This window comes from Streptomyces sp. G-G2 (assembly GCF_030063135.1).
Lineage (GTDB): Bacteria > Actinomycetota > Actinomycetes > Streptomycetales > Streptomycetaceae > Streptomyces.
The window spans coordinates 57672-98251 of sequence record NZ_JASISO010000031.1 but is presented as its reverse complement, the minus strand read 5'-3'; the positions used below and the strand labels follow the sequence as shown (position 1 = coordinate 98251).

Sequence of the window (40580 nt, the reverse complement as noted above, 5' to 3'; positions counted from 1 at the left end):
CGGTGAGCGGCAGATCCTGAGCGCTCACCGCTCCACGTCAAGAGACGTCAGAAGACACCGAGAGACACCATGGGACGCCTGGAGACGCCGCCTCGCTACGCCCAGGTACGCCTGGGAACTCCGACCGGAGTTCCCGAGAACCGCGACGTCAGACGAAGACCGCCAGGGACTTCGCCTTGCCGCCCTTGCTCTCCACGAGCCCCAGCAGCGTGCCCTGCGGCCCGAAGACCGCCACGGTCCGCCCCGCCGGGTACTCCTCCGGCATCTCCAGCCGGACGCCGTTGCCGAGCAGCGATGCCCGGCGCGCGTCGAGGTCCCAGCGCGGGAACGCCGCGGCCGCCGCTTCCGCGATCGGCATGACGGTCAGTTCCGCCTGGTGCTGGTCCAGGGTGCGCGCCTGGTCCAGCTTGTACGGGCCCACCCGGGTGCGCCGCAGCGCGGTCAGGTGGCCGCCGACGCCGAGGTCGGCGCCCAGGTCGCGCGCGAGGGCGCGGATGTACGTACCGCTGGAGCAGACCACGGAGACGACGAGGTCGACGACCTTCGTGCCGTCCTCGGCCTCCGCCTCGCGCATGTCGTAGACGTGGAACGAGGAGATCGTGACCGGGCGGGCCGGGATCTCGAAGTCCTCGCCGTCACGGGCGCGCTTGTAGGACCGCACGCCGTTGATCTTGATGGCGCTGACCTTGGACGGGACCTGCATGATCTCGCCGGACAGCTTCGCGATGCCCTCGTCCACCGCTTCCCGGGTGACCCCGGCCGCGTCGGTGGAGGAGATGAGGTCGCCCTCGGCGTCGTCGGTCAGGGTGTTCTGGCCGAGGCGGATCGTACCGAGGTACTCCTTCTCGGTCAGCGCGAGGTGACCGAGCAGTTTGGTGGCCTTCTCGACGCCCAGGACGAGGACGCCGGTGGCCATCGGGTCGAGCGTGCCCGCGTGGCCGACGCGGCGGGTCTTGGCGATCCCGCGCATCTTGGCGACCACGTCGTGCGAAGTGAAGCCGGACGGCTTGTCGACGATGACAAGGCCGTCCGGCGGGGGGGTGCGGTCGTTGCTCATTCCGCGGCTGCGTCCTCGTCCTCGCCCGGCTTCTTGTACGGGTCGGCCTCGCCCGCGAACGTGGCGCCCGAGGACGCCTCGCGCACCTGGGCGTCGGAGGCGCGGACCTTGTCGAGGAGTTCCTCGATGGTCTTGGCGTTCTCCGGGAGGGCGTCCGCCACGAAGGTCAGCGTGGGGGTGAACTTGGTACCGGCCGCCTGACCGACCGCCGAGCGCAGAACGCCCTTGGCGCTCTCCAGTCCGGCGGCCGCACTGGCCCGGTCCTCGTCGTCGCCGTACACCGTGTAGAAGACCGTGGCCTCCCGCAGGTCACCGGTGACCCGGGTGTCGGTGATCGTCACGTGCGTTCCGAGACGCGGGTCCTTGACTCCACGCTGGAGCTTCTGGGCGACCACCTCCCGAATGAGGTCCGCCAGCTTCTTAGCGCGCGCGTTGTCGGCCACTGGTCCGTCTCCTTCTTTTCCTTGCAGTCAGTCGTCATCACCGTGGATCCGCCGTCGTACCGACAGCAGCTCCACTTCCGGACGTGCCGCCACCAGCCGCTCACAGCGGTCCAGCACGTCCGACAGGAACCCCGTGTCCCCGGCCACCAGAGCGACCCCGATTTCGGCCCTGCGGTGCAGGTCCTGATCGCCCACTTCGGCCGCGCTCACAGAGAACTTGCGCTGGAGCTCGGCGACGATGGGCCGGACGACGGAGCGTTTCTCCTTCAGCGAATGAACATCGCCGAGGAGCACATCGAAGGACAGAGTCCCCACGTACATGTAGTTCCGGATGTCCCGCCGGTTCGGGTTAGGTGACCTGCCGGGCCGTCGCTCGGCAGGGACACCAGAACCGTACACGCAACGGCCGGGGCCGATCGACGGATATTCCGCCGACCGGCCCCGGTACTACGAGTTACGACACGGTACGAACCGCCACGTGCTTACGCGCGGGGCTTCTCGCGCATCTCGTACGTCGCGATGACGTCGTCGACCTTGATGTCGTTGAAGCTGCCGAGGTTGATACCACCCTCGAACCCTTCGCGGATCTCGGTGACGTCGTCCTTGAAGCGGCGCAGACCGGAGATGGTGAGGCTCTCGGCGATGACCTTGCCATCGCGCAGGAGCCGCGCCTTGGTGTTGCGCTTGACCTCGCCGGAGCGGATGAGAACACCCGCGATGTTGCCCAGCTTGGACGAGCGGAAGACCTCGCGGACCTCCGCCGTACCGAGCTCGACCTCTTCGAATTCCGGCTTGAGGAGACCCTTCAGGGCCGCCTCGATCTCCTCGATGGCCTGGTAGATCACCGAGTAGTAGCGAACGTCGACGCCCTCGCGGTCCGCCATCTGCGCGGCACGGCCGGCCGCACGGACGTTGTAACCGATGACGATGGCGTCGGAGCCCATCGCCAGCGAGATGTCGGACTCGGTGACCGCACCCACACCGCGGTGCAGGACACGGATGTCGACCTCTTCACCGACGTCGAGCTGGAGCAGCGAGGACTCGAGAGCCTCGACCGCACCGGACGCGTCGCCCTTGATGATGAGGTTGAGTTCCTGGACCAGACCGGCCTTGAGGACCGAGTCGAGGTCTTCCAGGGACACCCGGCGGACGCGCTTGGCGAAGTTGGCGTTGCGCTCCCGCGCAGCACGCTTCTCGGCGATCTGACGGGCCGTACGGTCCTCGTCCACGACGAGGAAGTTGTCGCCGGCGCCGGGGACGTTGGTGAGACCCAGGACCAGGACGGGGGTCGCCGGACCCGCTTCCTCGACGTTGTTGCCCTTGTCGTCGAGCATGGCGCGCACACGGCCGTAGGCATCGCCCACGACCATCGTGTCGCCGACGCGGAGGGTACCGCGCTGAACGAGGACGGTGGCAACGGCACCGCGGCCGCGGTCGAGGTGGGACTCGATCGCAATACCCTGAGCGTCCTGCTCCGGGTTGGCGCGCAGGTCGAGCGAGGCGTCGGCGGTGAGGACGACGGCCTCGAGCAGGGAGTCGATGTGCAGACCCTGCTTGGCGGAGATGTCGACGAACATCGTGTCGCCGCCGTACTCCTCGGCGACCAGACCGAACTCGGTGAGCTGACCGCGCACCTTGACCGGGTCGGCACCCTCGACGTCGATCTTGTTGACCGCGACGACGATCGGGACGCCGGCGGCCTTGGCGTGGTTGAGCGCCTCGATCGTCTGCGGCATGACGCCGTCGTTGGCCGCGACCACGAGGATCGCGATGTCGGTCGACTTGGCACCACGGGCACGCATGGCGGTGAACGCCTCGTGACCGGGGGTGTCGATGAAGGTGATCTTGCGGTCTTCACCGTTGACGGTGGTACCCACCTGGTAGGCACCGATGTGCTGGGTGATGCCACCGGCCTCGCCCGCAACGACGTTCGTCTTGCGGATGGCGTCGAGGAGGCGGGTCTTACCGTGGTCGACGTGACCCATGACGGTGACGACCGGCGGACGCGGCATGAGGAACTCCTCGCCGCCCTCGTCCTCGCCGAACTCGATGTCGAAGCCCTCGAGGAGCTCGCGGTCCTCTTCCTCCGGGCTGACGATCTGAACGACGTAGTTCATCTCGCCGGCCAGCATTTCGAGGGTCTCGTCGGAGACGGACTGCGTGGCAGTGACCATCTCGCCGAGGTTCATCATCACGGCGACGAGCGACGCCGGGTTGGCGTTGATCTTCTCCGCGAAGTCGGTGAGGGACGCACCGCGCGACAGGCGAACGGTCTCGCCGTGGCCGCGGGGCAGCATGATGCCGCCGACCGACGGGGCCTGCATGGCCTCGTACTCCTGGCGCCTCTGGCGCTTCGACTTGCGACCACGACGGGCGGGCCCGCCGGGGCGGCCGAAGGCACCCTGCGTGCCGCCACGGGCATTGGGACCGCCGGGACGGCCGGCGAAGCCGGGACGGCCACCGCCACCCGCACCAGGACCGCCGCCGAAGCCGCCGCCACCACCGGGACGCGGGCCGCCGAAGCCGCCGCCGCCACCGGGACGCGAGCCGGGACCGGCCGGACGGCCGGCGAAGCCGCCGCCACCGGCGGGACGACCGGCACCACCGGTGCCGGGACCACGGCCACCGGCACCGGGGCCGCGACCGGCGCCGCCGGGGCCGCCACCGGGACGGGGACCGGCAGCCGGACGCTGCGGCATCATGCCGGGGTTCGGACGGTTACCGCCCGGAGCACCGCCAGGGCCACCAGCGGGACGAGCGCCGCCCTGCGGGCGGGGCATGCCGCCCGGGGTCGGACGACCGGCACCGGCGCCGCCCTGGGGGCGCGGAGCGCCACCGGGACCACCCTGCGGACGCGGGGCACCCTGGCCGCCGGCGCCGGGGGCACCGGGACGCGGGGCACCCTGCGGGCGGGGCGCCTGGGGGCGCGCCATGCCGGTGGAACCACCGGAGGTGAAGGGGTTGTTACCGGGACGGGGACCCGCGGGACGGGATCCACCCGGACGGGGGGCCTGGCCACCGGCTGCGGGACGCTGTCCCTGAGCCGGACGCTCCTGGCCGCCCTGGCCCGCCGGACGCGGGGCGCCGGGACGGGTACCGGACTGACCCGGGGCCGCCGCCGGACGCTGCTGCGTGGCGGGACGCGGACCGGGGGACGCACCCGCGGGCCGCTCGGAACGCTCGGTGCGCTCTGCGCGCTGCGGGGCCGCGGGGGCCGCCGGAGGCGCGGAGAACTCGGTCGCGACCGGAGCCGGCGCCTGGACGGCGGGCTTCGGGGCGGCCGGTGCCTTCGGGCCGGGACGCGGGCCGGAGGCGGCCGGAGTCACGGGCGCCGGGGCGCTGGGGGTGCTGGCGGCCGGGGCCTCGGCGACGACCGGCTTGGGAGCCGGTGCGCCGGGCTTGGGGGCCGCGGGACGTGCGGCGGCACCCGGGGCGGGAACCCCGGGCTGGGCAGGCGCGGCCTTGCGGGGCGCGCCGGGCTTCGCAGCGGACTTGCCGGCGTTGCCGCCGGGGCCCTGCAGTGCGTCAGTCAACTTGCGTACGACCGGCGCCTCGATCGTCGAGGACGCCGAACGCACAAACTCACCGAGTTCTTGGAGCTTGGCCATGACGACCTTGCTCTCGACTCCGAACTCCTTGGCGAGTTCATATACCCGGACCTTAGCCACTTCGCTCCTTTTAGGTCCGGGTTACGCCGGACCGTCGCTACTTCATGGGCGTACTCATCGCGTACTCATCGAGTGCTCATCGCAATCTCGACCTACTTCCAACTCGCGAGGTACCTGACCGCACGGGGCATCCGTGCCGTACTGCTTTCTGTTCTTGCGCTGTGCCTCTACGGCCCTTCTACGGCCTTGCGCAGCTTCGCCGTGTCGAACGCTCCCGAGGACTTGAAGGCCCTGGGGAACGCGCGTCGGCGTACCGCTTGGTCGAGGCAGACCACGGCGGGGTGCACATATGCACCCCGGCCGGGCAGCGTACCGCGAGGATCGGGGACGCATGCGTCCCCTACCGCCACGATGCGCAGCAGGTCGTTCTTGGCCGCTCGCTCCCGGCACCCCACACAGGTGCGTTCAGGGCATGCGCGGGCATGCGTCCGGCCAGACACGCTTAAGTCTACCTCCCCGCACCGACCTCACCCGTACGGGCGAGAAATCGAACGGACGTCGTCGTGTTATCACCTGTCTACCGGCCGGGAACCTCCGGCCGGTAGCGGTTTATTCCCCGTCGCGGCCGGAGCCGCCGTCGGACGGCTGCTCCGTGTCGGAACGGATGTCGATGCGCCAGCCGGTGAGCCGCGCGGCGAGGCGGGCGTTCTGGCCCTCCTTGCCGATGGCCAGCGACAGCTGGTAGTCGGGCACGATCACCCGGGCGGAACGGGTGTCCCAGTCGACGACCTCGACCTCGCTCACCCTGGCGGGTGACAGCGCGTTCGCGACCATCTCCGCCGGGTCGTCCGACCAGTCGACGATGTCGATCTTCTCGCCGTGCAGTTCGGCCATCACGTTGCGCACGCGGCTGCCCATCGGGCCGATGCAGGCGCCCTTCGGGTTCAGGCCGGAGCGGGTGGACCGGACGGCGATCTTGGTGCGGTGACCGGCCTCGCGGGCGATCGCGCAGATCTCGACGCTGCCGTCGGCGATCTCCGGAACCTCCAGCGCGAAGAGCTTCTTCACCAGGTTGGGATGGGTGCGCGAGAGGGTCACGGACGGGCCGCGGACACCCTTGGCCACCCGGACGACGTACGTCCGAAGACGCAGGCCGTGGGTGTACTCCTCGCCCGGCACCTGCTCCTGCACCGGCAGCATGGCCTCCATCTTGCCGATGTCGACCAGCACGTTCTTGGGGTCCTTGCCCTGCTGGACCACGCCGGTGATGACGTCGCCCTCACGGCCGAGGAACTCGCCGAAGGTCTGGTCGTCCTGCGCGTCGCGCAGACGCTGCAGGATCACCTGCTTGGCGGTGGTGGCGGCGATCCGGCCGAAGTCCGACGGGGTGTCGTCGAACTCCTTGGGCTCCTGGCCCTCCTCCAGATCCCGCGGGTCCTCCTTCGCCCACACGACCACGTGGCCGTTGGTGCGGTCCAGCTCGACGCGGGCGCGCCGGAAGCTTCCCTCGGTGCGGTGGTACGCGATGAGGAGAGCGGACTCGATCGCCTCGACCAGCAGGTCGAAGGAGATCTCCTTCTCCCGGACCAGGCCCCGCAGGGCACTCATGTCGATGTCCACGGCTACGCCTCCTCTTCCTTCTTGTCCTTGCGGTTGAACTCGATTTCGACACGCGCCTTGGCGATGTCGGTGAACGCGATGCGGCGGGCGGTCGCCTTGCGGCCCTTCACGCCCGGTACTTCGAGGTCCATGCCCTCGTCGTCGACGTCGAGGATGCGGGCGACCAGTTCCCCGGCGCCCTTCTCCCCCTCGCCGGAGAGCTGGAACTTCACGAGGCGGCCGATCGCCCGGAGGTAGTGACGGTGCTCGCTCAGCGGGCGGTCGGCGCCCGGCGAACTCACTTCCAGGACGTACTCGTCCTCGCCCATGGCGTCGGACTCGTCCAGCGTCTCGGAGATCACGCGGCTCAACTCGGCGCAGGTGTCCAGCTCCACACCCTCGTCGGAGTCCACGATGACGCGCAGCATCCGGCGCTTGCCCGCCTTGGACAGCTCGATGTCCTCGAGGTCCAGGTCCTGGGCGGCGACGAGCGGCTCCAGCAATGCGCGCAGCCTGTCGCTCTGGGTGGTGCTCATCCGGGTGACTCCTCGGCCGCGTGTGCTGTTGTGGTTTCCGCCGCGTGTGTCGCGTGTCAGGTCCACAGGGTATCCGGTCGCGAGGGGTGTTGCCGTCCGCGCTGTGGACCGGGCCCCGGGTACCGTGATCACTGCCTGTCCCCCGCCTCTGCCCGCCGTGACCACCGAGGACGTCGCCGTGCCCTGGACCATGCCTTCGCGAAGGAGCCTGCTGGGCGGAGCCGCTGGTGCGGCCGGTGCCGCCCTGCTCACCGGGTGCTCGGGCGGTGGCCCGGCCGCCGGGGACGCCGAGGCTCCACCCGAGCGGCCCATCCGGGCGGCCGCCGTCCGGGACAGTGAATTGCTGCTGGAACGTTATGACGCCACCATCGCCGCCCACCCCCCGCTGGCCGAGCGGCTCGCCCCGCTGCGCTCGTCGGTGGCCGCGCACGCCGGGGCGCTGGCCCCCGACGGCGAGGCACCGACGCCGACGCCCTCGCCCTCCGGGTCCGGTTCCGCCGCGCCCGGTACGGCCGCCGGAGCGGCTGGAACCACCGCGAACACCGCCGGGAAGCCGGCCGCGAAGAGCGCCGCGCCGGTGCCCGCGCAGCCCGCGGAGGCGCTGACCGCCCTCGCGGACGCCGAACGGGACCTGGCCGAGGCCCGGAAGATCGCCCTCGCGGGCACCTCCGGCGAGCTGGCCCGGCTGCTCGCGTCGGTGGCCGCCTGCGGCGCCGTGCACACCTACCTGCTCACCTCGAACCCCGGAGGCAAGGCGTGACGAGGGCCGCGACACTAACGCAGGGCGCGCCGGAACCCACCCGGGGCGGTGGCCGCGCCCTGACGGCCGCGCAGAGCGTGCTGGCCGCGGAGCACGCGGCCGTCTACGGCTACGGGGTGATCGGGGCCCGGATCGCCGCCGAACGCGCCACCGAGGCCCGGGACGCGTACGGGGTCCATCTCGCCCGGCGCGACACCCTCAGCCGCACCGTGCGTGACCTGGGCGGATCCCCGCAGCCCGCGGAGGCCGCCTACGCCCTGCCGTTCCTGGTGCGCACCCCGGCGGACGCCGAGCGGCTGGCCGCCGAGATCGAGGACCGGGTGGCGGGGGCGTACTCCGATCTGGTGCGGGCGGCGGACGGCCCGCTGCGCCGCGAGGCGGCCGACTCGCTGAGCGCCGCGGCCGTCCGCGCGGCACGCTGGCGCGGCGGCGGCGTAGCCTTCCCTGGGCTCACGGAACGCGCTGAACGAGCCCGCAACAGCTGAAGGGGATCACGCACGCATGGCTTTCGAACCGCCTGAGCGGCTTGTCCGGGCGCTCGGCGAGACGCCGGAATCGTCGCAGAACGCGGAGTGGCTGGGGCAGTTGCCCGAGCTGACCGGGAAGGCGCTCGCCCGGCGTGAGGTGCTGGCCCAGCGGGTGGTGGCCCCGGGCGGGCGCAGCAGTCTGGTCGTCCTGGTGCGGTCCGCCGACGGGACCCCGGCCGCCCTGAAGCTCGCGCCGCCGCGGGCCCGGCCGGACCGGGAGCGGGCCGCGCTGGAGCACTGGGCCGGTTTCGGCGCCGTACGGCTCCTCGATTCCACGCCGGGAACGCCGTACGACGGGCCGGACGACGGCGCGCTGCTGCTGGAGCGGCTCCAGCCCGAGGTGTCGCTGCGCTCGCTGCCCGAGGCGAAGGCGCTGCTGGAAGCGGCGGGGACGGTCCGGCGGCTGTGGGTGCCCCCGGCGGCGGACCATCCCTTCGAGACGGTGGCGGAGCGTACGGGGCCCCAGTGCGCGGCACTGGCCGCGGCTCCGGCGGAGGCGGCGGAGCTGGTACGGGCCGCGCTCGACGCCCGCGAGGAACTGACCGCGGCTCCGGGTGAACCGGCGCTGCTGCACGGCAATTTCCGCCAGGGCAAGGTGCTGGCGGGCGAGCGGGCGCCGTGGCTCACGGTCGGCCCCGAGCCGCTGGTGGGCGACCGGGAGTACGACCTGGCCCGGCTGTGCCGGGACCGGCTGGAGGACCAGGTCGCCACCTCGGCGGGGGCCTCGGGGGCGCGGCGGCGGGTGAACCGGCTGGCCGACTCGCTGGAGGTGGACCGGGACCGGCTGCGCGGGTGGACGCTGTTCCGGGCCGTGGAGTCCGGGGTGCGGGCGCTGGCGGCCGGGCGGCGGCGGGACGGCGAGCTGCTGCTGGAGTTCGCGGGCTGGTTGTAGGGCCGGGCGGCGGGCATACCGTAGGTAAGTGGGTTCTGCCCGGCAGGAGGCCGTCATGGTCCAGGAACTGCTGACAGCGGGGATCGCCGCGGGCGCCGGTATCGGGGTGGCGCTGGGCGCGGCCGCCCGGGTGGTGAAGCAGTACGAACGCGGTGTGGTGTTCCGCTTCGGCCGGTTGCGGCAGGGGATCCGCGGGCCCGGATTCACCCTGGTCGTCCCGGGGATGGACCGGCTGCGCAAGGTCAACATGCAGATCGTGACGATGCCGATCCCGGCGCAGGAGGGGATCACGCGGGACAACGTCACGGTGCGGGTGGACGCCGTCGTGTACTTCAAGGTGGTCGACGCGGCGAACGCGATCATCGAGGTGGAGGACTACCGTTTCGCGGTCTCGCAGATGGCGCAGACCTCGCTCCGGTCGATCATCGGCAAGTCCGATCTGGACGACCTGCTGTCGAACCGGGAGCAGCTGAACCAGGGGCTGGAGCTGATGATCGACAGCCCGGCGATCGGGTGGGGCGTGCAGATCGACCGGGTCGAGATCAAGGACGTGTCGCTGCCGGAGACGATGAAGCGGTCGATGGCCCGGCAGGCGGAGGCCGACCGGGAGCGGCGGGCGCGGGTGATCAACGCGGATGCGGAGCTGCAGGCGTCGAGGAAGCTGGCGGAGGCGGCGGAGGTCATGTCGGAGCAGCCGGCGGCGCTTCAACTGAGGCTGTTGCAGACGGTGGTGGCGGTGGCGGCGGAGAAGAACTCCACCCTGGTCCTCCCGTTCCCGGTGGAACTCCTCCGCTTCCTGGAACGCGCGACCCCTCCCCCGGCGGCGCCGCCCGCCGCGGCGCCCCCGGCCGCGGCGCCCCCGGCCGCGACGGACCCGGCCGCGACGGACCCGGCCGCTACGGACCCCCCGGCCCGGGGCCCGGACCCGGCCGCGCCCGGCGGCGCGGCCGGGTAGGCGCCCGCCCGAGCCGGACCCGCCCGCGCGAGCGTCCCCACCGGCCTCCGGCGGCGCCTCAGACGCCGCCGGGGCCGGTCTTCGAACGTCGGCGGGGCCGGTCTTGCCCCGGCCCGTCGGCGGCGGGGCCTACGGCGTCAGGCGGGACAGGGCCTCTGCCAGGGGGAGTTCCTCGCGGACACCGGTGGCGCGGTTCTGGAGTTCGACCACCGACTCCGCGGACCGGCGGCCCGCGACAAGGATCCAGCGCACGCCCATCAGTTCGGCGTCCGTCAGCTTCACCCCGGGGGACAGGCCGGGCCGGTCGTCCAGCAGGACCCGCCGCCCCGCGGCGGCCAGCGCCTCGGCCGCCTGCTCCGCGAGCGCGAGCGGCACGGCCTTGCCCGCCGCCACCACGTGGACGTCGGCCGGGGCGACCTCCGCGGGCCAGCACAGGCCCCGCTCGTCGGCGGTCTGTTCGGCCAGGGCGGCCACCGCCCGGGAGACGCCGATGCCGTACGAACCCATCGTGACCCGGACCGGCTTGCCCTCCTTGCCGAGGACGTCGAGCCCGAACGCGTCCGCGTACTTGCGGCCCAGCTGGAAGATGTGCCCGATCTCGATGGCCCGGTCCAGCCGGAGCCCCGTACCGCAGGCCGGGCAGGGGTCGCCCGGCTCGACCACCACCACGTCGAGGTACTGGTCGACCTCGAAGTCCCGCCCGCACACCACGTTGCGGGCGTGCGTGTCGACGCGGTTGGCGCCGGTGACCCACGAAGTGCCGGGCGCGACGCGGGGGTCGGCGAGGTAGCGGACCTTCTCCAGGCCCTGCGGGCCGACGTAGCCGCGCACCAGGTCGGGACGGCCGGTGAAGTCCTCGGCCGTCACCAGCTCGACCACGGCCGGGGCCAGGTGCTCGCCCAGCTTGCCCAGGTCCACCTCGCGGTCGCCCGGGACGCCGATCGCCACGATCTCGCCGTCGACCTTGACCAGCAGGTTCTTGAGCGTGGCCGAGGCCGGTACGCCCAGGAGCGCGGCGAGCGATTCGATGGTCGGGGTGTCGGGGGTGGCCAGTTCCTCGACCGGCCCGTGCTCTCCCCCGGCCTGGGTGAGGGCGAAGGTGACGGCTTCGGTGTTGGCGGCGTAGTCGCATGACGGGCAGTCCGCGAAGGTGTCCTCGCCCGCGCCCGCCGGGGCCAGGAACTCCTCGGAGGCGGAGCCGCCCATCGCGCCGGAGACGGCCGACACGATGCGGTGGTCTAGCCCGAGCCGGGTGAAGATCCGTTGGTAGGCGGCGCGGTGGAGGGCGTACGACTCGGCGAGGCCCTCGTCACTGACGTCGAAGGAGTAGGAGTCCTTCATCTGGAACTCGCGGCCCCGCAGTACGCCCGAGCGCGGCCGGGCCTCGTCGCGGTACTTGGTCTGGATCTGGTACAGCATCACCGGCAGGTCCTTGTAGGACGTGCACTGGTCCTTGACCACGAGGGTGAAGATCTCCTCGTGGGTGGGGCCGAGCAGGTAGTCGGCGCCCTTGCGGTCCTTGAGCCGGAAGAGCAGGTCGCCGTACTCCGTCCAGCGCCCGCTGACCTCGTACGGCTCTTTCGGCAACAGCGCGGGCAGCAGCACCTCCTGGGCGCCGATGGCGTCCATCTCCTCGCGGACGACGCGCGAGACGTTGTCCAGGACCCGCTTGCCCAGCGGCAGCCAGCTCCACACTCCGGCCGAGCTGCGGCGTACGTAGCCCGCGCGGACGAGGAGCTTGTGGCTGAGGGTTTCCGCGTCGGCCGGGTCCTCTCGGAGGGTCTTGACCATGAGGCGGGACAGGCGCTGCACGTGTTGCGTAGACATGCGGCGAGGCTACCGGGGGCCGGCGGCACCCGGAAAACCGTTTACGGGCCCGGCCAGGGCGGGATCCGGCCCCGGTCAGGGCCGGCGCAGGGGGAGCGGGGCGCCCATCACGGCGTACGGGAGGCGCGCGCTGGGGAAGGTCACCTGCCGCGCGAGGTCGGTGTAGCCGAGGTCGCGGTACAGCGCGCGGGCCGGGCTGTCGGCGTCGATCGCGGACAGGATCGAGCGGGGTTCGGCGGCGGTGTCGGTGATCCGGGTGATGAGGGCGCGGCCCGCGCCCCGGCCCTGGAAGTCGGGGTGGACGTGGAGTTCGGTGATGACGAAGGAGCCGTCGAGCCAGCCATCGAGGCCGCCCGCGCGCAGGTGGGGCTCCACCACCGTGGACCACCAGTGCGTACGGTCGTTGGGCATCCCGTAGACGAACCCCGCCAGGTCGCCCGCGTCCGTGAACGCGCCGAGCGCGCGGGCCCCCGGGGAGGTCATGTGGCGCTGCACGATGTAGCGCCTGATGCCCACTTCCTCCTCGTTCAGCCCGAAGGCGACGGCCTGCACCCGCAGGGCCTCGTCGACGCGGGCGACGAGGTCGAGCGGGCCGAGGGTGAGGCCTGCGGGGCGGCGGGGGTCGCCCCCGGGGGTAGGCAGCATGCGGCCGACCTTACTTCGCACCACCCGCGCCCGGATACGAGCGCGGCACACCCGGGCGGCAGGAGACCGCGGCATACGACACCGGCCGGGCCGGGTTCAGAACAGAACGCTCATGAACATGCCGACCTCGCGGAAGCCCACGCGCCGGTACGAGGCCCGGGCGGCGGTGTTGAAGTCGTTCACGTAGAGGCTGACGACGGGCGCGATGTCGCGCAGCGCGTAGTCGACCACGGCGGCCATCCCGGTCTCGGAGTGGCCCCGGCCGCGGAAGGCGGGGTCGACCCACACCCCCTGGATCTGGCAGGCGCGGTGGGTGGCCGCGCCGATCTCGGCCTTGAAGACGACCTTGCCGTCCTCGATGCGGGCGAAGGAGCGCCCTGCGGCGACGAGTTCGGCGACCCGGGCCTGGTAGAGGAGTCCGCCGTCCCCGGTGAGCGGGGAGACGCCGACCTCTTCGGTGAACATGGCCACGCACGCGGGCATGATCATGTCCATCTGGTCCGTGCGGACCCGGCGGACCAGCGGGTCCGGAGCGATCTCGGGGGACGGCTGCTCGGTGGTCATCAGCGGCTGGTGGGCGCGCACGTCACGGGCGGGACCCCAGTGCGGTTCCAGCAGCCGCCACAGCAGTCCGGCGGCCTCGGCGGGCCCGACGATGGAGGAGCAGCGGCGGCCGGTGCGCCGGGCACGGTCGGCGAAGGCGCGCACCGCTTCGGGTCCGGCGCAGACGGGGACCAGGTTCGCGCCCGCGTAGCACATCGAGCGCAGCTGGCCGTCGGTGTACCAGCCCCACATCTCGCCACCGAGGCGCCAGGGGTCGAGGCCCGCGACCTGGACCCGGGAGGTCACGAAGGCGTTGGCGACGGGCTCGCGGCCCAGCACCTGGAGGGCGGCGTCGAGATCGCTGGGCTCCAGGACCCGGGTGGTGGTCTGCGTCAACACTGTAGAGGGCCTCACCATGCACGTCCGCTGATCTCCGCACTGTACCCGGCGCTCCCGTGGACTGCCGCCCGTACGGGGACGGAAAAAGACCCCGGCCCCGCCCGCGAGCTGCGGGAACGGGCCGGGGCCGGAAAAATCGCGAGGGCCGTCGGAGCGGGCCTGGAGGGCTGCTCAGCCCGCGACGGAGACCTTCGGCTCGCCGGAGGTCACGCCGTCCCTCTCCATCTGCTCGGCGATCTTCATCGCCTCTTCGATGAGGGTCTCGACGATCTTCGACTCGGGCACGGTCTTGATGATCTCGCCCTTGACGAAGATCTGCCCCTTGCCGTTGCCGGAGGCGACACCGAGGTCGGCCTCACGGGCCTCGCCGGGGCCGTTGACGACGCAGCCCATGACGGCGACGCGCAGCGGCACCTCCATGCCCTCCAGGCCCGCGGTGACCTCTTCGGCGAGCTTGTACACGTCCACCTGGGCGCGGCCGCAGGAGGGGCAGGAGACGATCTCCAGGCGGCGCTGCTTGAGGTTCAGCGACTCCAGGATCTGGATGCCGACCTTGATCTCCTCGACCGGCGGGGCCGACAGGGAGACCCGGATGGTGTCGCCGATGCCCTCGGAGAGCAGCGCGCCGAAGGCGACCGCGGACTTGATGGTGCCCTGGAAGGCGGGACCGGCCTCGGTGACGCCGAGGTGCAGCGGGTAGTCGCACACAGCGGCCAGCTGGCGGTAGGCGTTGACCATGACGACCGGGTCGTTGTGCTTGACCGAGATCTTGATGTCGCCGAAGCCGTGCTCCTCGAAGAGGGAGGCCTCCCACAGCGCGGACTCGACCAGCGCCTCGGGGGTGGCCTTGCCGTACTTCTTCAGCAGCCGGGCGTCGAGGGAGCCCGCGTTGACACCGATCCGGATCGGGGTGCCCGCGTCCTTGGCGGCGCGCGCGATCTCCTTGACCTTGTCGTCGAACTGCTTGATGTTGCCCGGGTTCACGCGGACGGCGGCGCAGCCCGCGTCGATCGCCGCGAAGACGTACTTGGGCTGGAAGTGGATGTCGGCGATCACCGGGATCTGCGACTTCTTCGCGATCACCGCGAGGGCGTCGGCGTCGTCCTGGGTCGGGCAGGCCACGCGGACGATCTGGCAGCCGGAGGCGGTCAGCTCGGCGATCTGCTGCAGAGTGGCGCCGATGTCGGAGGTCCGGGTCGTGGTCATGGACTGCACCGAGATGGGTGCGTCGCCGCCGACGGCGACCGAGCCGACCTGGATCTTGCGGCTGACCCGGCGGTCGGCAAGCTTGGTCGGCACGGACGGCATTCCGAGAGAGATGGCAGTCATCTGCTGAGCAACCCCAAGGTGTGGATCAAGGCGTGGATCGAGGTCCCGAGAACGGCGGGCTCCAGCCTTCGAGATTACGCCAATCAGCGCGCGCCCCGCGCATCCGACGGATCGCACCACCCAAACGTAGGGGGCCGGACACGATTCCCGCCCGACTCCTCCTGGAGTGCGGTACGACGATCCGCTGAACGGCGGCCGCCGCGCCGGGAGGGTTTCCCGGCGCGGTGGCCCGTACTCAGCTGATCTTGATCGGGTTCACCACGTCGGCCACCATGACCAGCAGCGTGAAGCAGACGAACACGCCTGCCACCAGGTACGCGGCGGGCATCAGCCTGGCCACGTCGAAGGGGCCCGGGTCGGGGCGCCGGAAGACCCGCGCGACCGTGCGCCGGACCGACTCCCACAGGGCGCCCGCGATGTGGCCGCCGTCGAGCGGGAGCAGCGGCAGCATGTTGAACAGGAACAGCGCCAGGTTGAACATGCCGACGAGGTTCAGGAAGCCGACGAGCCGGTCGGTGACCGGGATGTCGAGGTTGGCGATCTCACCGCCGATGCGGGCCGCGCCGATGATGCCGATCGGGGAGTCCGGCTGCCGCTCGCCGTCGCCGAAGGTGGCGTTCCACAGCGGGGGGATCTTGGACGGCAGCTTGAGGAGGCCGTGCACGCTGTCGTCGACGATCTGGACCATGTGGTCGGCGGACTGGCCGAAGGTCAGCGCCTCGGTCTCGGTCCTGGGGCCGAAGCCGAGGAACCCGGCCTTGACGAACTCGCCCTTGACGTAGCCGCCGTGGCCGTCCGTCTTGCCGACGGTGTTCTCGATCAGGTTGGCGTGGAGCGTCAGCTCCTTGCCGTCGCGCACGACGGTGACGGTGGCCGGGCCGACGGTGTCGCGGATCTTCTGCTGGAGCACGGACCAGTCGGTGACCCGGCGCCCGTCGAAGGCGACGATCTTGTCGCCGGCCTTGAGTCCGGCGGCCTTGGCCGGGGCGACCTGGTCGCCCGGCCGGCAGCTGGTGCGCTGGTCGCTCTGCTTGAGGACGCAGTCGGAGACCGAGGCCACCTTGGTGGTCTGCTGGGTGACTCCGAAGGTCATCCACACGCCGAAGAAGATGGCGAGCGCGAGCACCAGGTTCATGAAGGGGCCCGCGAACATCACGATCACGCGCTTCCACGGCTTGCGCGTGTAGAAGAGCCGCTTCTCGTCGCCGGGCTGGAGCTCCTCGTACGCGGCGGAGCGCGCGTCCTCGATCATCGACCGGAACGGTGAGGTCGAACGGGCGGTGACCTTGCCGTCCTCGCCGGGCGGGAACATCCCGATCATGCGGATGTAGCCGCCCATCGGGATGGCCTTGATCCCGTACTCGGTGTCGCCCTTCTTTCGCGACCAGATGGTCCGGCCGAAGCCGACCATGTACTGCGGCACCCGGATGCCGAACAGTTTGGCCGTGGACAGGTGGCCCAGCTCGTGCCAGGCGATCGAGACCAGCAGCCCGATCACGAAGATGAGCATGCCGATCACGGTCATCAGAATCGTCATGCGCGCGCCTCCACTGCGGCCTGCGCCGCCGTCTCCCGGGCCCGGGCCCGAGCCCAGGTCTCCGCTTCGAGGACGTCCGCGACGGTCAGAGAGGTTCCCGAGCGCGGGGTTCCGTGCTCTTCGACCACGGCTGCGACCGTATCCATGATTGCTGTGAAAGGCAGCCGCCCGGCCAGGAACGCCTCCACGCACTCCTCGTTCGCCGCGTTGAACACGGCCGGGGCGGTGCCGCCGAGGGTGCCGACGTGCCGGGCCAGGTCCACCGCGGGGAAGGCCTCGGTGTCCAGCGGGAAGAACTCCCAGGTGGACGCCTTGGTCCAGTCGAAGGCGGGGGCCGCATCCGGGACCCGCTGCGGCCAGCCGAGGCCGATCGCGATGGGTCCGCGCATGTCCGGCGGGGTGGCCTGGGCGAGGGTGGAGCCGTCCGTGAACTCGACCATGGAGTGCACGTAGGACTGCGGGTGGACCACGACCTCGATGCGGTCGAAGGGGATGTCGTAGAGGAGGTGCGCCTCGATGACCTCCAGCCCCTTGTTGACCAGGGTCGCGGAGTTCACGGTGATGACCGGGCCCATGGCCCAGGTGGGGTGCGCGAGGGCGTCCTCGACCCTGACGTCGGCCAGTTCGGCGCGGGTGCGGCCGCGGAAGGGGCCGCCGGAGGCGGTGACGACCAGCTTGCGCACGTCGGCGCGGGTGCCCGCGGCGAGCGCCTGGAAGAGGGCCGCGTGCTCGGAGTCCACCGGGATGATCTGGCCGGGCCTGGCGAGTTCCTTCACCAGCGGGCCGCCGACGATCAGCGATTCCTTGTTGGCGAGGGCGAGGGTGCGGCCCGCGCGGAGCGCGGCGAGGGTGGGCGCGAGGCCGATGGAGCCGGTGATGCCGTTGAGCACGGTGTGGCACTCGGAGGCGGCCAGTTCGGTCGCGGCCTCCGGTCCGGCCAGGATCTCGGGCATCGGCTCGGCGCCGTACTGGTCGCCGAGGGCTTCCTTGAGGGCCGGTACGACGTCCTCGCGGGCCACGGCCACCGTCTTGACCCGCAGCAGCCGGGCCTGCTCCGCGAGCAGCCCGACCCGGCCGCCCGCGGCGGACAGCGCGGTCACCCGGAACCGGTCCGGGTTGCGCAGGACGAGGTCGATGGCCTGGGTGCCGATGGAGCCGGTCGACCCGAGGACGACGACGTCCCGGCGGCCGGCCGCGGGGTCGAAGAGGAGGTGCGGGTCGGCGAGGGGGGATGGGCTGTCGCTCATCCCCCTATTGTTGCCGCATCCCCGGGCCGTGCGGACACCGTCTCCCTAGGAAGACGCGCCGGCGCCCCGGGCGAATTTCGCCCACTGCGCCGTAACGATCTCCGGCGGCACCCCGCCGAAGTCCTTGATGTCGAGAATGTCGGAGCGGAAGGAGAGGGTGACGGCCCCGGAGCGGATCACGGTCAGGTACTTGTACAGCTTGATGTCCTTGTCCTTCACGTCCTGGACCACGATCCGGTACGCCCGGGCCTCGTCCCCCACTCCGGGCGGCGCGACCGGCTCCACCCTGAGGACCTTGCCCTCGGCGAGCATCCGGTCCTCCGTGTAGCCGCCCGCGCACCGCTCGCCCGCGTCCGTCAGGGACGCCAGGGCCGCTCCGGCCGCGGCGCCGTCCTTGTAGGAGCGCAGCAGGATGTCGGTGCCGACGTCCCGGAGTTCGCCGGGTACGCCGGTCTTGGCGTAGGCCTGGGCGGTGTGGCCCGCCCCGCCCAGGCTGGTCAGCGGCAGGCACACCGCCGGGACGGCCTCGTACGACTCGTTCATCGGCTCGTCGAGGACCGGTTCGCCCGCCTCGTACTTCCCGGCCTTCTCGCCGGGGGCGAGGGCCAGGGCCTTGAGCCGGGCCGCGCCGGGGCCCGGGGGCGCCGGGGGCGGCGTGCTCGCGGCCGCCGCGCGGGGCGCGGGCACGCCCGTCTCCTTGTCCTCCTGGTGGCCGCCGCCGCATGCGGTGGCGGCCACCAGGAGGAGCGCCGCCACGGCCGCTCCCGACGCGCGCCGGACCGTCGTGTTCCCCACCCTGTACACCGTGTGCCGTCCCCTTCGGATCATGTCGAGGACATGATTCTGCGGGATGCCGGCGGACGGCCTCAGCGGATGGGCCGGTGCACGTTCTCGTGCGGGGACGGGCCGGGGGTGGCGTCGGCGATCCAGGGGCCGTCGCCGGAGGGGTCGAGCACGCCCTCCTCCAGCCAGGTGTAGACCCCGCCGAGTACCCCCTCGACCACCTTGCGGTCCAGGTCGTCGGTGTTGGACCACAAGCGCCCGAAGAGTTCCTCGACGCGCAGCCGGGACTGGTGGCAGAAGGCGTCGGCCAGTTGGTAGGCCTCGCGGCCGTGGTCCCCGGTGGCGCGCAGGTGCTCGGCCCGCACGCAGGCCGCGCTCATCGCGAAGAGTTCGGCGCCGATGTCCACGATCCGCCCGAGGAAGCCCTGCTTGGTCTCCATCCGGCCCTGCCAGCGGGACATGGCGTAGAAGGTGGAGCGGGCGAGTTTGCGGGCGGCGCGCTCGACATAGCGCAGGTGGGTGGCGAGGTCGGGGTGGCCGCCGGGGTGGAAGGCGCGGTAGGTGCCGGGGACCTGGCCCGCTCCGGTGGCCAGCTTGGGCAGCCAGCGGGCGTAGAACCCGGCGGCGCGGGCGCCCGCCCTCGCCTTGTCGCCCAGTGCCTTGTCGGGGTCGATGAGGTCGCCCGCGACCGAGAGGTGGGCGTCGACGGCCTCGCGGGCGATCAGCAGGTGCATGATCTCGGTGGATCCCTCGAAGATCCGGTTGATCCGCAGGTCGCGGAGCATCTGCTCGGCGGGGACGGCCCGTTCGCCGCGGGCGGCCAGTGATGCGGCGGTCTCGAAGCCGCGTCCGCCGCGGATCTGGACCAGTTCGTCGGCCATCAGGCAGGCCATCTCGCTGCCGTAGAGCTTGGCCAGCGCGGCCTCGATGCGGATGTCGTTGCGGTCCTCGTCGGCCATCTGCGAGGCGAGGTCGACCATGGCCTCGAGGGCGAAGGTGGTGGCGGCGATGAAGGAGATCTTGGCGCCGACGGCCTCGTGCCGGGCGACCGGGCGGCCCCACTGCTCGCGGACCCCGGACCATTCCCGGGCGATCTTCAGGCACCACTTCCCGGCGCCGACGCACATCGCGGGCAGCGAGAGCCGCCCAGTGTTCAGGGTGGTCAGGGCGATCTTCAGACCGGCGCCCTCGGGGCCGATCCGGTTCGCCGCGGGCACCCGTACCCGGTGCAGCCTGGTGACGCCGTTCTCCAGGCCGCGCAGGCCCATGAAGGCGTTGCGGTGCTCCACGGTGACGCCCGGGGAGGCGGCCTCGACGACGAAGGCCGTGATGCCGCCCTTGTGCCCGTCGGACTTCGGGACGCGGGCCATGACCACGAGCAGGTCGGCGACCACCCCGTTGGTGGTCCAGAGCTTCACCCCGTCCAGGACGTACGTGTCCTGCCCGTCCGGGACCGCCGTGGTGGCGAGCCGGGCCGGGTCCGAGCCGACGTCCGGCTCGGTGAGCAGGAAGGCGCTGATGTCGGTCCGGGCGCAGCGCGGCAGGAAGAGGTCCCGCTGCTCCTGGGTGCCGAAGAGCTTGAGGGGCTGGGGTACACCGATGGACTGGTGCGCGGAGAGGAGGGCGCCGATGGCCGGGCTGACGGAGCCGACGAGGGCGAGCGCCTTGTTGTAGTACACCTGGGTGAGGCCGAGGCCCCCGTACTTGGTGTCGATCTTCATCCCGAGGGCGCCGAGCTGTTTGAGCCCGCGCACCGTTTCGTCGGGGATCTTCGCCTCGCGTTCGATGCGGGCGGCCAGACCTGCGGCCAGTTCGGTCTCGCAGAACGCGCGGAGCCGCTCCAGGAAGTCCTCGCCGCGCCGGACGTCCTCGTCGGCGGGCAGCGGATGGGGGTGGATCAGGTCGAGCCGGAAGCGTCCGAGGAAGAGTTCCTTGGCGAAGCTGGGCTTGCGCCAGTCCTGCTCCCGGGCCGCCTCCGCGACCTGCCGGGCCTCGCGCTCGGTCACCTTGGGCTGTGTTGCGGACATGCGCAGCTCACCTCGCCGCCGAATCGGATGATCAGGTGATTACCGGTCGGTACTACCAGGGAGTGGTACCCGTTTCGGGGCCGCGGGAAAAGGAGGACGGCCGGAGCCCCCGCACAGTGGGCTCCGGCCGTCGGCTTCCAGCCGTACGAGACGGCTCAGATGTCGAGGCCCGTGAGGACCAGGACGCGCTCGTAGGTGTAGTCGTCCATCGCGTAGCGGACGCCCTCGCGGCCCACACCGGACTGCTTGACCCCGCCGTACGGCATCTGGTCGGCGCGGTAGGAGGGGGCGTCGCCCACGATCACGCCGCCGACCTCCAGCTCGCGGTGGGCGCGGAAGGCGGTCTGGATGTTGCGCGTGAAGACGCCGGTCTGCAGACCGAACTTCGAGTCGTTGACGGCGGCGAAGGCCTCGTCGACGCCCTCGACCTTCTGCAGGGTCAGGACCGGTCCGAAGACCTCCTCGCAGGCCAGCTTGACGCCCGCGGGCAGCTCGGCGACCACGGTGGGCTCGTACGAGGCCCCCTCGCGCTTGCCGCCGGTGAGCAGCTTGGCGCCCGCGGCGACGGCCTCGTCCACCCAGGACTCGACGCGCTTGGCGGCGTCCTCGGAGACCAGCGGGCCGACGTCGGTGCCCGCGTCGGACGGGTCACCCGTGACCTGCGCCTGGACCTTGGCGACGACCTTCTCGACCAGGCGGTCGTAGACGGAGGCGTCCGCGATCACGCGCTGCACCGAGATGCAGGACTGGCCGGCCTGGTAGTTCGAGAAGGTCGCGATCCGGGTCGAGGCCCACTCGAGGTCGGCCTCCGAGGACCAGTCGTCCAGGACGACGGCCGCGGCGTTGCCGCCCAGCTCCAGGGTGCAGTGCTTGTGGGGCACCGACTTCTGGATGGCGTAACCGACGGTGTCGGAGCCGGTGAAGGAGATGACGGGCAGCCGCTCGTCCTTGACCAGCGCCGGCATCTTGTCGTTGGCCACGGGCAGCACGGACCAGGAACCGGCCGGGAGATCGGTCTCGGCGAGCAGCTCGCCGAGGATCAGACCGGAGAGCGGGGTGGCCGGGGCGGGCTTCAGGATGATCGGCGCGCCGACGGCGATGGCCGGGGCCACCTTGTGGGCGCACAGGTTCAGCGGGAAGTTGAACGGCGCGATGCCGAGGACCGGGCCCTTGACGAAGCGGCGGGTCAGGGCGAGGCGGCCGACGCCACCGGCGTCGGTGTCCAGGCGCTGGGCTTCGCCTCCGTTGAAGCGGCGGGCCTCCTCGGCGGCGAACCGGAAGACGGACACCGCGCGGCCGACCTCGCCGCGGGCCCACTTGATGGGCTTGCCGTTCTCGGCGGAGATCAGCTGGGCGATCTCCTCGGTGCGCTCGGTGAGTCGCTTCGACACGTGGTCGAGGGCGGCGGCCCGTACGTGGGCGGGGGTGGCCGAGAACTCCGCGGTCACGGCGTGGGCGGCTGCCACGGCCTCCTCGACCTGCGCGTCGGTGGGCACGCTGACGGTGCCCACCACGCGGCCGTCCCAGGGGGACGTGACGTCGAAGCTGTCCTCGCCGGTGGCCTGGCGACCGGCGAGCCAGAAGGCGTGGGTGGAAGTCATGGCGAATCCCGGCCCTTCGGAGTGTGTGCGGAGTCCTTGTCCCTCCCACCGTAGGACTCCGCCGGGGATTCGGCGCTTGTCCGGCGTGGAGTACGGGTGGGCCGCGGCGCGCCGGTTTGTCAGGTGCGGTGCGGCTCCCCCGCGGCCCGCACGGCGGTCGGCGGACCGCGTGGTCAGAGGGTGGCGTCGGGGCCCGTGGCCTTCAGGGCCAGCCACAGCTCCATGCGGACGTCCGGGTCGTCCAGGGAGCGGCCGAGGATCTCCTCGACCCGCCGCATCCGGTAGCGCAGCGTGTGCCGGTGCACCCCGAGGTCGGCGGCGGCCGCGTCCCACTGCCCGTGCCGGGACAGCCACGCCTGGAGCGAGGCGACCAGGTCACCGCGCCCGTGGGCGTCGTGGTCCCGCAGCGCCCGAAGCGTCCCGTCCGCGAAGGCCCGTACCGCCTCGTCGGCGAGCAGCGGCAGCACCGAGCCCGCCACCAGGTCGTCGTGCTCGACCAGCGGCCGCCCCCGGCGCCGGGCGACGACGAGCGCCTGGTCGGCCTGCTTGTGGGCGGCGGCCGCCCCCGCGGGCCCGGCGGGGGCGGACAGACCGAGGACCAGCTCGTCCGGCTCCGGACCCGCCGATTCCTGCCCGCGCCGCGACTCCAGCGCCTCGGCGTGCTCGGCCACGGCCCCGGCCGCGGCTCCGCCGTCCGCGACGAGCGCCAGCAGCCGCCCGGGTTCCGCCACCACCAGCAGGGCTTCGCCGGTCCGGGCGGCCGCCGACTCGACCGCGTCGGCGAGCAGCGCCAGACCCTCGGGCTGCGCGGTCCCGGGGAGGGCGGGTTCGGCGATGACGAGCCGGAAGGGAGCGTCGAGGAGCGCGCCGTACAGGTCGCCGGCGACGGCCCGCGCGTGGTCGGTCTCCCCGTCCAGCAGCAGCCGCAGCACGGCCGCCCCGAGCCGGGACTCGGCGTCGTGCAGGGACCGGGAGCGTTCGGTGGTCAGGGTGAGGAGGGCGACGGCGGAGTGCACGGCGTAGCGCTCGGCGGTGCCGAGGGGGGCGCCCGTACCGACGGCGAGGGCGCCCCGGGCGCGGCGGCCGGTGCCCAGCGACTGGAGTTCGACGCGGTCCTCGGAGCCGCCGACGACGGCGCTGGCGGGGGCGGGGCGTTCCCGCAGCCGCTCCACGTCGGGGGTGAGCCGGGCGGCGCGGCGCGCGGCCCAGTCGGGGGCGGCGGCGACCACCGCCCCCGAGGTGTCGTAGAGCGCGGCCCAGCCGTGGACGTGCGCCGCGAGCCGGGCCAGGAGTGCGGCGGGGCCGTCGGCGGAGAGCGCGGCCCGGGTGAGTTCGCGCTGCGCTTCGAATCCGGCGGTCACGGCGCGGTACTGGTCGGCGGCGAGGGCCGCGGAGACGGCTTTGCTGATGGCCAGGAAGGGGGTGCGGCGCGGTACCTCCAGCAGCGGCAGGTCCTCGGCGCGGGCCGCCTCGACCAGCGCGTCGGGGATCGCCTCGTAGTTGACGCCGATGGCGAAGCCGATGCCGACGACTCCGGCGGCGGCGAGCCTGCGGACGTAGCGGAGCATCTCCTCGGGATCCTCCGCGTCCAGCTTCATCGCGGTGATCAGCAGGAGTTCCCCGCCCTCCATGTAGGGGACGGGATCGGCCAGCTCACTGACGTGGGCCCAGCGGACGGGGGTGTCCAGGCGGCTCTCGCCCGCGCGGACGCTGAGCTTGAGCGCCGAGTGCTGGACGAGCGAGGCGAGGGTGAGCGGCATCGGGTACCAGCGGCCTTAGGGCGAGGGGAGATTTCGCCGTGTCGTATGAACGGCCCTCCCGATTCTGCCACCTCGTACGGGTCGGCGAACCCTCTCAGCCGAGGAGCGACACGAGCAACGGCGCCGCCCGCTCGCCGTCCACCGAGGTCAGCGACAGTACGGCGTGGCCGGGGGGCACGGTATTGGCCAGGGCGGAGGCGGACCAGCGCTCCCGCTCCACCTGCCGCACGGTAACGGCGTCCGTGGTGACCGCCTTACCGGTGATCAGCTTGCGCACCGTGTTGATGAACCGGGTCATCGGCTGGTCCGCGTAGACCGTACGGCTCGTGACGTCCCGGGTCTCCACCAGTTCGGTCCCCCAGGCGTCGGCGAACCACTTGCCGTCCCAGGTGGTCACCCCGGAGAAGGCCATCCGGCAGCCGACGGCGCCGAGCAGCGGGGTGCGCAGGGGTTCCGGTACGTCGTCCAGCGTGCGCAGGGTCAGCAGCACCCCGGCGTTGGCGGAGCGCAGCCGCTGGATCCCGCGGACGGTTCCGGGGGTGAGGGTGTGCGAGGCGTCGTCGATGGCGAGGAAGGCGAAGAGGGAGCGGTCGGCGCGCGCCGCGGCCGCGGCGTTGAACTGCGCGAGCAGCAGCCGGGCCAGCAACCGGGAGGCCTCCGCATGGCCGCGCTCGGGGAGGTCGACGCGGACCCGGACGGGGTGCTCCAGGGCACGCAGGGAGAAGGGCCGCCCGGCGCCGGTGGTGTCGAAGAAGCCGTGGAAGGCGGGCCGGTCGAGCAGCGCGATCCGGTCCCCGAGCGCGGGGCCGGGGTCGCCGTGGACCCCGTACTGCCGGGTCCGGGCGTCGAGCTCGCGCAGCATGTCCTGCCGGTCGGCGTCTTCCAGCGTCCGGCGCAGCGCGCCGAGCGTGGCGGGGACCCCGTCGAGGAGTTCGCGCAGCTCCGACACGGTGGGGAAACGGCCGTACGCCGCCCGGAAGGGGCCGATGAGCTGCGCGAGGGCCGTCGCGCAGCGGCGTACGTCGATGCCCGAGAGGTCGCCCACGAAGGCCTCGGCGAGGAGGTGGGCGGCCTCGTCGGGGTCGGTGGTGCCGCCGTAGAGGTCGAGATCGTGGACGGAGGCCGGGTCGCCGGGGCGCACCACGATGTCGTAGGCGTCATCGGATCCGAGCGGCGACCCGGCGGCGGTGACGGCGATCAGTGCGGCTTGACCGGCCAGCGCCTGGAGCATCAGCGATTCGACGGCGGGCCGCACCAGCCGGGTGGTCTTGCCCGCTCCCGAGGGGCCGACGGCGAGCAGCGAGGTGCCCAGGACTCCCGGGTCCAGGGCCAGGCCGGTGCCGCGCCGTTCGTGGGGGTTGGGTTCGGCGTCGGTCACCCCGCCGAGGCGGACCTGGGCGACGGTCAGGTCGTGGTCGGCGGTGCGGGCGGGCAGGTCACGGGCCCCGGAGGGGTGTCCGCAGGCGGCGGCGCCCTTGTCCCGTACGGCCCGGACGAATGCGGTGCGGCGCACGGGGTCCACCAGGACGGAGTCCCAGGCCCGGCGGATCCGGACGTGGTCGACGTCGTTCATCCGCCCGGCCGCGGCCTCGGCGGCCAGCCGGTCGGCGGCCTCCGTCAGCCCCGCGGCGCGCAGCTGCGGCCAGCCGACGGGGTCGTCGGGGCCGCCCGGGGCGGTCGGGAGGGGCGCGGCGGAATCGACTGCGGGTCCCGCAGGGATTGCCCTCACCAGATTGACCCAGCCGCCGAGCCGCCCAAAGAAATAGATGACGGGGAAATAGATCACCGCGTAGAGGACGTAGGTGATCACCGCGCTGGCGCCTACCCCAAGATCCCGGTACGGCAGGTGTTCGAAGACCAGCTCGTATACCGGCAGAATCCGGTATTGGAGGAGCAGGGCGACAACCAGAGTTCCGGCGGCCGCGCCCATAGCGCGGTACCAGGGGCCACGCTCAGCGATCAGCCGGTCAAAGGCGGCGCGCCAACCGCCGATCTTGGCGAAGCCGAGAAACAGACCGACGGTGCCGAGTAGTTCGTAGACCTGCAGAGCCACAGCGGCGCTTTGGCCCTTGGGGCCCGCCTGGACGCCCTGGGTCCACCAACTGGATGGGGTGAAGTAGTAGAGCGGAGCGCCGAGGAGCGGGAGTTTCCCCTCGATGAAGGCGCGCCAGCACACGAAGAAGACGAGGAAGGCGATCACGACGCGGGTGAGCAGCGCCCGGTCGCTGCCGACGGGCTTCGGCGCGACCGGAACGTGGCCGTAGCGCCAGATGCCCGGCCCCGCGACCGGGCGGGGGACGCGCAGCCACGCAGTGAAGGGGGAGGTGGGCGCGCCGGGTGCCGGCAGCGCCGTGCCCGCGGCCACTCCCGGGGCGTATCCGGGCACGGGCGGCGGCGACGGGGCCCCGGCCGGGCGCGGGAGCACCTTGGGCAGGGGCGGCGGGGGCCCGGCGGGCCGGGGGACCTGACCCGATCCGGGCACGGCCCGGGCCGTGCCCGGATCGGGCGTGCCGTACGCACCGTGCGCGCCCTGCGTGCCGTCGGTGTCCATGAACCCCAAGCCCCCTGCCCGTTCACTGCCCTGTGCCGTGCCGCGCGCCCAATCTAGCGGCCGGGGGCGCTCCGCGACCCGTACCCCGCCATGATCCACAAGACAGGCGTCGGATCCCTCCTATGGCCGCCGCGGACAAGGACACGCGGGCACCACTCCCGAACGGAGCATGCAGTACCCCCGCCCCCGGGCCTAGCCTGCGGACAAAGACACACGTGCGTCCGAAAACACCCCCCAGGAGCCCCCTATGACCGCTGTTCCGCAGGAGCGTCGCATCGTCACCGCGATCCCCGGCCCCAAGTCGCAGGAGCTGCAGGCCCGCCGCCTGCGGACGGTGGCCGGTGGCGTGGGCTCCGTACTCCCCGTCTTCACGGCCCGCGCGGGCGGCGGCATCATCGAGGACGTCGACGGCAACCGCCTGATCGACTTCGGTTCCGGCATCGCCGTGACCTCGGTCGGCGCCTCCGCCGAGGCCGTCGTGCGCCGCGCCGCCGCGCAGCTCGCCGACTTCACCCACACCTGTTTCATGGTCACGCCGTACGAGGGTTACGTCGAGGTCTGCGAGGCGCTGGCCGAGCTGACCCCGGGCGACCACGCCAAGAAGTCGGCCCTGTTCAACTCCGGCGCCGAGGCCGTCGAGAACGCGGTCAAGATCGCCCGTTCCTACACCAAGCGCCAGGCCGTCGTGGTCTTCGACCACGGCTACCACGGCCGTACCAACCTGACCATGGGCATGACGGCGAAGAACATGCCGTACAAGCAGGGCTTCGGTCCGTTCGCCCCCGAGGTCTACCGCGTCCCGGTCGCCTACGGCTACCGCTGGCCCACCGGCGCCGAGAACTGCGGTCCCGAGGCCGCCGCGCAGGCGATCGACCAGATCGTCAAGCAGATCGGCGCCGAGAACGTCGCCGCGATCATCATCGAGCCGGTGCTCGGCGAGGGCGGCTTCATCGAGCCCGCGAAGGGCTTCCTGCCCGAGATCGTGAAGTTCGCCAACGACAACGGCATCGTCTTCGTCGCGGACGAGATCCAGTCCGGCTTCTGCCGCACCGGCCAGTGGTTCGCGTGCGAGGACGAGGGCATCGTCCCGGACCTGATCACCACCGCCAAGGGCATCGCGGGCGGTCTGCCGCTCGCCGCCGTGACGGGCCGCGCCGAGATCATGGACGCCGCGCACGCGGGCGGCCTGGGCGGCACCTACGGCGGCAACCCGGTGGCCTGCGCCGGTGCGCTCGGCTCCATCGAGACGATGAAGGAGCTCGACCTCAACGCCAAGGCGAAGAAGATCGAGTCCCTGATGAAGGCCCGCCTGACGGCGATGGCCGAGAAGTTCGACATCATCGGCGACATCCGCGGCCGCGGCGCGATGATCGCGATCGAGCTGGTGACCGACCGTACGACCAAGGAGCCGAACGCCGCTGCCGCGGGCGCGCTCGCCAAGGCCTGCCACGCCGAGGGTCTGCTGGTCCTCACCTGCGGCACCTACGGCAACGTGCTGCGCTTCCTCCCCCCGATCGTGATCGGCGAGGACCTGCTGAACGAGGGTCTGGACATCATCGAGGCCGCGTTCTCGGGCGTCTGAGAACCGGCCGCGGGGACCGGCGGCCGGGCCCGGGCGAACACCCGAGCACGGCGCTCGATCCCCTGCTCGACCGATACCGGCGGTAACGGTCAGGCGCTGTGAAGAAGGTGTGGGGGGCCGATGGCGGGAGCGCGTTCTCGCTGTCGGTCCCCCTTTCGCTGGCGTACGGTTTCTGCAGATGAGTGAAACAGCCCGCCCGCGGAATTCCACGGGCGACCCTGGTAACGGGCTTCCCCAGCGCCGTACTGGGCATGCGTTCGCGCACACTCCTCACCGATCGGACGGCCGTTCGCCCCAAACCCCCCGGGGCGTCCGGCAACCCGATCCGGCCGGCCCTCCCGGAACCACCCCCCCTGTTCCGGGACGGCCGGCCTTTCACTCTCCGCGCCCGCCGCGCACCCTTCGCACCCCGCTCGCGCTCGGCGCCGCCGCGTGGGCCGCCTTCGCGCTGATCACCTGGCAGGTGCTGGCCCACGGCCCCCTGCTCACCCCGGACGCGCGCCTGAGCCGCGCCCTGGTCCGGAGCGTCCCCGACGCGGTCACCGAGCGCCTCTGCGACCTCGGCAACATCGAGGTGGCCGTACCGGTCCTGGTCCTCGTCATGGCGTACGTGGTCCAGCGCACCCGGCGGTGGCGGCCCGCGCTCGCCGCCGCCCTGGCCATGGCCCTGGTCCCGGCACTGATCGTGCCACTCAAGGACTGGACCGCCCGGCCGGGGCCGCTGGAGCCGTGGGCCGCCGGGTACTTCCCCTCCGGCCACACCGCCACCTCGGCCGTCGCCTACCTGAGCGCCGCCCTGCTGCTCGGCCCGCACACCCGTCGGCCGTGGCCGACGGCCGCGGCCCTGCTGCTCGCGGGGGCCACGGCCGTCGGTCTGGTGCTGCGGGGCTTTCACTGGCCGCTGGACGTGCTGGCCAGCTGGCTGCTGTGCGCTCCCCTCCTGCTGGCCGTGGGCGCCGTCAGCCGAAGTACGCGTGGAAGTTCTTCGCGAACTCCCAGCCGCCGAACCGGTCCCAGTTGACCGACCAGGTCATCAGCCCGCGCAGCGCGGGCCAGCTGCCGTGGGTCTGGTAGCCGCCACAGGTCGAACCCGCCTTCTTCGTCAGGCAGTCGAGGGCCTTGGCCACCTCGGCGGGAGCCGTGTAGCCGTTGCCCGCGTTGGTGGTGGCCGGGAGGCCGATGGCCACCTGGTCGGGGCGCAGCGGCGGGAAGACCCGCGCGGTGTTGCCCGCGACGGGGAAGCCGGTGAGCAGCATGTCGGTCATGGCGATGTGGAAGTCCGCGCCGCCCATCGAGTGGTACTGGTTGTCGAGGCCCATGATCGAGCCCGAGTTGTAGTCCTGGACGTGAAGCAGGGTGAGGTCGTCGCGCAGGGCGTGGATAACGGGGAGGTAGGCCCCGGCGCGCGGGTCCTGGCCGCCCCAGGGGCCGGATCCGTAGTACTGGTAGCCGAGCTGGACGAAGAAGGTCTCGGGGGCCATGGTCAGGACGAAGCCCGCGCCGTACTTGGCCTTGAGGGTCTTCACGGCGGAGATCAGGTTGACGATCACCGGGGTGGTGGGGCTACGGAAATCTGTGTCGCCGGTGGCCAGGGAGAGAGAGTGGCCCTCGAAGTCGATGTCGAGGCCGTTGAGCCCGTACTCGTCGATGATCTTGCTGACGGAGGAGACGAAGGTGTCCCGGGCGGCGATGGTGGCCAGCTGGACCTGGCCGTTCTGGCCGCCGATGGAGATCAGGACCTTCTTGCCCGCCGCCTGTTTGGCCTTGATGGCCGCCTTGAACTCGGCGGGGCTCTCCACGCCCGGGCACTCGCTGACCGGGCAGAGCTGGAAGCGGATGTCGCCCGAGGTGACCGAGGTCGGTTCACCGAAGGCGAGGTCGATGACGTCCCAGGAGGGGGGTACGTCGGCCATCTTGAGGTAGCCCGAGCCGTTGGCGAAGCTCGCGTGGAGGTAGCCGACCAGCGCGTGGGCGGGCAGGCCCGGGGTGCCGGGGTTCCCGGTTCCGGTGGTGCTCGCCGAGAGGGCCGGGCCGCGCGGGGACTCGCCCGCCGCGTTGCTCGCGGCGACCTGGAAGGAGTACGCCGTGGACGCGGCCAGACCCGTGACGGTCGCGGAGGTCCCGCCGACCGCCAGGGGCGCCGCGCCGTCGCGGTAGAGGGTGTAGCCGGTGGCTCCGGCGACGGCCGACCAGGACAGGGTCAGCGAACTGGCGGTGGCTCCGGACGCGCTCAGGCCGGTGGGGGCGGCCGGGATCTGGGGCTGTCCGGGGCCCGCGGGGCCGGGGTCGGGGCCGATCAGGGTGAGGTCGTCGGTGAGGACGGGCCCCTGCCCGTACCACCCGTGGGTCCAGACCGTCACCGTGGTGGTGGCGGGGCCGGTGCGGAAGGTGCTGGTCAGCTGCTTCCAGGCGCCCGGGGACTGGGTCCAGGTGGAGACGTCGGTGGTACCGGTCCCGGTCGCGCCGAGGTAGGCGTAGCCGCCCTGCACCCAGGCGCCGAGCGTGTACACCGAGTCCGGCTTCACCGTGACGCTCTGGGCGCACTGGGCGTAGTCCTGGGCGGCCGGGGTGGCCCTGAGGGCGGAACTCCCGCCGTGGACGGGGCTGGTGACGACAGCTCCGCTGCCCGCGGAGCAGGTCCAGCCGTCCAGGCCGGATTCGAAGCCGCCGTTGCGGGCCACGTCCGTGTCCGGCGACGCCGGGCCGGCCGCGGCGGGCGGTCCCGCGGTCAGCAGACCGGCCACCGCCAGGGCGGTGGCCGTAAGTACGGACAGTCTTCTGCGCACAACTGCCTCCGGTGCATGGGGGGATGGAGGGGGGTAGCGGCGCTCAAGATGGTCCAGACCAATGCTCTTGTCAAGGCTTGCGGCCCTCCTTCGCCGACGCGGCCCCGGCCACCCGCGCCGCCGCCTCGTGCATCGCCAGCTCCAGCACCGCGGGATCCGTGAGGGTGCCGTCGCCGTCCGGGACCACCAGCCAGCGCACCCCGCCGGTGGCCCGGCCCGGGTACGGGACCACGATCCAGGTGCCGCGGCCCGCGCCCCGTACACCCGTACCGAGCCAGCGCGAGGCCGTGCCCGCGGGAACGAAGAAGCCCAGCCGGGCGTCGCCGAAATCGGCGAGCACCGGGCCGGGCTTCTCGACGAGCGGGGTCAGGACGTCCAAGGTGACCTGCCCCAGTTCCCCGGGCAGGATCAGCACGTCCCAGCGGCGTCCGGCGGGCAGCAGCGCCACCCCGAGGGGGTTGCGCTCCCATTCCCACCGGCAGGCGTCGGGGTCCGGCGCCACCGAAACCAGCCACTCCACTGCCGTCTTGGTTCCCGGGACTGTCATCGCCCGGCCTCCGATCACTCCGTGTCGAGGAAGGTCCTCATCCGGAGAGAGCGGGTTGGTGGACGGTGATGACGCGGGTTCCGTCAGTCCGTGGCAGTGAAGCGGGTCACACGGTGACCGCGGTCGTGCGCCGGGCGCCGGGCGCAGGTCATCCGCCCATCGGATCGTCAGGTCGTCGGGTCGTTGGACCCTCGGCTCGTCGGGTCGTCAGGTGATCAGCTGTCGAAGCCGAGGCCGAAGCGGTCCAGCGTCTTGAGCCACAGGTTCCGGTGACCGCCCCGGTCGTCGGAGCGCGCCAGCGACCACTTGGTCAGCGCGATCCCCGTCCAGGCGAACGGCTCGGGCGGGAACGGCATCGGCTTGCTGCGCACCATCTCCAGCTCGGTGCGCTCCCCGCGTACGCCGTCCAGCAGGTCCAGCATCACGTCGGCGCCGAAGCGGGTGGCGCCCACCCCGAGTCCGGTGAAGCCCGCCGCGTAGGCCACCTTGCCCGCGTGCGCGGTGCCGAAGAAGGCCGAGAACCGCGAGCAGGTGTCGATCGCCCCGCCCCACGCGTGGCTGAAGTTCAGGCCCGCCAGCTGCGGGAAGCAGGTGAAGAACTGCTCGGCGAGCTTGAGGTAGGTCTCGGGGCGGTGGTCGTGCTCCGGGTCGAGCTTGCCGCCGTAGGGGTAGATCGCGTCGTACCCGCCCCACAGGATCCGGTGGTCCGCGGTGATCCGGAAGTAGTGGAACTGGTTGGCGCTGTCGCCGAGCCCCTGCCGGTTCTTCCAGCCGATGGCGGCGAGCTGCCCGGGGCTGAGCGGCTCGGTCATCAGCGCGTAGTCGTAGACCGGCACGGTGTACGGGCGGATCCGCTTGACCAGGCTGGGGAAGATGTTGGTGCCGAGCGCCACCCGGCGGGCGAAGACCCGGCCGTAGGGGGTGCGTACGGCCATCCCGGCGCCGTTGGCGGCCAGGTCCAGGCCGCGCGTGTTCTCGTAGATCCGCACGCCGAGGCCCAGGCAGGCCCGCTTGAGGCCCCAGGTGAGTTTGGCCGGGTTCAGCATGGCCACGCCCTCGCGGTCCCAGAGGCCGCCCAGGAAGGTCGGGGAGTCGACCTCGGCGCGCAGCGCGTCCCGGTCGAGCCATTCGGAGCCGTCCGCGAGGCCGAGGCGCCGCGCCTCCTCGTGGAGTCCGCGCAGCTCCTCGACCTGGTGGGGTTCGGTGGCGACGTCGATCTCGCCGGTCCGCTCGAAGTCGCAGTCGATGGAGTAGCGGGCGACCGCGGCCTCGATCGCGTCGAGGTTGCGGGCGCCCAGCTCCTCCAGCTTGGCGAGTTCGCCGGGCCAGCGGGCCAGGCCGTTGGACAGTCCGTGGGTGAGGGAGGCGGCGCAGAAGCCGCCGTTGCGGCCCGAGGCGGCCCAGCCCGCCTCGTGGCCCTCGATCAGGACGACGTCCCGCTCGGGGTCCCGCTCCTTGGCGATGAGCGCGGTCCACAGTCCGCTGTAGCCGCCGCCGATGACGAGCAGGTCGCAGTGCTCGTCGCCGGTGAGGGCGGGCTCGGGGGCGGGCTTGCCCGGGTCGTCCAGCCAGTACGAGACCGGCAGTGCTTCGGAAAGGGATCGAGCGGCGGTGCGCATGGCGACTGGGGCCATGTCTTCCAACTCCCTACGGACAGCTGTGCTGTTACTTGGGCTGTGCCTTCTTGCGGCGGTTGCCGATCGTCATGCCGGCGAGGACCACCAGGACCGCGATGACGAACATCGCCGTACCGATGACGTTGATCTGCACGGGCGTACCGCGCTGGGCCGAACCCCACACGAACATGGGGAAGGTGACGGTGTTGCCCGAGTTGAAGTTGGTGATGATGAAGTCGTCGAAGGAGAGCGCGAAGGAGAGCAGCGCGCCCGCCGCGATACCGGGGGCCGCGATCGGCAGGGTGACCCGCACGAAGGTCTGCACGGGTCCCGCGTAGAGGTCGCGGGCGGCCTCCTCCAGCCGCGGGTCCATCGACAGGACGCGGGCCTTGACGGCGGCGACGACGAAGCTGAGGCAGAACATGATGTGGGCGATCAGGATCGTCCAGAAGCCCAGCTGGATGCCCATGTTGAGGAAGAGGGCCAGGAGCGAGGCGGCCATCACGATCTCGGGCATGGCCATCGGCAGGAAGATCAGCGAGTTGACCGCGCCGCGCGCCCGGAACCGGTACCGGACCAGGGCGAAGGCGATCGCGGTGCCCAGGACGGTCGCGCCGAGGGTGGCCCAGACCGCGATCTGGAGGGAGAGCGAGAGGGAGCCGCACAGGTCGGCGACCCCGCAGGGGTCCTTCCAGGCGTCGAGCGAGAACTCCTGCCAGGCGTAGTTGAACCGCCCGGTGGGGTTGTTGAAGGAGAAGACCGTGACGACGACGTTCGGCAGGATCATGTAGGCCAGCGTGCCGAGGCCCGCGATGACCACCAGATTGCGCCGGAGCCGGGTGAAGAGAGCACTCATCAGACCAGGTCCTCCGTCCCCGCTCGGCGGATGTAGATGGTGACCATGATCAGCACGATGGCCATGAGGATGAAGGACAGCGCGGCCGCCGTCGGATAGTCCAGGATGCGCAGGTACTGCGACTGGATGACGTTGCCGATCATCCGGGTGTCCGTGGAACCGAGGAGTTCCGCGTTGACGTAGTCGCCGCTCGCCGGGATGAAGGTGAGCAGGGTTCCGGAGACCACGCCCGGCATCGACAGCGGGAAGGTGACCTTGCGGAAGGTGGTGAAGGGGCGGGCGTAGAGGTCCCCGGCCGCTTCGTGGAGACGGGTGTCGATCCGCTCCAGCGAGGAGTAGAGCGGCAGGATCATGAAGGGGAGGAAGTTGTACGTCAGACCGCAGACCACGGCGAGCGGGGTGGCGAGCACCCGGTCCCCCTCGGTCATCCCGAGCCAGCTGGTGACGTCCAGGAAGCCGATCTTGTTGAGGGCGCCGACGACCGGGCCGCCGTCGGCCAGGATCGTCTTCCAGGCCAGGGTGCGGATCAGGAAGCTGGTGAAGAACGGCGCGATGACCAGGATCAGCAGCAGGTTGCGCCAGCGGCCCGCGCGGAAGGCGATCAGGTAGGCCAGCGGGTAGCCGAGCAGCAGGCACAGGGCGGTCGCGGTGCCCGCGTAGAGCAGCGAGCGCAGGAACTGCGGGTAGTACTCGGTGAAGGCGTCCCAGTAGGTCTGGACGTGCCAGGTGACCTTGAAGCCCTCCTCCAGGGAACCGGTCTGCACCGAGGTGGAGGCCTGGTAGACCATCGGGAGGACGAAGAAGACGAGCAGCCACAGGATGCCGGGGATCAGCAGCCAGTACGGGACGAGCCGCTTGCGTACGGAGGGCTTGTGGACCGGGGGTTCGGCGGTGGCCCGGGGCGGGGCTTCGGTGGTGGTCATACCCCCTCCTCCACCGTCAGGGCGCCCGCGTCGATGTCCTGGTCCGCGTCCAGCGCGAAGGTGTGCTCGGGGTTCCAGTGCAGGATCACCTCGGCGCCGGGCGCCATGCGCGCGTCCCGCTCGATGTTCTGGGCGTAGACCTCCAGTTCGGGGCAGACCGGGCTGTCGATGACGTACTGGGTGGAGACCCCGATGAAGGAGGAGTCCATGATCCGGCCGGGGACCTTGTTGCGGCCCGCCGCGATGGTGTGCTCCTCGTCCGCGTGGGCCAGGGAGATCTTCTCGGGGCGCACGCCGACCAGCAGTTTTCCGCCGGTACGGGGCGTGGTCGAACATCGCGCGGCGGGGACCTTCAGCGTGCTGCCCGCCGAGCTGACGGTGATGTCGGCGGAACCGGCCTCCAGGACCTCGGCCTCGATGAGGTTGGAGGTGCCGAGGAAGTTGGCGACGAAGGTGGTGCGGGGGTTCTCGTACAGCTCGGCGGGGGCGCCGAGCTGCTCGACCCGGCCGCCGTTCATCACGGCGACCGTGTCGGCCATGGTCATGGCCTCCTCCTGGTCGTGCGTGACGTGCACGAAGGTGATGCCCACCTCGGTCTGGATGCGCTTGAGCTCCAGCTGCATCTGGCGGCGCAGCTTGAGGTCGAGGGCGCCGAGCGGCTCGTCGAGGAGCAGTACCTGGGGGTGGTTGATCAGGGCCCGGGCGACGGCGACGCGCTGCTGCTGGCCGCCAGAGAGCTGGTGCGGCTTGCGGTGGGCGAACTGCCCGAGCTGGACCAGCTCCAGCATGTCGTCGACCTGCTTCTTCACGGACTTGATGCCGCGGCGGCGCAGCCCGAAGGCGATGTTCTCGGTGACGTCGAGGTGGGGGAAGAGCGCGTAGCTCTGGAAGACCGTGTTGACCGGGCGCTTGTAGGGCGGGAGGTGCGTGACCGCGGTGTCGCCGAGGTGGACCGTGCCGGTGGAGGGCTCCTCCAGTCCCGCGATCATGCGCAGGGTGGTGGTCTTCCCGCAGCCGGAGGCGCCCAGCAGGGCGAAGAAGGAGCCCTGGGGGATGGTGAGATCGAGCGGGTGGACGGCGGTGAAGGAGCCGTAGTGCTTGCTGATCCCGGTGAGGCGGACGTCGCCGCCCTCGGTCTTGTCAGTCATGGAGGGATCCCGGAGTTGGGTGCGGGCAAGGGGGGCCGGAACAGGAGCCGGGCGCGGGCCGGGCCCTGCCCGGGCCCGGTCGGACCGACTGAGCTGGGCGGGGCGGGGCAGGGCTGCGCCGGGCGGCGCTAGGCGCCGATGAGCTTGGTGAACTTCTCCTCGTACGCCGTCTCTTCCGCACTGGTGAGGGAGCGGAAGGCGTGGGACTTGGCGGTCATCGCCTTGTCCGGGACGATCAGGGTGTTGTCCGCGAGCGCCGGATCGATCTTGGCGAGATCGTCCTTGACGCCCTCGACCGGGCAGACGTAGCTGATGTAGGCGGCCAGCTGGGCGGCGACCGGAAGCTCGTAGTAGTAGTCGATGAGCCTCTCGGCGTTCGCCTTGTGCCGGGCGTGGGCCGGGACCAGCAGGTTGTCGCTGGAGGTGATGTATCCGGCGGCGGGGATCGCGTACTTGATGTCCGGGTTGCCCGCCTGGAGCTGGATGATGTCGCCCGCCCAGGCCAGGCAGGCCGCGATGTCGCCCTTGTCGAGGTCCGCGGTGTAGTCGTTGCCGGTGAAGCGGCGGATCTGCTTGCTGTCCACGCCCTTCTGGAGGCGTCCGATCGCACCGTCGAAGTCGGCGGTGGTGAAGTTCGCCGGATCCTTGCCCTGGTCGAGGAGGGTCATCCCGACGCTGTCGCGCATCTCGGTGAGGAAGCCGACCCGGCCCTTGAGGGTGGGGTCGTCGAGGAGCTGGGTGACCGAGTCCACCTTCTTGCCGTCGGTGGCCTTGGCGTTGTAGGCGATGACGGTGGAGATGCCGGTCCACGGGTAGCTGTAGGAGCGGCCCGGGTCCCAGTCGGGGCTGCGGAACTGCGGGGACAGGTTGGCGAAGGCGTGCGGGAGCAGCGCGGGGTCGAGCTTCTGCGCCCAGCCGAGCCGGATGATGCGGGCGGCGAGCCAGTCGGTGACGACGATCAGGTCGCGGCCGGTGTCCTGGCCCGCCGCGAGCTGCGGGCGGATCTTGCCGAAGAACTCGACGTTGTCGTTGATGTCCTCGGTGTACTTGACCTTGATCCCGGTGCGCTTGGTGAACTCGTCCAGGGTCGGACGGGTCTTCTCGTCGTCACTGGTGTCCATGTACTCGGTCCAGTTGGAGAAGTTGATCTCCTTCTCCTGGGCCGAGTGGTCGTCCGAGGCCGCTGCCTCGCCGGTGCCCGCCCGCTTGGCGGGCGGGATGCCGCAGGCGCTGAGCGCCGACAGGCCGCCGAGGGTGAGCGCTCCGACGCCGGACGCGCGCAGCAGCGAGCGGCGGGTGAGGGCGCCGCGTCCACTGGTGAGGCTGCGCCGCATCGCGGCGAGCTGGGCCGCCGGGAGGCGGTCGGGCTCGAACTGCTCCATGAGCTGTGCCCTTTCGGGAGGGGTGGGCCGCTGGTCAGGCGGCGATGGTTATCTGTCCCCGAAGATCGTGCGGTGCCAGTCCTTCGCGGCGACCGCGGTGTTGTCGTACATCACATGCTTGACCTGCGTGTACTCCTCGAAGGAGTAGGCACTCATGTCCTTGCCGAAACCGCTGGCCTTGTAGCCGCCGTGGGGCATTTCGCTGATGATCGGAATGTGGTCGTTGACCCAGACGCAGCCCGCCTTCAGCTCGCGGGTGGCCCGGCCCGCCCGGTAGACGTCGCGGGTCCAGGCGGAGGCCGCGAGGCCGTAGGGGGTGTCGTTGGCCAGCGCGAGACCGTCCTCGTCGCTGTCGAAGGGCAGTACGACGAGCACCGGGCCGAAGATCTCGGACTGGACGACCTCGCTGTCCTGGGCCGCGCCGGCGATCAGGGTGGGCCGGTAGTAGGCGCCGTCCACCAGGTCCCCGCCGGGGATCTGCCCGCCGGTGACGACGGTGGCGTAGCCGCGGGCCCGCTCCACGAAACCGGCGACCCGGTCGCGCTGCGCGTGCGAGACGAGCGGGCCGAGGTCGGTGGCCGGGTCGAAGGGGTCCCCGAGGCGGACCGTCTCCATCAGCTCGGCCACCCGGGCGACGAAGGCGTCGTGCAGGGGGCGCTGGACGTAGGCGCGGGTCGCCGCGGTGCAGTCCTGCCCGGTGTTGATCAGGGAGGCCGCGACCGCGCCGTGGGCGGCGGCCTCGAGGTCCGCGTCGTCGAAGACGACGAAGGGGGCCTTGCCGCCCAGCTCCAGGTGGAGCCGCTTGACCGTGGCGGTGGCGATCTCCGCGACCCGCTTGCCGACTCCGGTGGAGCCGGTGAAGGAGGTCATGACCACGTCGGGGTGGCCCACCAGGTGCTCACCGGCGACGCGGCCCGCCCCGGTGACGATGTTGATCACGCCGTCGGGGATGCCGGCCTGCTGGGCCGCCTGGGCGAACATCAGCGAGGTCAGCGGGGTCAGCTCGGCGGGCTTCAGAACGATCGTGTTGCCCGCGGCGATCGCCGGGAGGATCTTCCAGGCGGCCATCTGGAGCGGATAGTTCCAGGGAGCGATGGAGCCGACCACCCCGATCGCCTCGCGGCGGACGTAGGAGGTGTGGTCGCCGGAGTACTCGGCGGCCGCCTGGCCCTGGAGGTGGCGGGCGGCGCCCGCGAAGAAGGCGGTGTTGTCGATGGTCCCCGGTACGTCGAACTCCGTGGACAGCCGCACCGGCTTCCCGCACTGGAGGGACTCCGCGAGGGCGAAGTCCTCCGCCTGCTCGGCCAGTACGGCCGCCAGGCGGTGCAGGGCGTCCGAGCGCTCGCCCGGGGTGGCCCCGGACCAGCCGGGGAACGCCCGCTTGGCGGCGGCCACGGCCGCGTCGACATCGGCCGTGCCCGCCAGTTCGTAAGTGAGTACCTCATGACCGGTGGCCGGGTCGACCACGGTGTGTGAGGCGCCCGAGGTGCCGGATCTCAGCCGGCCGTCGATGTACTGCGCGCCGTCTGCGAAACGGTCCTTGACCTGGAAGCGGTTGCCCATCGCGCTCTCCGTAGCTAAAGCTCGAATTGAGTGCCGATCCTGGCAGAGGTGTTCACCTGCGCCAAGTGATTCCGTTGTTGCCTTTTGATTACGCGACGAAATCGGTCGACCAAGTGTCGAGGCGGACCCTAAATCCCGTACGAAGTGTCCGTGGCGGCTGCCAGACTCGCGTGCATGGAGCAGATCGACACACTGATCGAGCAGGTCAACCGGGGTGAGCGGGTCAAGTATCTGCCGTTCTGGGGACACGCGCCCAGGCACGACGGGGCTCTCGGGCCGAGCTGCCTGAGCCAGTGGTGGCCGTCCCCCTTCACCGTGCGTGATGTCCGTTATGTCACGGCCGAACACTGGATGATGGCCGAGAAGGCACGGCTCTTCGGGGACTCGGAGGCGGAGCGCGCGGCGCTCGGCGCCACCTCCCCCGCGGCGGCCAAGAAGGCCGGGCGACTGGTGCGCGGGTTCGACGCGCGGACGTGGGAGCGCGAGCGGTTCGCCATCGTGGTGGCGGGCAGTGCGGCCAAGTTCGCGTCCACGCCCGAGCTGCGCGCGTACCTGCTCGCCACCGGGTCCCGGGTGCTCGTGGAGGCCTCGCCGCTGGACCGGATCTGGGGCATCGGACTGGCCGTCGACAGCCCCGACGCCCTCGATCCCGCGCGCTGGCGTGGCCTGAACCTGCTGGGCTTCGCGCTGATGGAGGCCCGGGAGCGGCTGGCCGCCTGACGGCCGGGCGGGGGCGCGGGGCCGGGCGGGCGGGGCGGGGAGGACGGGCCGGCGGGGGCTTCTCCCCCCGTTCCCCTTTTCGGGAATTCGGGGGGGGAGAAGCCGGAACGTACGGGCCGGGCTCAGGTACCGAAAGGTGTCTGCGAGACCGAGGACGGGGAGTCGTGCTCCGTTCCGTACGGGTCCCTTGCGCGCTCGTCCATGACCCCGCTGATGATCAGCGCGAGCATCACGCCGCCGAGGATGGTCCCGACGATCCCGAGGATCAGTCCGGCCAGCGCCATTCCCGCGTTGTTGGCCTCGCCGCGCGCGGCCCGGCCGCGCCCCAGGACGCCGAAGACGATCGCCACGATGCCCAGGATGATGGCGAAGACGCTGGTGATGCAGCCGACCGCGGACAGGATGCCGAGGACCAGCGCGGTGATGCCGAAGCCGTTGCGCGGGGCCGCGTAGCCGCCCGGGTAGGACGGGTAGCCCGGATATCCGGGGTAGCCCGGGTAACCGTAGGCCTGCGCGTTCGGATCCGGCCGGCCCGGATATCCGTAGCCCGCGGGCGGGGCGGGCTGCGCCGGGTACCCGTAGGCGGGCGGTGCCGGCGGGTTCCCCGGTGGCGGCGCGAACCCCGGCACCGGCTGCTGCGGGCTCTGGCCGAACGGCTGGGCGGGGTACGGCGCCGGGGCGTGGCCCGCGCTCTCCCCGCCCGGTATGCCGATGATCGTCGGCTGGTCGTGCACGCCCGACGCGCCGGGCGTACCCCCCGTGTCCGGCGTGCCCGGCCGGTGAGCGCCCCCCGGCGCGCCCTGCTGCTTGCCCAGGTCCACGGCGGGCCGC

General features: G+C 71.8%; 34 protein-coding genes (1 of these 34 only partly in view). 7 read left to right on the top strand and 27 right to left on the bottom strand.

The window, feature by feature from the left end:
- Positions 1-148: 148 nt before the first annotated feature.
- The 7 genes from truB to rimP form a co-directional block, all read right to left on the bottom strand.
- A complete protein-coding gene (truB, locus tag QMF80_RS23955) occupies positions 149-1057 on the bottom strand; it encodes a tRNA pseudouridine(55) synthase TruB (RefSeq protein WP_283456554.1) in 909 nt (302 codons plus the stop codon).
- Positions 1054-1500: a 30S ribosome-binding factor RbfA gene (rbfA, locus tag QMF80_RS23950; protein WP_283456552.1), complete on the bottom strand. Its 447-nt coding sequence runs from the start codon at positions 1498-1500 to the stop codon at positions 1054-1056. Before rbfA ends, truB begins: the two co-directional genes overlap by 4 nt.
- A gap of 27 nt (positions 1501-1527) precedes the next feature.
- Positions 1528-1821 carry a DUF503 domain-containing protein gene (locus QMF80_RS23945; RefSeq protein ID WP_283456550.1) on the bottom strand — a complete coding sequence of 98 codons (294 nt, stop codon included), beginning with the start codon at positions 1819-1821 and terminating at the stop codon, positions 1528-1530.
- A gap of 161 nt (positions 1822-1982) precedes the next feature.
- The gene (infB, locus tag QMF80_RS23940) at positions 1983-5168 is read right to left on the bottom strand and encodes a translation initiation factor IF-2 (RefSeq protein WP_283456548.1); all 3186 of its coding nucleotides are present in this window, start codon (positions 5166-5168) and stop codon (positions 1983-1985) included.
- A 167-nt stretch (positions 5169-5335) separates the two neighbouring features.
- Positions 5336-5608 carry a YlxR family protein gene (locus QMF80_RS23935; RefSeq protein ID WP_283456546.1) on the bottom strand — a complete coding sequence of 91 codons (273 nt, stop codon included), beginning with the start codon at positions 5606-5608 and terminating at the stop codon, positions 5336-5338.
- A 109-nt stretch (positions 5609-5717) separates the two neighbouring features.
- Positions 5718-6728 carry a transcription termination factor NusA gene (gene nusA / locus QMF80_RS23930; RefSeq protein ID WP_283456544.1) on the bottom strand — a complete coding sequence of 337 codons (1011 nt, stop codon included), beginning with the start codon at positions 6726-6728 and terminating at the stop codon, positions 5718-5720.
- A 2-nt stretch (positions 6729-6730) separates the two neighbouring features.
- On the bottom strand, positions 6731-7243 hold the full coding sequence (gene rimP / locus QMF80_RS23925; protein WP_283456542.1) for a ribosome maturation factor RimP: 513 nt from the start codon (positions 7241-7243) through the stop codon (positions 6731-6733).
- Between the two features lie 157 nt (positions 7244-7400).
- On the opposite strand from rimP, the gene QMF80_RS23920 reads away from it, so the two are divergent.
- The 4 genes from QMF80_RS23920 to QMF80_RS23905 are packed head-to-tail and all read left to right on the top strand — an operon-like array spanning position 7401 to position 10377.
- On the top strand, positions 7401-8003 hold the full coding sequence (locus tag QMF80_RS23920) for a hypothetical protein (protein ID WP_283456540.1): 603 nt from the start codon (positions 7401-7403) through the stop codon (positions 8001-8003).
- Complete coding sequence (locus QMF80_RS23915; RefSeq protein ID WP_502962906.1) at positions 8000-8488, top strand: ferritin-like domain-containing protein; 489 nt, start codon at positions 8000-8002, stop codon at positions 8486-8488. The genes QMF80_RS23920 and QMF80_RS23915 overlap by 4 nt, the downstream gene beginning before the upstream one ends.
- Positions 8489-8504: 16 nt before the next feature.
- Complete coding sequence (locus QMF80_RS23910; RefSeq protein ID WP_283456538.1) at positions 8505-9422, top strand: aminoglycoside phosphotransferase family protein; 918 nt, start codon at positions 8505-8507, stop codon at positions 9420-9422.
- Positions 9423-9477: 55 nt separating this feature from the next.
- A complete protein-coding gene (locus QMF80_RS23905) occupies positions 9478-10377 on the top strand; it encodes a slipin family protein (RefSeq protein WP_283456573.1) in 900 nt (299 codons plus the stop codon).
- A gap of 129 nt (positions 10378-10506) precedes the next feature.
- Here QMF80_RS23905 and QMF80_RS23900 read toward each other — a convergent pair whose 3' ends face one another.
- The 11 genes from QMF80_RS23900 to QMF80_RS23850 form a co-directional block, all read right to left on the bottom strand.
- Complete coding sequence (locus QMF80_RS23900) at positions 10507-12204, bottom strand: proline--tRNA ligase (protein WP_283456536.1); 1698 nt, start codon at positions 12202-12204, stop codon at positions 10507-10509.
- A gap of 75 nt (positions 12205-12279) precedes the next feature.
- Positions 12280-12849, bottom strand: coding sequence for a GNAT family N-acetyltransferase (locus QMF80_RS23895; RefSeq protein ID WP_283456535.1), 570 nt, complete (start codon positions 12847-12849; stop codon positions 12280-12282).
- A gap of 96 nt (positions 12850-12945) precedes the next feature.
- Positions 12946-13809, bottom strand: coding sequence for a GNAT family N-acetyltransferase (locus QMF80_RS23890; protein WP_283456533.1), 864 nt, complete (start codon positions 13807-13809; stop codon positions 12946-12948).
- Between the two features lie 153 nt (positions 13810-13962).
- Positions 13963-15120 carry a flavodoxin-dependent (E)-4-hydroxy-3-methylbut-2-enyl-diphosphate synthase gene (gene ispG, locus QMF80_RS23885; protein WP_283456531.1) on the bottom strand — a complete coding sequence of 386 codons (1158 nt, stop codon included), beginning with the start codon at positions 15118-15120 and terminating at the stop codon, positions 13963-13965.
- A gap of 235 nt (positions 15121-15355) precedes the next feature.
- Complete coding sequence (locus QMF80_RS23880; RefSeq protein ID WP_283456529.1) at positions 15356-16657, bottom strand: M50 family metallopeptidase; 1302 nt, start codon at positions 16655-16657, stop codon at positions 15356-15358.
- Positions 16654-17904, bottom strand: coding sequence for a 1-deoxy-D-xylulose-5-phosphate reductoisomerase (gene dxr, locus QMF80_RS23875; RefSeq protein ID WP_283456527.1), 1251 nt, complete (start codon positions 17902-17904; stop codon positions 16654-16656). Before dxr ends, QMF80_RS23880 begins: the two co-directional genes overlap by 4 nt.
- A 45-nt stretch (positions 17905-17949) precedes the next feature.
- Positions 17950-18699 carry a hypothetical protein gene (locus tag QMF80_RS23870; RefSeq protein ID WP_283456525.1) on the bottom strand — a complete coding sequence of 250 codons (750 nt, stop codon included), beginning with the start codon at positions 18697-18699 and terminating at the stop codon, positions 17950-17952.
- Between the two features lie 71 nt (positions 18700-18770).
- A complete protein-coding gene (locus QMF80_RS23865) occupies positions 18771-20714 on the bottom strand; it encodes an acyl-CoA dehydrogenase family protein (protein WP_283456523.1) in 1944 nt (647 codons plus the stop codon).
- Positions 20715-20869: 155 nt separating this feature from the next.
- Positions 20870-22315 carry an aldehyde dehydrogenase family protein gene (locus tag QMF80_RS23860; RefSeq protein WP_283456521.1) on the bottom strand — a complete coding sequence of 482 codons (1446 nt, stop codon included), beginning with the start codon at positions 22313-22315 and terminating at the stop codon, positions 20870-20872.
- A gap of 173 nt (positions 22316-22488) precedes the next feature.
- Positions 22489-24075, bottom strand: coding sequence for a PucR family transcriptional regulator (locus QMF80_RS23855; protein WP_283456519.1), 1587 nt, complete (start codon positions 24073-24075; stop codon positions 22489-22491).
- Between the two features lie 94 nt (positions 24076-24169).
- On the bottom strand, positions 24170-26626 hold the full coding sequence (locus tag QMF80_RS23850) for an ATP/GTP-binding protein (protein ID WP_283456517.1): 2457 nt from the start codon (positions 26624-26626) through the stop codon (positions 24170-24172).
- 247 nt (positions 26627-26873) lie between these two features.
- Between QMF80_RS23850 and gabT the strand changes: the two genes are divergently transcribed.
- Entirely contained in the window at positions 26874-28208 is a 1335-nt protein-coding gene (gene gabT / locus QMF80_RS23845; protein WP_283456515.1) for a 4-aminobutyrate--2-oxoglutarate transaminase, read from the top strand.
- Positions 28209-28671: 463 nt separating this feature from the next.
- Positions 28672-29229, top strand: coding sequence for a phosphatase PAP2 family protein (locus QMF80_RS23840; protein ID WP_349372234.1), 558 nt, complete (start codon positions 28672-28674; stop codon positions 29227-29229).
- Here QMF80_RS23840 and QMF80_RS23835 read toward each other — a convergent pair.
- From QMF80_RS23835 to QMF80_RS23800, 8 genes are all read right to left on the bottom strand, one after another.
- A complete protein-coding gene (locus QMF80_RS23835; protein WP_283456511.1) occupies positions 29168-30994 on the bottom strand; it encodes a chitinase in 1827 nt (608 codons plus the stop codon). The two genes, QMF80_RS23840 and QMF80_RS23835, sit on opposite strands and share 62 nt — an antisense overlap.
- Before the next feature lie 70 nt (positions 30995-31064).
- Entirely contained in the window at positions 31065-31541 is a 477-nt protein-coding gene (locus tag QMF80_RS23830; protein ID WP_283456509.1) for a hypothetical protein, read from the bottom strand.
- Between the two features lie 215 nt (positions 31542-31756).
- Complete coding sequence (locus QMF80_RS23825; protein WP_283456507.1) at positions 31757-33175, bottom strand: NAD(P)/FAD-dependent oxidoreductase; 1419 nt, start codon at positions 33173-33175, stop codon at positions 31757-31759.
- A 31-nt stretch (positions 33176-33206) separates the two neighbouring features.
- Entirely contained in the window at positions 33207-34013 is an 807-nt protein-coding gene (locus QMF80_RS23820) for an ABC transporter permease (RefSeq protein ID WP_283456505.1), read from the bottom strand.
- The gene (locus QMF80_RS23815; RefSeq protein ID WP_283456503.1) at positions 34013-34936 is read right to left on the bottom strand and encodes an ABC transporter permease; all 924 of its coding nucleotides are present in this window, start codon (positions 34934-34936) and stop codon (positions 34013-34015) included. Before QMF80_RS23815 ends, QMF80_RS23820 begins: the two co-directional genes overlap by 1 nt.
- Positions 34933-36084, bottom strand: coding sequence for an ABC transporter ATP-binding protein (locus QMF80_RS23810; protein WP_283456501.1), 1152 nt, complete (start codon positions 36082-36084; stop codon positions 34933-34935). Before QMF80_RS23810 ends, QMF80_RS23815 begins: the two co-directional genes overlap by 4 nt.
- Positions 36085-36212: 128 nt before the next feature.
- Positions 36213-37466 (bottom strand): polyamine ABC transporter substrate-binding protein, encoded by a 1254-nt coding sequence (locus QMF80_RS23805; protein WP_283456499.1) that lies wholly within the window; start codon positions 37464-37466, stop codon positions 36213-36215.
- 48 nt (positions 37467-37514) lie between these two features.
- Positions 37515-39029, bottom strand: a complete 1515-nt coding sequence (locus tag QMF80_RS23800; RefSeq protein WP_283456496.1) for a gamma-aminobutyraldehyde dehydrogenase — start codon at positions 39027-39029, stop codon at positions 37515-37517.
- Between the two features lie 174 nt (positions 39030-39203).
- On the opposite strand from QMF80_RS23800, the gene ybiA reads away from it, so the two are divergent.
- The gene (gene ybiA / locus QMF80_RS23795; protein WP_283456494.1) at positions 39204-39749 is read left to right on the top strand and encodes a riboflavin biosynthesis intermediates N-glycosidase; all 546 of its coding nucleotides are present in this window, start codon (positions 39204-39206) and stop codon (positions 39747-39749) included.
- Positions 39750-39871: 122 nt separating this feature from the next.
- On the opposite strand, the gene QMF80_RS23790 is transcribed toward ybiA, so the two are convergent.
- Positions 39872-40580 carry the 3' portion of a DUF4190 domain-containing protein gene (locus QMF80_RS23790; RefSeq protein WP_283456492.1) on the bottom strand. The gene runs 47 nt beyond the window's last position, so the window shows 709 of its 756 coding nt (coding positions 48-756); its start codon lies beyond the right edge, outside the window; the stop codon is at positions 39872-39874.

What these genes read in the sequence shown, in the direction of transcription:
- truB (WP_283456554.1), bottom strand. Translation starts at nt 1,057, where the DNA reads ATGAGCAACGACCGCACCCCCCCGCCGGACGGCCTTGTCATCGTCGAC.
- QMF80_RS23945 (WP_283456550.1), bottom strand. Translation starts at nt 1,821, where the DNA reads ATGTACGTGGGGACTCTGTCCTTCGATGTGCTCCTCGGCGATGTTCAT.
- rimP (WP_283456542.1), bottom strand. Translation starts at nt 7,243, where the DNA reads ATGAGCACCACCCAGAGCGACAGGCTGCGCGCATTGCTGGAGCCGCTC.
- QMF80_RS23910 (WP_283456538.1), top strand. Translation starts at nt 8,505, where the DNA reads ATGGCTTTCGAACCGCCTGAGCGGCTTGTCCGGGCGCTCGGCGAGACG.
- QMF80_RS23905 (WP_283456573.1), top strand. Translation starts at nt 9,478, where the DNA reads ATGGTCCAGGAACTGCTGACAGCGGGGATCGCCGCGGGCGCCGGTATC.
- QMF80_RS23900 (WP_283456536.1), bottom strand. Translation starts at nt 12,204, where the DNA reads ATGTCTACGCAACACGTGCAGCGCCTGTCCCGCCTCATGGTCAAGACC.
- QMF80_RS23895 (WP_283456535.1), bottom strand. Translation starts at nt 12,849, where the DNA reads ATGCTGCCTACCCCCGGGGGCGACCCCCGCCGCCCCGCAGGCCTCACC.
- QMF80_RS23890 (WP_283456533.1), bottom strand. Translation starts at nt 13,809, where the DNA reads ATGGTGAGGCCCTCTACAGTGTTGACGCAGACCACCACCCGGGTCCTG.
- ispG (WP_283456531.1), bottom strand. Translation starts at nt 15,120, where the DNA reads ATGACTGCCATCTCTCTCGGAATGCCGTCCGTGCCGACCAAGCTTGCC.
- QMF80_RS23880 (WP_283456529.1), bottom strand. Translation starts at nt 16,657, where the DNA reads ATGACGATTCTGATGACCGTGATCGGCATGCTCATCTTCGTGATCGGG.
- dxr (WP_283456527.1), bottom strand. Translation starts at nt 17,904, where the DNA reads ATGAGCGACAGCCCATCCCCCCTCGCCGACCCGCACCTCCTCTTCGAC.
- QMF80_RS23865 (WP_283456523.1), bottom strand. Translation starts at nt 20,714, where the DNA reads ATGTCCGCAACACAGCCCAAGGTGACCGAGCGCGAGGCCCGGCAGGTC.
- QMF80_RS23860 (WP_283456521.1), bottom strand. Translation starts at nt 22,315, where the DNA reads ATGACTTCCACCCACGCCTTCTGGCTCGCCGGTCGCCAGGCCACCGGC.
- QMF80_RS23855 (WP_283456519.1), bottom strand. Translation starts at nt 24,075, where the DNA reads ATGCCGCTCACCCTCGCCTCGCTCGTCCAGCACTCGGCGCTCAAGCTC.
- QMF80_RS23850 (WP_283456517.1), bottom strand. Translation starts at nt 26,626, where the DNA reads ATGGACACCGACGGCACGCAGGGCGCGCACGGTGCGTACGGCACGCCC.
- gabT (WP_283456515.1), top strand. Translation starts at nt 26,874, where the DNA reads ATGACCGCTGTTCCGCAGGAGCGTCGCATCGTCACCGCGATCCCCGGC.
- QMF80_RS23830 (WP_283456509.1), bottom strand. Translation starts at nt 31,541, where the DNA reads ATGACAGTCCCGGGAACCAAGACGGCAGTGGAGTGGCTGGTTTCGGTG.
- QMF80_RS23825 (WP_283456507.1), bottom strand. Translation starts at nt 33,175, where the DNA reads ATGGCCCCAGTCGCCATGCGCACCGCCGCTCGATCCCTTTCCGAAGCA.
- QMF80_RS23820 (WP_283456505.1), bottom strand. Translation starts at nt 34,013, where the DNA reads ATGAGTGCTCTCTTCACCCGGCTCCGGCGCAATCTGGTGGTCATCGCG.
- QMF80_RS23815 (WP_283456503.1), bottom strand. Translation starts at nt 34,936, where the DNA reads ATGACCACCACCGAAGCCCCGCCCCGGGCCACCGCCGAACCCCCGGTC.
- QMF80_RS23810 (WP_283456501.1), bottom strand. Translation starts at nt 36,084, where the DNA reads ATGACTGACAAGACCGAGGGCGGCGACGTCCGCCTCACCGGGATCAGC.
- QMF80_RS23805 (WP_283456499.1), bottom strand. Translation starts at nt 37,466, where the DNA reads ATGGAGCAGTTCGAGCCCGACCGCCTCCCGGCGGCCCAGCTCGCCGCG.
- QMF80_RS23800 (WP_283456496.1), bottom strand. Translation starts at nt 39,029, where the DNA reads ATGGGCAACCGCTTCCAGGTCAAGGACCGTTTCGCAGACGGCGCGCAG.
- ybiA (WP_283456494.1), top strand. Translation starts at nt 39,204, where the DNA reads ATGGAGCAGATCGACACACTGATCGAGCAGGTCAACCGGGGTGAGCGG.